The sequence below is a fragment of the Pseudarthrobacter sp. NPDC058329 genome (assembly GCF_042879835.1).
Classification (GTDB): Bacteria; Actinomycetota; Actinomycetes; order Actinomycetales; family Micrococcaceae; genus Arthrobacter.
Map to the genome: position 1 here is coordinate 110,128 of NZ_JBHVZR010000008.1, position 56,175 is coordinate 166,302.

General features: G+C 65.9%; 52 protein-coding genes and 1 tRNA gene (2 of these 53 cut by a window edge). 27 read left to right on the forward strand and 26 right to left on the reverse strand.

What is annotated here, in order from left to right; translation table 11 throughout:
- A protein-coding gene (gene aceE / locus ACFVYC_RS12530) for a pyruvate dehydrogenase (acetyl-transferring), homodimeric type (RefSeq protein WP_387550291.1) crosses the window boundary here: on the reverse strand, positions 1 to 401 show its 5' portion. 2,353 nt of this gene lie to the left of the window's left edge; 401 of the gene's 2,754 nt are visible here — the first part of the coding sequence; its start codon is at positions 399 to 401; its stop codon lies beyond the left edge, outside the window.
- 125 nt (positions 402 to 526) lie between these two features.
- Between aceE and ACFVYC_RS12535 the strand changes: the two genes are divergently transcribed.
- The gene (locus ACFVYC_RS12535; RefSeq protein WP_387550407.1) at positions 527 to 1,288 is read left to right on the forward strand and encodes an SDR family oxidoreductase; all 762 of its coding nucleotides are present in this window, start codon (positions 527 to 529) and stop codon (positions 1,286 to 1,288) included.
- 17 nt (positions 1,289 to 1,305) lie between these two features.
- Here the strand turns inward: ACFVYC_RS12535 and ACFVYC_RS12540 are convergent, their stop codons facing one another.
- Positions 1,306 to 1,686, reverse strand: coding sequence for a sterol carrier family protein (locus ACFVYC_RS12540; protein WP_387550293.1), 381 nt, complete (start codon positions 1,684 to 1,686; stop codon positions 1,306 to 1,308).
- Positions 1,687 to 1,820: 134 nt separating this feature from the next.
- Here ACFVYC_RS12540 and ACFVYC_RS12545 point away from each other — a divergent pair, with 134 nt between their 5' ends.
- Positions 1,821 to 2,192: a VOC family protein gene (locus tag ACFVYC_RS12545; RefSeq protein ID WP_387550295.1), complete on the forward strand. Its 372-nt coding sequence runs from the start codon at positions 1,821 to 1,823 to the stop codon at positions 2,190 to 2,192.
- A gap of 22 nt (positions 2,193 to 2,214) precedes the next feature.
- Here ACFVYC_RS12545 and ACFVYC_RS12550 read toward each other — a convergent pair whose 3' ends face one another.
- Positions 2,215 to 3,231: an asparaginase gene (locus tag ACFVYC_RS12550; RefSeq protein WP_387550297.1), complete on the reverse strand. Its 1,017-nt coding sequence runs from the start codon at positions 3,229 to 3,231 to the stop codon at positions 2,215 to 2,217.
- Positions 3,232 to 3,267: 36 nt separating this feature from the next.
- Positions 3,268 to 4,830, reverse strand: a complete 1,563-nt coding sequence (locus tag ACFVYC_RS12555) for a molybdopterin-dependent oxidoreductase (protein WP_387550299.1) — start codon at positions 4,828 to 4,830, stop codon at positions 3,268 to 3,270.
- Between the two features lie 95 nt (positions 4,831 to 4,925).
- Between ACFVYC_RS12555 and purD the strand changes: the two genes are divergently transcribed.
- Both purD and ACFVYC_RS12565 read left to right on the forward strand, forming a co-directional pair.
- The gene (purD, locus tag ACFVYC_RS12560) at positions 4,926 to 6,242 is read left to right on the forward strand and encodes a phosphoribosylamine--glycine ligase (RefSeq protein ID WP_387550409.1); all 1,317 of its coding nucleotides are present in this window, start codon (positions 4,926 to 4,928) and stop codon (positions 6,240 to 6,242) included.
- A 1-nt stretch (position 6,243) separates the two neighbouring features.
- Positions 6,244 to 7,182: a phosphoribosylaminoimidazolesuccinocarboxamide synthase gene (locus ACFVYC_RS12565; RefSeq protein WP_387550301.1), complete on the forward strand. Its 939-nt coding sequence runs from the start codon at positions 6,244 to 6,246 to the stop codon at positions 7,180 to 7,182.
- Between the two features lie 48 nt (positions 7,183 to 7,230).
- Here the strand turns inward: ACFVYC_RS12565 and ACFVYC_RS12570 are convergent, their stop codons facing one another.
- Positions 7,231 to 8,496: a helix-turn-helix domain-containing protein gene (locus ACFVYC_RS12570; protein WP_387550303.1), complete on the reverse strand. Its 1,266-nt coding sequence runs from the start codon at positions 8,494 to 8,496 to the stop codon at positions 7,231 to 7,233.
- A 131-nt stretch (positions 8,497 to 8,627) separates the two neighbouring features.
- Here ACFVYC_RS12570 and ACFVYC_RS12575 point away from each other — a divergent pair, with 131 nt between their 5' ends.
- Complete coding sequence (locus ACFVYC_RS12575) at positions 8,628 to 8,858, forward strand: hypothetical protein (protein ID WP_387550305.1); 231 nt, start codon at positions 8,628 to 8,630, stop codon at positions 8,856 to 8,858.
- A gap of 136 nt (positions 8,859 to 8,994) precedes the next feature.
- Here ACFVYC_RS12575 and ACFVYC_RS12580 read toward each other — a convergent pair.
- The 5 genes from ACFVYC_RS12580 to ACFVYC_RS12600 form a co-directional block, all read right to left on the reverse strand.
- Positions 8,995 to 9,071 (reverse strand) — tRNA-Pro (locus ACFVYC_RS12580).
- Positions 9,072 to 9,137: 66 nt separating this feature from the next.
- Entirely contained in the window at positions 9,138 to 10,964 is a 1,827-nt protein-coding gene (locus ACFVYC_RS12585) for an ABC transporter ATP-binding protein (protein ID WP_387550306.1), read from the reverse strand.
- Positions 10,961 to 12,769 carry an ABC transporter ATP-binding protein gene (locus ACFVYC_RS12590; RefSeq protein WP_387550308.1) on the reverse strand — a complete coding sequence of 603 codons (1,809 nt, stop codon included), beginning with the start codon at positions 12,767 to 12,769 and terminating at the stop codon, positions 10,961 to 10,963. The genes ACFVYC_RS12585 and ACFVYC_RS12590 overlap by 4 nt, the downstream gene beginning before the upstream one ends.
- A gap of 211 nt (positions 12,770 to 12,980) precedes the next feature.
- On the reverse strand, positions 12,981 to 13,943 hold the full coding sequence (locus tag ACFVYC_RS12595) for a metallophosphoesterase (protein ID WP_387550310.1): 963 nt from the start codon (positions 13,941 to 13,943) through the stop codon (positions 12,981 to 12,983).
- The gene (locus tag ACFVYC_RS12600; RefSeq protein ID WP_387550312.1) at positions 13,933 to 16,236 is read right to left on the reverse strand and encodes a transglycosylase domain-containing protein; all 2,304 of its coding nucleotides are present in this window, start codon (positions 16,234 to 16,236) and stop codon (positions 13,933 to 13,935) included. The genes ACFVYC_RS12595 and ACFVYC_RS12600 overlap by 11 nt, the downstream gene beginning before the upstream one ends.
- Positions 16,237 to 16,273: 37 nt before the next feature.
- Here ACFVYC_RS12600 and ACFVYC_RS12605 point away from each other — a divergent pair, with 37 nt between their 5' ends.
- Genes ACFVYC_RS12605 through ACFVYC_RS12615 form a run of 3 tightly spaced genes read left to right on the forward strand, consistent with a single transcriptional unit; the run spans position 16,274 to position 17,891 of the window.
- Positions 16,274 to 16,429 (forward strand): DUF4177 domain-containing protein, encoded by a 156-nt coding sequence (locus tag ACFVYC_RS12605; protein ID WP_003797879.1) that lies wholly within the window; start codon positions 16,274 to 16,276, stop codon positions 16,427 to 16,429.
- A gap of 1 nt (position 16,430) precedes the next feature.
- Positions 16,431 to 16,964 (forward strand): RidA family protein, encoded by a 534-nt coding sequence (locus tag ACFVYC_RS12610; RefSeq protein ID WP_387550314.1) that lies wholly within the window; start codon positions 16,431 to 16,433, stop codon positions 16,962 to 16,964.
- Positions 16,965 to 16,979: 15 nt separating this feature from the next.
- Positions 16,980 to 17,891: an NUDIX hydrolase gene (locus ACFVYC_RS12615; RefSeq protein WP_387550315.1), complete on the forward strand. Its 912-nt coding sequence runs from the start codon at positions 16,980 to 16,982 to the stop codon at positions 17,889 to 17,891.
- Here the strand turns inward: ACFVYC_RS12615 and ACFVYC_RS12620 are convergent.
- The gene (locus ACFVYC_RS12620) at positions 17,888 to 18,070 is read right to left on the reverse strand and encodes a hypothetical protein (RefSeq protein ID WP_387550317.1); all 183 of its coding nucleotides are present in this window, start codon (positions 18,068 to 18,070) and stop codon (positions 17,888 to 17,890) included. The two genes, ACFVYC_RS12615 and ACFVYC_RS12620, sit on opposite strands and share 4 nt — an antisense overlap.
- 164 nt (positions 18,071 to 18,234) lie before the next feature.
- The gene (locus ACFVYC_RS12625; protein WP_003797871.1) at positions 18,235 to 18,912 is read right to left on the reverse strand and encodes a Crp/Fnr family transcriptional regulator; all 678 of its coding nucleotides are present in this window, start codon (positions 18,910 to 18,912) and stop codon (positions 18,235 to 18,237) included.
- A gap of 184 nt (positions 18,913 to 19,096) precedes the next feature.
- On the opposite strand from ACFVYC_RS12625, the gene ACFVYC_RS12630 reads away from it, so the two are divergent.
- Complete coding sequence (locus tag ACFVYC_RS12630; protein ID WP_387550319.1) at positions 19,097 to 20,281, forward strand: MarP family serine protease; 1,185 nt, start codon at positions 19,097 to 19,099, stop codon at positions 20,279 to 20,281.
- Positions 20,282 to 20,284: 3 nt separating this feature from the next.
- On the opposite strand, the gene aroQ is transcribed toward ACFVYC_RS12630, so the two are convergent.
- From aroQ to ACFVYC_RS12655, 5 genes are all read right to left on the reverse strand, one after another.
- Positions 20,285 to 20,743 carry a type II 3-dehydroquinate dehydratase gene (aroQ, locus tag ACFVYC_RS12635; protein ID WP_387550321.1) on the reverse strand — a complete coding sequence of 153 codons (459 nt, stop codon included), beginning with the start codon at positions 20,741 to 20,743 and terminating at the stop codon, positions 20,285 to 20,287.
- 141 nt (positions 20,744 to 20,884) lie between these two features.
- Positions 20,885 to 23,065 (reverse strand): alpha-galactosidase, encoded by a 2,181-nt coding sequence (locus ACFVYC_RS12640; RefSeq protein WP_387550323.1) that lies wholly within the window; start codon positions 23,063 to 23,065, stop codon positions 20,885 to 20,887.
- A 151-nt stretch (positions 23,066 to 23,216) separates the two neighbouring features.
- Positions 23,217 to 24,554, reverse strand: a complete 1,338-nt coding sequence (locus ACFVYC_RS12645) for an ABC transporter substrate-binding protein (protein ID WP_387550325.1) — start codon at positions 24,552 to 24,554, stop codon at positions 23,217 to 23,219.
- 56 nt (positions 24,555 to 24,610) lie between these two features.
- Positions 24,611 to 25,537, reverse strand: coding sequence for a carbohydrate ABC transporter permease (locus tag ACFVYC_RS12650; protein ID WP_387550327.1), 927 nt, complete (start codon positions 25,535 to 25,537; stop codon positions 24,611 to 24,613).
- Between the two features lie 9 nt (positions 25,538 to 25,546).
- Entirely contained in the window at positions 25,547 to 26,488 is a 942-nt protein-coding gene (locus ACFVYC_RS12655; protein WP_387550328.1) for a carbohydrate ABC transporter permease, read from the reverse strand.
- 209 nt (positions 26,489 to 26,697) lie between these two features.
- On the opposite strand from ACFVYC_RS12655, the gene ACFVYC_RS12660 reads away from it, so the two are divergent.
- Together ACFVYC_RS12660 and ACFVYC_RS12665 are read left to right on the forward strand one after the other, a co-directional pair.
- Positions 26,698 to 27,903, forward strand: coding sequence for a Gfo/Idh/MocA family protein (locus ACFVYC_RS12660; RefSeq protein ID WP_387550330.1), 1,206 nt, complete (start codon positions 26,698 to 26,700; stop codon positions 27,901 to 27,903).
- A 10-nt stretch (positions 27,904 to 27,913) separates the two neighbouring features.
- Complete coding sequence (locus ACFVYC_RS12665; protein WP_387550332.1) at positions 27,914 to 28,936, forward strand: LacI family DNA-binding transcriptional regulator; 1,023 nt, start codon at positions 27,914 to 27,916, stop codon at positions 28,934 to 28,936.
- Positions 28,937 to 28,946: 10 nt separating this feature from the next.
- Here ACFVYC_RS12665 and ACFVYC_RS12670 read toward each other — a convergent pair whose 3' ends face one another.
- A complete protein-coding gene (locus tag ACFVYC_RS12670; RefSeq protein ID WP_387550333.1) occupies positions 28,947 to 29,735 on the reverse strand; it encodes a DeoR/GlpR family DNA-binding transcription regulator in 789 nt (262 codons plus the stop codon).
- 197 nt (positions 29,736 to 29,932) lie between these two features.
- Positions 29,933 to 31,942 (reverse strand): acetate--CoA ligase, encoded by a 2,010-nt coding sequence (gene acs / locus ACFVYC_RS12675; protein WP_387550334.1) that lies wholly within the window; start codon positions 31,940 to 31,942, stop codon positions 29,933 to 29,935.
- A gap of 407 nt (positions 31,943 to 32,349) precedes the next feature.
- Here acs and ACFVYC_RS12680 point away from each other — a divergent pair, with 407 nt between their 5' ends.
- From ACFVYC_RS12680 to ACFVYC_RS12690, 3 genes are read left to right on the forward strand one after another with little or no spacing between them, the layout of a single operon-like run.
- Positions 32,350 to 33,726 carry a hypothetical protein gene (locus ACFVYC_RS12680; RefSeq protein ID WP_387550336.1) on the forward strand — a complete coding sequence of 459 codons (1,377 nt, stop codon included), beginning with the start codon at positions 32,350 to 32,352 and terminating at the stop codon, positions 33,724 to 33,726.
- Positions 33,727 to 33,729: 3 nt separating this feature from the next.
- Entirely contained in the window at positions 33,730 to 34,587 is an 858-nt protein-coding gene (gene nth, locus ACFVYC_RS12685; RefSeq protein WP_387550338.1) for an endonuclease III, read from the forward strand.
- On the forward strand, positions 34,584 to 35,261 hold the full coding sequence (locus tag ACFVYC_RS12690) for an NUDIX hydrolase (protein WP_387550340.1): 678 nt from the start codon (positions 34,584 to 34,586) through the stop codon (positions 35,259 to 35,261). The genes nth and ACFVYC_RS12690 overlap by 4 nt, the downstream gene beginning before the upstream one ends.
- 58 nt (positions 35,262 to 35,319) lie before the next feature.
- On the opposite strand, the gene ACFVYC_RS12695 is transcribed toward ACFVYC_RS12690, so the two are convergent.
- Both ACFVYC_RS12695 and ACFVYC_RS12700 read right to left on the reverse strand, forming a co-directional pair.
- A complete protein-coding gene (locus tag ACFVYC_RS12695) occupies positions 35,320 to 35,511 on the reverse strand; it encodes a YegP family protein (RefSeq protein ID WP_387550341.1) in 192 nt (63 codons plus the stop codon).
- 172 nt (positions 35,512 to 35,683) lie between these two features.
- A complete protein-coding gene (locus ACFVYC_RS12700; RefSeq protein ID WP_387550343.1) occupies positions 35,684 to 37,402 on the reverse strand; it encodes a bifunctional 3'-5' exonuclease/DNA polymerase in 1,719 nt (572 codons plus the stop codon).
- Positions 37,403 to 37,554: 152 nt separating this feature from the next.
- Between ACFVYC_RS12700 and ssd the strand changes: the two genes are divergently transcribed.
- From ssd to ACFVYC_RS12735, 7 genes are all read left to right on the forward strand, one after another.
- A complete protein-coding gene (gene ssd, locus ACFVYC_RS12705) occupies positions 37,555 to 38,754 on the forward strand; it encodes a septum site-determining protein Ssd (protein ID WP_387550345.1) in 1,200 nt (399 codons plus the stop codon).
- Positions 38,751 to 40,016 (forward strand): TadA family conjugal transfer-associated ATPase, encoded by a 1,266-nt coding sequence (locus tag ACFVYC_RS12710; RefSeq protein WP_387550347.1) that lies wholly within the window; start codon positions 38,751 to 38,753, stop codon positions 40,014 to 40,016. Before ssd ends, ACFVYC_RS12710 begins: the two co-directional genes overlap by 4 nt.
- The gene (locus ACFVYC_RS12715; RefSeq protein WP_387550348.1) at positions 40,013 to 40,882 is read left to right on the forward strand and encodes a hypothetical protein; all 870 of its coding nucleotides are present in this window, start codon (positions 40,013 to 40,015) and stop codon (positions 40,880 to 40,882) included. Before ACFVYC_RS12710 ends, ACFVYC_RS12715 begins: the two co-directional genes overlap by 4 nt.
- Positions 40,879 to 41,499: a type II secretion system F family protein gene (locus ACFVYC_RS12720; protein ID WP_387550350.1), complete on the forward strand. Its 621-nt coding sequence runs from the start codon at positions 40,879 to 40,881 to the stop codon at positions 41,497 to 41,499. Before ACFVYC_RS12715 ends, ACFVYC_RS12720 begins: the two co-directional genes overlap by 4 nt.
- A gap of 157 nt (positions 41,500 to 41,656) precedes the next feature.
- Positions 41,657 to 42,004 (forward strand): DUF4244 domain-containing protein, encoded by a 348-nt coding sequence (locus ACFVYC_RS12725; protein WP_387550351.1) that lies wholly within the window; start codon positions 41,657 to 41,659, stop codon positions 42,002 to 42,004.
- Positions 42,001 to 42,486 (forward strand): TadE family type IV pilus minor pilin, encoded by a 486-nt coding sequence (locus tag ACFVYC_RS12730; protein ID WP_387550353.1) that lies wholly within the window; start codon positions 42,001 to 42,003, stop codon positions 42,484 to 42,486. Before ACFVYC_RS12725 ends, ACFVYC_RS12730 begins: the two co-directional genes overlap by 4 nt.
- An 8-nt stretch (positions 42,487 to 42,494) precedes the next feature.
- Positions 42,495 to 42,851, forward strand: a complete 357-nt coding sequence (locus ACFVYC_RS12735) for an Rv3654c family TadE-like protein (RefSeq protein ID WP_387550355.1) — start codon at positions 42,495 to 42,497, stop codon at positions 42,849 to 42,851.
- Positions 42,852 to 43,000: 149 nt separating this feature from the next.
- On the opposite strand, the gene ACFVYC_RS12740 is transcribed toward ACFVYC_RS12735, so the two are convergent.
- Positions 43,001 to 45,376: a DEAD/DEAH box helicase gene (locus tag ACFVYC_RS12740; protein WP_387550356.1), complete on the reverse strand. Its 2,376-nt coding sequence runs from the start codon at positions 45,374 to 45,376 to the stop codon at positions 43,001 to 43,003.
- A gap of 84 nt (positions 45,377 to 45,460) precedes the next feature.
- Entirely contained in the window at positions 45,461 to 46,153 is a 693-nt protein-coding gene (locus ACFVYC_RS12745) for a GNAT family N-acetyltransferase (protein ID WP_387550358.1), read from the reverse strand.
- Positions 46,154 to 46,312: 159 nt separating this feature from the next.
- Between ACFVYC_RS12745 and ACFVYC_RS12750 the strand changes: the two genes are divergently transcribed.
- The gene (locus ACFVYC_RS12750) at positions 46,313 to 47,206 is read left to right on the forward strand and encodes a rhodanese-related sulfurtransferase (protein ID WP_387550359.1); all 894 of its coding nucleotides are present in this window, start codon (positions 46,313 to 46,315) and stop codon (positions 47,204 to 47,206) included.
- Positions 47,207 to 47,231: 25 nt separating this feature from the next.
- Here ACFVYC_RS12750 and ACFVYC_RS12755 read toward each other — a convergent pair whose 3' ends face one another.
- Complete coding sequence (locus tag ACFVYC_RS12755; protein ID WP_387550360.1) at positions 47,232 to 47,804, reverse strand: hypothetical protein; 573 nt, start codon at positions 47,802 to 47,804, stop codon at positions 47,232 to 47,234.
- 38 nt (positions 47,805 to 47,842) lie between these two features.
- A complete protein-coding gene (locus tag ACFVYC_RS12760) occupies positions 47,843 to 48,319 on the reverse strand; it encodes a hypothetical protein (RefSeq protein WP_387550361.1) in 477 nt (158 codons plus the stop codon).
- Between the two features lie 69 nt (positions 48,320 to 48,388).
- Between ACFVYC_RS12760 and ACFVYC_RS12765 the strand changes: the two genes are divergently transcribed.
- The 5 genes from ACFVYC_RS12765 (at position 48,389) to proC (ending at position 55,633) form a co-directional block, all read left to right on the forward strand.
- Positions 48,389 to 50,038 carry a methyltransferase gene (locus ACFVYC_RS12765; protein ID WP_387550363.1) on the forward strand — a complete coding sequence of 550 codons (1,650 nt, stop codon included), beginning with the start codon at positions 48,389 to 48,391 and terminating at the stop codon, positions 50,036 to 50,038.
- A 124-nt stretch (positions 50,039 to 50,162) separates the two neighbouring features.
- A complete protein-coding gene (topA, locus tag ACFVYC_RS12770) occupies positions 50,163 to 52,889 on the forward strand; it encodes a type I DNA topoisomerase (protein WP_387550365.1) in 2,727 nt (908 codons plus the stop codon).
- Between the two features lie 61 nt (positions 52,890 to 52,950).
- A complete protein-coding gene (locus tag ACFVYC_RS12775) occupies positions 52,951 to 53,403 on the forward strand; it encodes an SseB family protein (protein ID WP_387550367.1) in 453 nt (150 codons plus the stop codon).
- 72 nt (positions 53,404 to 53,475) lie between these two features.
- Complete coding sequence (locus ACFVYC_RS12780; protein WP_387550369.1) at positions 53,476 to 54,462, forward strand: Ppx/GppA phosphatase family protein; 987 nt, start codon at positions 53,476 to 53,478, stop codon at positions 54,460 to 54,462.
- Between the two features lie 337 nt (positions 54,463 to 54,799).
- Entirely contained in the window at positions 54,800 to 55,633 is an 834-nt protein-coding gene (gene proC / locus ACFVYC_RS12785; protein ID WP_387550370.1) for a pyrroline-5-carboxylate reductase, read from the forward strand.
- A gap of 49 nt (positions 55,634 to 55,682) precedes the next feature.
- Here proC and ACFVYC_RS12790 read toward each other — a convergent pair whose 3' ends face one another.
- Positions 55,683 to 56,175 carry the 3' portion of a potassium channel family protein gene (locus ACFVYC_RS12790; RefSeq protein WP_387550411.1) on the reverse strand. It continues 146 nt past the right edge of the window, so only the last 493 of its 639 coding nucleotides appear in the window; its start codon lies beyond the right edge, outside the window; the stop codon is at positions 55,683 to 55,685.

The window sequence follows — 56,175 nt, forward strand, 5'->3', positions numbered from 1 at the left end:
TTGAAGCCCACCTCGTACAGGGTCGCGGCCCCGGCGTAGGTGGAGATGTGCCCACCCACGCCGATGTTCGCCTTCTGCGCCCGGTGCACCATCACCGCGGCGTTCCACCGCATGTACGCCCGGTACCGGCGCTCGTACTCCTCGTTGCCCGGGAACGGTGCTTCCTGGTCCACCGGGATCGTATTCACGTAATCAGTGGTGGTCACCATCGGCACCCCGACGCTCTGCGCACCGGCACGCTGCAGCAGGCTCCGCATGATGTATTGGGCACGCTCGGTGCCCTGTTCCCTGATCAACGAATCCAGGGACTCAACCCACTCGGCGGTCTCTTCCGGATCACGATCAGGCAGCTGGTTAGTCAACCCGCTGAGGATATGGGAGGTATCTTCTCCTGCAGCCACGTCCGCCTCTTTTCATCGTTGAATGCTGGCTCCATGTTTTCATATTGTGAGAAAACAATTCTGTAGCTCGAGATTATGGGCGCAGGCCCTAGGATTCAATTGTGACCACACCTCAGGAGAACCTCATGTCCAGTCCCGGCCAGACCCAGCGCGTGGCAGTGGTCACCGGAGCGGGTTCCGGCATCGGCCGGGCGGTGGCCCGCCTTCTCCTCGGCGACGGCTACGCCGTTGCCCTCGCCGGGCGGCGCGAACAGCCGCTGGTGGAGGCGGCGCAGGGCCATCCGCACGCACTTCCCGTCACCTGCGACGTGACCCGGCCCGACGACGTCGAGCATCTTTTCGAGGCTGTTCGCCAGCGGTGGGGGCGGGTGGACCTGCTGTTCAACAACGCCGGAGTGTTTGGTCCGGCGGCCAGTGTGGACGAGATTCCGCTGGCCGACTGGGACGCTACCGTTGCGGTGAACCTGACCGGCTCGATGCTGTGCGCCGCGGCTGCCGTCCGGGCCATGAAGGCTCAGGATCCGCAGGGCGGGCGCATCATCAACAACGGTTCCATTTCAGCGCATTCGCCCCGGCCGCGGACGGTGGCCTACGCCGTCACCAAACACGCCATCACGGGGCTGACCAAAAGCATCGAACTGGACGGGCGGGGCTTCGGAATCACGTGCGGGCAGATCGACATCGGCAACACGGCCACGGAGATCATGGACACCATCGGCGTTGGGGAGGGCGCGCTCCAGGCTGACGGCAGCCGCCGGATTGAACCCACGTTCCCGGTGGAGGATGCAGCCCGGGCCGTCCTGATGATGGCCAACATGCCGGCCTCCGCCAGCGTGGGATCCGTGGTGATCACCGCCGCCGGCATGCCGTTCATCGGCCGCGGCTGACGCTCCTCTCGAAGCTGTTAGAGCGGCAGCAGGGCCGAGAGGTCAGCGCGCAGGCCGGACGCGGCCACTTTGCCGGCCGCGACTGCCTCCGCCCAGCTCAACTGGCCGGTCACCATCGCAAGCCAGGTGGCGGCGTCGCACTCAATCACGTTCGGCGGGGTGCCGCGCGTGTGCCGCGGCCCCTCCACGCACTGAGTAACGCCGAACGGCGGGACGCGCACCTCCACCGAATTGCCGGGCGCCCGCGCGGTGACCTCTTCAAGCGTGTACCTCACCGCAGTAGCCAGAACAGCCCGCGGAACGGGCGGAAGGTCCGGCGACGGCCCGGCGGCATTCCGCCACCGGTCCACCGCCGCGGCGCCTTCTGCTACGTCGATACGGCGGCGGGCTACAGGCATGTTTCCGGCTTCCTTCAGGTGTAGATGCAGTGGCAAAGGCCATCAGGTTACCGCGGACCGTTGGGGAGACGGAATCAGGACGGGCCGCGGGTACCATCGGTAACAACATCGTCAGCCACAGAACGGAGTCACCCGTGCAGCTCGGCGCTTTTTCAGTCAGCCTCAACGTCAAGGACATCGAGGCTTCACATGCTTTCTACACAAAACTCGGTTTCAGTCCCTTGGCCGGCGACATCTCGCAAAACTGGCTGATCCTGAAAAACGGCCAGGCCGTCGTCGGACTCTTCCAAGGGGTGCTGGAACGGAACGCGCTGACTTTCAACCCCGGCTGGGACCAAAACGCGCAGCCCGTGGGCTCCTTCACCGACGTACGGGAGCTCCAGCAGGAACTGCAGGGGCACGGCATCCAGTTCCTGGCTGAGGCAGAGGAAGGAACAACGGGTCCGGCGAGCTTCATCGTGGTTGACCCGGACGGCAACCCGGTGATTGTGGACCAGCACGTCTGACGGGCGCCCACTTCAGGGACGGCTAGTCCAGGAGTGCGGAGACTGCCGGGCCCAGCCGGATCTGTCCCACGGGGCGGCCGCCGCCCAGCACCGGCTCCACCACTTTCTCCAGGACGCTGGCAACACCCGGTATCTCCACGGCGCCGGCAGCGGCGAGAAGGGTCAGTGCCACCAGCGAGGTGGCCCGGACATTTCCATCCAATATCTTGACGGCCACGGAGACTCCCTGCGGCGTGGCCATAGCGAGGACGCCTTCGGCTCCGACCTTGGCGATGACTTCCAGCTCGTCCATCACCAAGGTGTTGGCCTCGCCGCGGCCCTGCACTGCCCAGGGGTAGTCAAGCATTGACGTTGCGATGGTGGCCGCCCGGGCGCTGAAGCTCTGGTCGCCGGGGGCCTTCGCCAGTTGGGAGAAGCTCCGCGCCAGGCCCTTGAGGGAAACCGCCGCCACGGGCGCGCCGCAGCCGTCAATTCCCAGGTGCGCGATCTTTTCGCCCGTGTACTCCTCGATGACCGTGCGGACCCGCTGCTGCAGCGGGTGGTTCGGCTCCAGGTAGCTGTGCGTATCCCAGCCGTTTTCGGTGCACGCCCACAGGAAGGCCGCGTGCTTGCCGGAACAGTTGAACGCCAGCCTGGACTTGCCGCGCTCGGAGCGGATCAGCCAGTTGCGCGCTGTTTCGTCCTGCGGCCAGGCCTCCGGGCACTGCAGCTGGTCCTCCCGGACGCCGGCGGCTTTGAGCATGCCGGACACCACGTCCATATGGTCCAGCGAGCCCACGTGGCTCGCACATGCCAGGGCCACCTGCGCACCGCGGAGCGGCACCCCGGACTGCATCGAGGCCAGTGCCTGGAATGGCTTCAGGGCTGACCTGGCAAAGATGGGGGTGTTGATGTCGCCAAGCTCGGTGACCACAGTCCCGTCCGCTGCCAGCAGCACGGCCGAGCCGATATGCCGGGATTCCACGAAACCGCTGCGCTCGATCACGGCCAGTTCGACGGCGGAGTCCACGGTAAAGGTGGCGTGCGGATTATGCGGCATGGTGCCAGTCTAGGGGCCTGCCTGCCGGATGCCCGGCTACTCCACGGTGACCATGATCGACTGCCACCCGGAGGCGCCGTCGGGAACGGGATCCGCCCGCTGGTCCGTCTGCACCTCGCCGGACCCGTCGGTGGCACGCACCTTGATGTAATGCTGCCCGGGCGCGGCGTCCCATTCATAGGACCACTGGCGCCACGTCACCAGGGACGCCTCGGTGGACAGGTCCGCCTCCGCCCAGTCGGCGTTGTCGATCTGGACCTCCACCTTGGTGATGCCACGGGTTTGGGCCCAGGCGGTGCCGCCCACGGCGACCTTCCCGGCCGGAACTTTCGCGAAGGACTTGGGGACGTCCACGCGCGCCATGGTCTTGATGGGTCCACGCTCGGACCAGCCACGCTCGGTCCAGTAGGCCTTGCTGTCCGCGAACCTGGTGACTTCGAGGTCCACCACCCATTTCGTTGCGGACACGAACCCGTACAGTCCCGGAACCACCATCCGCACCGGGTAGCCGTGCTCGATGGGGAGTGGCTCGTCATTCATGCCGATGGCCAGGATGGCATCCCGGTCATCCTGGAGGACCTCCAGCGGGGTGGACGCGCTGAAGCCGTCGATGGACGTTGAGAGCACCATGTCCGCACCGTCCATCGGCTTCGCGCGCTTCAACACCTCGCGGATTGGCAGGCCCAGCCATTTCGCGTTGCCGGCGAGATTGCCGCCAACTGGATTTGAGACACAGGTGAGCGTCACGTGCGCTTCGATGAGATCGGCGTCGAGCAGGTCCTGGAACGTGAGCCGCACCTCCTCTTCAACCAGCCCATGCACCCGGAGCTCCCACTCCTCCACGTCGATTTCGGGGACACTGAGGGCCGTGTCAATCCGGTAGAACTCCCCGTTGGGTGTCACCCACGGGGGGACGCCCGGCGCCGGCGACTGAACGCCGGCCGGAACGGCAGGCGCGGCCTTCACCGGCGCGGGAAGCTGCAAGGCATCCCGCGCCTGGGCGATGTTGCTGCGCGCCGCGCTCAGGAGGCGTCCCCCCGTGGCGGCAACCCCGGCGGCAAGTGCGGTGACCCCGGCTGCGGCGAAGAAGCGACGGCGGCTGGACCCCGAAGTGCCGGCAGCGGCGGGGGCTTTGGGCCTTGCCTTCGCCTCCCGCAGCGGGGTAATCAGGAACCGCAGGGCAGCCAGCCCCGCGAGCGTCCCCATCAGCGATGGTAGGGCGTCCGCCGGTTCCACGCCTGCCCGGGTGATCACGCTGGCCACAATCACAGCACCCATGAACAGGACGCCCAGGACACCCAGAGCCCAGCGCCGGTACGCCACCACGCCCAGCACGCAGGCCAGTACGGCGATGGTCAGGCCCATGCCCACAAAGAGCGCGGCCTTGTCATTGGTGCCGAACGTGGCGATCGCAAAATCCTTCAGCCAGGACGGCGTGAAGTCGATAAACGTGGATCCCAACGCGATGACAGGTGTGGCGCGGGCCGTGAAAAATGCCCCCACCAGCTCGGCCACGGCAAGGACGGTGGCGGCGGCCACCATGCCCGCCAATGCGGCCATGGCGGCGGGGCCTGCGAACCAGTTCCGGAGCTTTTCCATGACACAGGTTCGGAGCGGAGCGGCCAGGGGATTGTTTTTGGCGGGGCTGACACAGCTTAGGAAGGGGCCGGGTGCACAAAGTACCCTTGGAGACTGTGAAGGTACTCGTCATCGGCCCCGGAGGCCGCGAACACGCCATTGTCCGCTCCCTGCTCGCCGACCCCAACGTGTCCGAGGTCCACGCAGCTCCCGGCAATGCCGGCATCAGCAAACTGGTCCCCACCCACAAGATCAACGGCAATGATCCCGACGCCGTCGCCGCCTTGGCCACCAAGCTCGCCGTGGATCTCGTGGTAGTTGGCCCCGAGGCGCCGCTGGCGGCAGGTGTTTCCGACGCCGTCCGGGATGCCGGGATCCCGGTGTTCGGCCCCAGCAAGGCCGCCGCGCAGCTGGAAGCCTCCAAGGCATTCGCCAAGGAAATCATGGCGGAGGCCGGTGTACCCACGGCCATGGCGATGGTCGCCACCGACGCTGACGAAGCCGCTGCAGCCCTGGACACCTTTGGCGCACCGTACGTGGTGAAGGACGACGGACTTGCTGCCGGCAAGGGCGTGGTGGTCACCAGGAACCGCGACGAAGCCCTGGCGCATGCACAGTCCTGCTTCGACGCCGGCGGGTCCGTGGTGATCGAGGAGTTCCTCGACGGCCCGGAGGTGTCCCTCTTTGTCCTCTGTGACGGTCACAACACCGTGGCGTTGTCGCCTGCCCAGGACTTCAAGCGCATCTTCGACAACGACGAAGGACCCAACACCGGCGGAATGGGTGCCTACACCCCGTTGGAGTGGGCCCCCGAGGGGCTGGTCCAGGAGGTCATTGACCGGGTGGCCCAGCCCACGGTCAACGAGATGGCCAGCCGCGGCACCCCGTTCGTGGGTGTGCTGTTTGTGGGGCTCGCACTGACCTCCCGCGGAACCCGCGTGATCGAATTCAACGTCCGTTTCGGCGACCCGGAAACCCAGGCCGTGCTGGCCCGGCTCAAGACGCCCCTCGGTGCCCTGCTTCTCTCAGCCGCCAAGGGCGAACTGGACAAGGCAGAAGAGCTGCGCTGGGCCAAGGACACTGCCGTCGCCGTCGTCGTCGCGTCCGAAAACTACCCTGACAGCCCGCGCACCGGTGACCGGATCCGCGGGCTGAAGAAGGTGGAGGAGCTGGAGGGCGTGCACGTGATACACGCCGGCACCACCCTCGACGAGGACGGCAAAGTGGTTTCGGCCGGCGGGCGCGTGCTTGCGGTCGTCGCGCTGGGCAGCGACCTGGTGGAGGCCCGTGAAAGGGCGTACGACGGCGTGGAGCTGGTTCAGCTTGAAGGCTCGCAGTTCCGCACGGACATCGGCCGCAAGGCCGCCCGCGGCGAAATCCGGGTATCGTCAGCCGCTACCGGATCACTGCCTGTAACGAAGGGAAAGGTTTAGCATGACCGAGAGTTCCGCAGCACGTGGTTTTGATGCCGCCGCCCTGGACCTGCCGGGCTGGACACACGTCTACTCCGGCAAAGTCCGTGACCTTTACGAACCGGCTGACGACTCGGTCCGGCAGCGGGTGGGCCGGGACTGCGTGCTGGTGGTGGCCAGCGACCGCATCAGTGCCTTCGACCATGTCCTCACCAGCGAGATCCCGGATAAGGGCCGCATCCTCACGCAGCTGAGTTTGTGGTGGTTTGACCAGCTGGAAGTGGAGCACCACGTCCTGGCCTCCACGGTGGAGGACGGCGTGCCGGCGGCCGTCGCAGGGCGTGCGATGATCTGCAAAAAGCTGGACATGTTCCCGGTGGAATGCATCGCCCGCGGCTACCTCACGGGTTCCGGCCTGCTGGAGTACAAGGCGTCGGGGACCGTATGCAGCATCCCCCTGCCGGAGGGCCTGGTGGACGGTTCGCGGCTGGAACACGCCATCTTCACGCCGTCGGCGAAGGCGGCAGTGGGCGAGCACGACGAGAACATCACGTATGACGCCGTCGTGGCAATGGTCGGAGATGACATCGCCGGACGGCTGAGCCAGCTCACCCTGGAGATCTACACCAAGGCGGAGGAAATCGCCCGCAAACGCGGGATCATCCTCGCCGACACGAAGGTGGAGTTCGGCTACGACGCCGTCTCTGGCTCCATCACCCTGGGCGATGAGGTCCTGACACCGGATTCCTCGCGGTTCTGGGACGCCGCCACCTACCAGCCAGGGCAGGCGCAGCCGTCCTATGACAAGCAGTATGTCCGGGACTGGCTGACCTCGGCCGAATCCGGCTGGGACAGGGCGTCAGACACGCCTCCGCCGGCGCTGCCTGCAGAAGTGGTGGACCGGACGCGCGGCCGCTATGTCGAAGCCTACGAGAAACTGACGGGCAAAACCTTCAGCTGATACCCTCGCCCGGCGGAGCCCCAGCGGCTCCGGCGAGTGGTGTGCCGCCTAGCTGACTTTGGTGGCAGCCGCAGCCCGCTGTTGGGCCAGTTTTATTTCCAGGACCGCGTCCAGTGCTTGCTGGACGCGGTCTGCTGCTCCTGCCGCGCTGAAGGCCTTCTGGGCTTCCTCGAGGTGTACCAGGGCTTCATCGGCCTCGCCCGCTGCCTTGAGCGACTTGCCCAGGAGGAGGGAGACCTCTCCTGCGGTGTGTTTGGCGAGGTCTTCGCGCTCCGCGTGGATTTCCCGGAGCTTCTCGACGGCGGCAACAATGTCGCCGGTCAGGTACAGCCAGCGGGCGCGGATGAAGGCGACCTCCAGTTCGTCACTCTTGGTGCCGCCCACAATGGAGAAGGCGAGCTCGGCCCGTTCGATGGACGAAAGGGTTTCCGGTTCGACAATTCCTGATGACAGGCGCACGGCCGCTGAAGCCTTGTTGAACCGCGCCCAAAGCTCGATGTCGTTAGCGGGGGACAGCAGTTTCGCTGCCCGCTCGTGGTGCTTGACCCCTTCGGCGTAGTCGTGCCGCATAAAGGCGACATTGCCGATCACCCAGGCTACTTCGCCGGCCAACTGGGACATGGCGTGCTCGTCCACTTGTTCGTACAGCGCCAAACAAAACTTCCACGCTTCATCCAACCGACCGCTTTCAGCCAATGCGCCGATCAGGATTCGGTGTGCGCCGATCAGTACTGTGGAATTCCTTGGCAGCTGCACAGAAAGCTTTACAGCTTCGAGTGCATGGTCCACCGCAACGGACAGTTGCCCCTGTCCATGGCACACCGCAGCCAGCATCTGCCGGGCACGCACACCGAGGCCCACTGATTCCGTAGCCATGGGGTGCTCCAGCAGGCGCTCAACGATCTGCTGACATTCCCGCAGCTTGCCTTCCTTCATGAGGCACTCCGCCTGCATGTAGGTCATATTCCACCAGGCGCTGGTGTTTCTGCCCTCAAGAGCGATCTGCGCTGCTGTGGCAGCGTGGTTCGCCGCCAGCGGGTAATCCCGCAGATCCCACGCCTGGCGTGCGTAGAGGCCGGCCAGAACGTATTCAGCATCGCTGACAGTTATTGGCTGGCTCCAGGCTTCGAGGGCCTTCGGCGCCAAGTCGAGTCGCCTGGCCAGTTCCTCGATTACCTCGGCGGTGGGCTCCCTTCGGCCCGTTTCTAGCAGTGAAATATAGCTGGGAGAGTACAGGTCTTTGCCCAGTTCGGCCTGTGTCAGTCCACGCTCTAGGCGCTCAGCCCGGAGCTTCTCTCCGAATCCGTTGCCCACAGCATTTCCTCCTCATCTGGACATTGGGACACATCAGTGCTTGACAGCCCCTGTGGAAAATATTTTACAATGTGTGTCAACAAGGACAGTGCTGGCTTTGTAACGAATCCGACTCGTATTGAGGAATGTATATGTTGAAGAAGATCGCAACCGCGGCCGCGCTGGCTGGAGCCCTGGCGTTTTCTGCGGCGGCTCCAGCCGTACTGTCTGCGGGTTCAGTAGCTGAGAACTCCGGGACTTCCGTAGCTATTGGGAACTGGCCCGATCCGGCTTCCCAGAAGGTCAAAAAGGACAAGAAGGGTCAGACCACCGAGACCCCGTACACCACGTACAGGATCGGCAACTGGCCCGATCCAGCGTAAGTAGCTTCCTCAACAAAGGAGGCGAGGGAAGGCCCCGAAGCATCTGCTTCGGGGCCTTTCCCTTACCGTGGAAGACTCCTGGCCGGGCGGCCGGGCATGAAAAAAGAGGGCCTCCGTGTGGAGACCCTCTTTTGTTTGGTCGGGATGACAGGATTTGAACCTGCGACCTCTTCGTCCCGAACGAAGCGCGCTACCAAGCTGCGCTACATCCCGATCCGCTGCAAAAGCAACTTTACAAGGATAGCCGATGCGGGTCCCCGATGCGAAATCCGCGGCAGATCACACCAGCGAGTCCTTCCATGCGCCGTGCAGTTCCGCGAAGCGTCCGCCGCCACCGATCAGTTCTGCCGGCGGGCCGTCCTCCACGATCCGTCCGTCGTGGACAACCAGCACGCGGTCCGCCGTCTCCACCGTGGACAGCCTGTGCGCAATGATCAGGGCAGTCCTGCGGGCAGCGTCCGTGCCTGCCAGCAACCGGGCCAGGCCGGCCTGCACCAGCCTCTCCGAGGGGATATCCAGTGAGGATGTGGCCTCGTCCAGGATCAGCACGGCAGGACTGGCCAGGAACGCCCTGGCGAAGCTGATGAGCTGGCGCTGGCCGGATGACACCCGGCCGCCGCGTTTATTGACATCAGTGTCATAGCCCTCAGGAAGTTCAAGGATGAACTCATGCGCGCCTACGGCCTTGGCCGCCTCTTCGATTTCGGACCGGGACGCTTCCGGCCGGCCCAGGGCGATGTTGTCCGCAACGGAACCGCTGAACAGGAAGGCTTCCTGGGTGACCATCACGATGTTCCGCCTCAGGTCCGTGGTGCCCAGGTTCCGGAGGTCCACGCCATCGAGGGTGAGGGAGCCGGAGGAGACATCATAGAAGCGGGCGATCAACTTGGCGAGGGTGGACTTTCCCGCTCCGGTCTGGCCCACCAGGGCGACGGTCTGGCCCGCGGGTATGTGCAGGTTCAGCGTGGGGACGATCACCGGGCCGTCGCCGTAGCGGAATTCCACGTTCTCGAAGTCGATGGAACCCCTGGCGTCCTTCAGGGCGACAGGGTTCTTGGGCGGCCGGACCGTCGGTACTTCTTCCAAAAGGCCCGACACCTTCTCCAGGGCTGCCTGCGCGCTTTGGAAGGAGTTGTAGAACATCGCCATCTGGTCCACCGGCTGGAAGAACCTTTTGGTGGAGAGGATGAGCGCCAGCAGCACACCTACCGCAAGATCATCGGTGAGGACGCGGAAGCCGCCGAAGAGCAGGACCACGGCCACGCAGACGTTCCCGATCAGCACCAGTCCCGGCTGGAAGATGCCGTTGAGGTTGATGGAGCGGACGGTGACCAGCCGGTAGTCCTCGGCGAGTTTTCCGTAGCGTTCGGCGTTCTCGCGTTCCTTGCGGAAGGCCTTCACCGCGCGGATGCCGGTCATGGTCTCCACGAAGTGCACGATCAGGCGGGCGGACACCACCCGTGATTCGCGGAAGGCGATCTGCGAGTGCTTTTGGTACCAGCGTGCCAGGAAGTACATGGGCACACCCGCTGCCAGCACCAGCAGGCCGCTGCGCCAGTCCAGGGCGAACACGGTGATTGCGGTGAAGATCATAAACAGCAATCCGGACGCCAGGGAGCTGACCCCGGAGTCCAGGAGTTCGCGGAGGGCTTCCAGATCTGAGGTCTGGCGGGCAATGATCCGGCCGGAGGTGTACTTCTCATGGAACTCAAGGCTCAGCCGCTGGGTGTGCCGGAAGACGCGGAGGCGGAGGTCCAGCAGCATTGCCTGGCTCAGCTTCGCCGTGGAGGTGACGTACAGGGCGGTGAGTCCCGCCGTCGCGACCGCCGCCAGCAGATAGGCGACGCCGGTGAGCACCAGGGGCAGGTTGTCCCCGGCCTGCAGGGCGGGCAGGGCATGGTCGATGCCGAAGGCGATGAGCGCCGGACCTGCCACCCGTGCAGCCTGGGAAAGGACCACCGTGGCTATCGTCAACCAGAACCGCAGCCGCACTGGCCTGATGAGGGAGCGCAGCAGTGCCAGCGACCGGCGTCGTACCGCCCTGCTCTCGCTCTTGCTCAGGTGGGCGTTGTCTTCGTTGGCGGTGCCAAAGGTTGCCGTGCTCATCGGGTCACTTCCTCTGCCTGGTCCTCGAGAGCCGACAGCTCGGAGTCCAGGTCCCGTGGTTCCTGGTCGAGGCTGGCGATGACGTAGCGGTAGTGGTCGTTGACCGCCAGCAGTTCCGTGTGGGTTCCGACGGCCGTGATGCGCCCGTCCTCCAGCAGCGCCACCCGGTCCGCCAGCGACACCGTGGACGGACGGTGGGCGACGATCAGCGTGGTGGTGTCCTTCAGAACGGTCCGGAGCCGCGTTTCCACGAGTTCCTCCGTGTGGACATCCAGGGCGGACAACGGATCATCGAGCACCAGCACCCGGGGGCGCGCGGCGATGGCGCGGGCCAGGGCGATGCGCTGCCGCTGCCCGCCGGACAGGCTGAGGCCTTCCTCGCCGATCAGGGTGTCCAGGCCCTCGGGCAGGGAGTAGGCGAAGTGCGCCTGGGCCACGTCCAGCGCCTCCTCGAGGGCCGCCTCGCTGCGGGCGGGTGCGCCAAGGAGGACGTTGTCGCGGACGGAATTGGAGAACAAGGTGGTGTCCTCGAAAGCGACACCCACGATGCGGCGGAGTTCCTCCACGTCGAAGTCCCGCAGGTCCACGCCGTCGATGCTGATGGAGCCGTCGGTGACGTCGTACAGCCGCGGCACAAGCTGGATCATTGCGCTCTTGCCGCTTCCGGTGATGCCCACCAGGGCCATCGTTTCGCCGGGCCGGAGGTGGAGGTTGATCTCCTTCAGGATGGGCTTGTCCGGAGCGTCCTCGAAGGCAAACGTGGCGTTGTTGAAGCGGAGCGCGCCGGCAAGCTGGCCGGGGCGCCGGGGCTCAGTGGGACTGGTGATGGCGTTGGCCGTGTCCATCACCTCGAAGTGACGGTCGACGGCGGTCTTGGCGGTGAGTGCCATGGCGAGCAGCATGCCGGAGAACTCAACGGGGGAGGCCATGACGGCGGCAGTCGCGAAGAAGGCCACCAGCGCACCAATGCTCAGTTGGCCACTGGCACACAGCATCACACCCACCACAAGTCCCGCGCCGAGGGCAAGTTCGGGCAACAGGGTAACCACCATGGTGAAGGCTGCCTGCTGGCGTGCCTTATCAATCTCCGTCTGGCGCAGTTCTTCGGCTTGTTCCTCGAAGTTTTCGAGGGCTTCCCGGCTGCGGCCAAACGCCTTGAGCACGCGGATGCCGTGGACGGACTCCTCAACGGTGGTGGCAAGATCGCCGGCCTGGTCCTGGCTGCGGCGCGCCACCCTGCTGAAGCGTGTGCGGAACCGGAAGCTGTAGGCCATGATCGGCACGGCAGCAGCCAGGAAGATGAGGGCCAGCTGCCAGCTCATGGCGAACATAACGCCGATACCGATGATGACGGTGAGGGTGGTGACCACCAGCATGATGGCGCCGAAGGCCATCCAGCGGCGCAGGAAGTTCAGGTCGGTCATGGCGCGGGAGAGCAGCTGGCCGGACCCCCAGCGGTCGTGGAAGGAGACCGTCAGGTCCTGCAGGTGGTCATACAGCGACACCCGCATCCGGGTCTCCACGGAGGTGGCGGGGTTGATCACGAACTGCCGGCGAAGCGCCACGAGCCCGGCCTCCGCTACACCCAGTACCAGGATCACGCCCGCCGATATCCAGACGGCTTCGGTGGAACCGCCGGCCTGGAGCGACTCGTTGATCAGCACGCGCAGGACCTGGGGGATGGCCAGGGCAACAACGCTGGCCAGCAGTGCGCACAGAAGTCCCAGGAGAAGCCGGGGGATGATCGGCCTGACATGGGGATAGAGACGGCTGATGGATCGAAAAAATGAAGTTTGCTTGGCCATGCCCGCTTCTCAAGCTCTAAAACGAATGTAGTTTCCCGTAGCAACTACCCTATGCCATGGGGTGAGCCGATTCACAGTGATTAAACCCTGTCAGCGGACTTGCCGAATTATTGCATTGCGTAATGGCTTCTGCGCAGGTCCGCCCCGTTGACCTGTCAGTTCTGGTTGCCAACAGCACTGTTTGGGAACCGAAACTGATAGGTCAACAGGGTTAGTTGGGCGAGGTGAGGGTGAGCAGGACAGCTTCCGGTTTGCACGCGATGCGGACCGGGGCGAAACGGGAGGTGCCGATGCCGCCTGAGACGTTTACCGGCGTCGTACTTCCATTGCTCTGCCAGTCGTTGAGCCCTTTAGCCCGCCACGTGGGGAGGTCGCAGTTGGACACCAGGGCGCCGTATCCGGGGATGCACAGCTGGCCGCCGTGCGTGTGGCCGGCGAGGAGGAGGTGCGCGCCGTCCTCGGTGAAGTGGTCCAGCACGCGCTGGTAGGGCGCGTGGATAACGGCGACCTTGAGGTGGGGGGTGGCGTTCTGGTTGACAGTGCCGCGGGGCCAGCCCGCGTAGCGTTCCCGGTTCAGGTGCGGATCGTCAACGCCGGAGAAGTCGAAGCGAATACCCTTCAGGACCACGGACTGGTGCCGGTTGGTCAGATCAACCCAGCCACCCATGCCGAAGCCGGAGCGAAGCCGCGGCCAGTCCAGCGCGGTGGGTTTTGGTTTGGCCTTGGACGGCCCCAACAGGTAGGAGGCCGGGTTCTTCAGGCTGGGGGCGAAGTAGTCGTTGGAGCCGGGGACAAACACGCCGGGAAACTCCAGAAGGGGGCGGAGGGCCTGCAGCAGCGGGTCCACCGCCTTGGCGTGGCTGAGGTTGTCTCCGGTGTTGACCACCAGATCGGGCTCAAGGCCAGCCAGGGATTCCAGCCAGGCGGCCTTCTTCTGTTGCCCGGGGACGAAGTGGATGTCGCTCAGGTGGAGGATCCGGAACGGGGCCTGCCCCGGTGGGAGGATATCGAGCGTTTCCTCGCGGAGGACAAACTGGTTCTTTTCCCACAGGCCATAGCCGAAGGCGGCCGCGCCTGCCACGGTGCCGGCTCCTGCGGTGACGGCAAAGCCGCGCCCGATGGTCCGGGCGCGGCTGGCCAATGCACTGGTGGAGATCATCGGGCTAATCGTCATTGTTTCCGTTTCCATTGCCGTTCCCGTTCCCGTTGTTGCTCGGGGCGGGGGCGGGCTGCGGGGCTGCCGGCGCCTGCGTGGACTGCGGGGCAGTGGTTGCGGGAGTCCGCGTCGAGGTCCCGCCGCCACCGTTCAGCAGGTTGCTGGGCGGTGCGGGGAACGGGGCGGTGCCGTAAGCCGGCGCGATCTGGGACATGAACCTGGAGAACATGGGCCCGGCGATCATGTAGCCATCAATGCCCTGGTAGAACTTTCCGTTGACGGTGATGTTCTGGCCGGAACGGTCCTGGGCGCCCAGGGCGTCACCGAACCAGGCAGCGGTGGCAAGGCCCGTGGTGTGGCCGACAACCCAGGTGGAGCCGTTGTTGTTGGACGTACCGGTCTTGGCACCAATCGGGAAGCTGGTGCGGGTGGAGATCCGAGGCTGGATCAACGAACCGGATCCACGGTTGAGGACTTCCTGCAGGGCGTAGTTCACACCGCGGGCAACCTCGGGCTTCACCGCATCCCGGCAGCTGGTGGACTGTGCGGGCAGCTGCGCACCGGTTTGGTCAGTGACCGACGTGATGGCCATCGGCTCGCAGTACTTTCCGTCGTTCGCGAAGGTGGCGAAGGCGCTGGCCATGGTCAGCGGGGCGGTCTGAGTGGAACCCAGCAGGTTGCCCAGCGTGGACATGTTGATCTTCGGGTTCGGGTCCCCGTCAGCAGGAAGCCCGCCGTGGAGTCCCGTTGCGTCCACGATCTTCTGGATTCCACAGAAGTCCAGCTGTGAGGCGGAAGCGAAGGTGACGGTGTTGATGGAGTTGTAGAGCCCCTCGAGGACGGACAGGGGCCGGTACCACTGGGGTTCGGCATTCTGCAGGTCGTCGGCAGCGCCGAGGGCCTTCTGGGCCGTGTTGTAGGCGCCGGTGACCTGTCCGCAGGTGTTGCGCCACGGGAAGTTCAGCGGGTAGCGGCGCTGGGCGGCATTGACCACGGTGTTCATGGACTTGCCCTCGTTCAGCCACTCCGCGAACGTGAACGGCTTCATGGTGGATCCGGGCTGGGCACCGCCCAGGCCGTTGAGGTCGTTTCCGTCCTTGTCCAGCTTGTCCACGTTGAAGTTCACCTGCGAGTCGAAGGACCCTTCGGCCGGCAGGAAGGTGGTGTTCTGCGCCATCGAGACGATCTTGCCGGAGTTGGGCTGAACGGAAACCATGGCCGCGCCCCACTTGTCCGGGTTGGCGCCGGCGGAAGCGTTGACCTGTTCCTGGGCAGCAGCCTGAGCCTTCGGGTCAAGTGTTGTGGTGATGGTCAGGCCGCCGCCGTAGATGAGGCGCTTCCGCTCATCAAGTTCCGCGCCGTAGGCCGGGTTGTTCTCCAGCAGGTGGAGGATGTAATCACAGAAATACGGGGCGGTGGAAGCATAGGCACAACCCTGCTTGGGCTGCGTCACTGTGGTTTCCACGGGAGTGGCTACGGCGGCGTCGTGGTCAGCCTGGGTGATCTTGCCCTGGCTCAGCATCAGGCCCAGCACCAGGTCCCGGCGCTGCTTGGCGTTCTCCGGGTTGTTGATGGGATCAAACGCCGAGGGGCTGTTGACCAGTCCGGCCAGCAGAGCACCCTGGGGGAGGGTCAGGTCCTTGGCGGTGGTGCTGAAGAAGAAACGGGACGCGGCTTCGATGCCGTACGCGTCGCGGTTGAAGAAGACGATGTTCAGGTAGCCCTCAAGGATCTGCTCCTTGCTGAACTCCTTCTCCAGGGCGATGGCCAGCTTCATTTCACGAAGTTTGTCGCCCACACCCTTGTTGACGCCATTGAGCTTGATGTCCTCGTCCCGGCCCTCGGCGGCGAGGTTGGAGTTAAGGACGTTGTTCACGTACTGCTGCGTGATGGTGGAGGCGCCTTGCCTGTTTCCGCGTGCGGTGCTGACCACTGCACGGAGGATACCAGTGGTGTCCACACCGCCGTGGTCATAAAAACGGCTGTCCTCGACGGCGATGACAGCTTCCTTAACGAAGGGCGAAATCTGGTCCAGGGCAACCTTGGTCCGGTTCTCGGTGTAGACGCTGGCGATCTCGCTGCCGTCCGCGGCCAGGATCCGGGTGGTTTGGTTGGGCGGATCAACCTTCAGCTCCGCCGGAAGGGTATCGAAAAAGTCGATAGAACCGCTGGCTGCGCTGCCGGAAACGGCCGCCGCGGGCACCAGCAGGCCCGCTACCAGGACACCGCAAATAGCACTCACGCCAAGGAAAACCAGAATCTTTCCTAGGGTGGTGGCAGTGTCGAATAATGGGTTCTTACGAGGAGCCATGTTTTCCACTTTACCGGCAAGGACTAGTCTTTCTCTCATGACCAAATGGGAGTACGCCACGATTCCGCTCATTATTCACGCCACAAAGCAGATACTGGACCAGTGGGGAGACGACGGCTGGGAGCTAGTCCAGGTAGTCCCCGGACCGGACGGAAACGGTCTGGTTGCCTACCTGAAGAGGGAGAAGCAGTAGCATGAGCGCCTCTGCAGAAGCCCAGTCCGGCACGTCTGCTGCCCCCGTCTCGGCGGTTGAGCAGCGGCTCACGGAGTTGGGAATCACACTTCCCGAGGTTTCCGCGCCGGTAGCCTCTTACGTGCCGGCAGTGATCTCCGGCAGCCACGTGTATACCTCCGGCCAGCTGCCCTTCGTCAACGGCAAGCTCGAAGCCACAGGCAAGGTTTCCGCCGGTACCGGAGGTTTCGCGGACGAGGCCACGGTTTCCCCGGAAGACGCACAACGGTTTGCCGCAATCTGCGCCGTCAACGCCCTGGCAGCAGTTAAGAGCGTCATCGGGGACCTGGACCGCATCACCCGCATCGTCAAAGTTGTGGGGTTCGTCTCCTCCGACCCCTCCTTCACCGGACAGCCCGGCGTCATCAACGGTGCGTCGGAACTGCTGGGCCGCGTCCTCGGCGACGCAGGCCAGCACGCACGTTCCGCCGTCGGCGTTTCCGTACTGCCGCTCGACTCTCCGGTAGAAGTCGAACTGATCGCCGAATTCAGCTAGGACCGGTCGCTTCCTTTGCCTCAGCTCGCCCGCCGCTTGTTTGCACTCCCTCAGGACCTTGAAGGGGCAGCGCAGAGCTGGCTCGAACACGGCGAACGGACTCCGCGGGCCGCGCGGCTCGCTTCATCCGTAGTCCTGCTGCGTGATTCCCCCACCGGCCTGGAAACCTGGCTGGGTTACCGTCCCGGCTCCTCGCCGCTGGGGGTCCTCGCGTTCCCCGGCGGCTCCCTGGACGCAGCCGACGACGACCCCGTCGGCTGGCTGGGCCCCTCACCACAGCATTGGGCCGAGCAAATGGGAACTGACGACGTCGGGCTCGCGCGCCGCCACGTGCTGGGCGCCATTCGCGAGCTCTTCGAGGAAACCGGCGTGCTGCTTGCCGGTGCTGACATGGCGAGCACCGTCGAGGCCACCTCCACACCGGAGTACATGCGGGCCCGCCTTGCCGTTGCCGAGCAGGAAAAGACCTTTCCGGAGGTCCTGGCCAAGCGCGGGTTGTCCGTCCGTACCGACCTGTTGAAGTCCCTCGTCAACTGGCGCAGCCCGGACTTCGCACACCGCAGGTTCGACACCCGCTACTTCGCCGCCACCGTGCCCCTGAACCAGCAGCCCACACTGCTGGACGGCAAGGGTGTGTGGGGCAGGTGGGTGAACGCGGCCAGCATCATCGCCGGACGTGACACCACTGACCTCGGTGACGAGGTGGGCCAGGAAAACACCGTGGGCCGCACCCTCGGCGGGCTCCTGGTGCCCGGGTCCGAGATCATGCTTGAAAAGATGGCGGCGGCTAACGGGTGCATTGCCTACCTCAGCTACAAACGCAAGGCCCACGTGTACCAGCCGCGGCTCGTGGAAGAAGACGGCAAGCTGCTGCTCGAAGTCGAAGCAGCAAAGACCACCGCGGGGGATCCCCAGCGCGAACGCTAAATACGGCGGAGCGTTGAGTACGGGCGGCTCGGAAGGCTTCCTGCGGTCCACGGCCTGACCGGCGGTTCCAGTGGAATCTGCCCCCGGCCGTCCTTGATCACCAGGACCACCGTGCCGACTATCGCGGCAAGGGAAGCCAGCCCCAACAGGATCAGCACAACAGCCAAAGCCACGGTCATCGCCATACACCTCTGGGCTTAATTTTACCGCCGGCCCGATGGTTGAGCCCGTCCTAACACCCCCTCTCACTTTCTGCCGGTTCCCGGCTTTAAGTGATGGACGGTGTGAGCCCAGCAGGACACGCAAAAGGCCGCCCCTTGGGGCGGCCTTTGTGCTGTGGGGACTAGCGGGAGCGCTGGCGGAGGCGCTGCATGTCCAGGATGACGACGGCGCGGGCTTCCAGACGCAGCCAGCCGCGCTGGACGAATTCCGCGAGCGCCTTGTTGACGGTCTCGCGCGAAGCGCCGACAAGCTGGGCCAGTTCTTCCTGGGTGAGCTCGTGCGCCACCAGGACGCCGTCCGTAGCAGGCCGGCCGAAGCGGTCTGCCAGGTCCAGGAGCGCCTTGGCAACGCGGCCGGGAACATCAGAGAACACCAGGTCCGACAGGGAATCGTTGGTGCGGCGCAGCCGGCGGGCCAGGGCCTGCAGAAGCTGTGCGGAGACCTCCGGGCGCGTGCGCAGCAGGCTGTTCAGGCTTTCGTTCTTCAGCCCGGCCAGGCGGGTTTCGGACACCGCGGTGGCGGTGGCGGTGCGGGGGCTGGGATCAAACAGGGCCATCTCACCAAAGAGTTCACCCGGGCCGAGGATGGCAAGGAGGGATTCCCGGCCGTCGGGGGAGGTGCGTCCAAGCTTCACCTTGCCCGAGACGATGAAGTAGAGCTGGTCGCCCTGGTCGCCCTCCCGGAAAACCGAAGCACCGCGGGAAAGGTCCACCTCGGTGAGCTCGTCCGTCAGCAGACGGAATGCGTCGTCGTCGAGCGTGGCGAAAAGTGGTGCTCGGCGCAGTACCTCGATGTCCATAAAATCTCCTGAATAAAAGTGTCGGCTGTGGCGCTTGTGCCATTGTTTCAGAATTTTCAAGGTTCTGTGACGAACTTGGCAGCCAAAACGCCCGGGCGGCGGGCTCCGGAGGCGAAGTGAACCCACAGAAGATTGTCAGGCTACGCCACTAGAATGAGGTTACAACTGCTTATAAGGAGCCTTAGTGGTCGGCTTGACTGTCCTGGACCTGGTCCTGATCCTGGCGCTGCTGTCCTACTTGGTCTACGGCCTGCGCAACGGCTTCCTTGTGACTGCCGGCGGTATTGCAGGATTTGCCGCCGGAGCCGTGGCAGCCTTCTTTGCGGTCCCCCTCGTGAGCGGCTTTGTCGAAGACTCCGGGTGGAGGCTGACCGCCATCATTGCCGCCGCCGTCGCGCTGGTGGTGCTGGGGCATGGCCTGGGCACAATGATTGGCCGGACCGTCCGCGGCGCGGTGCGGATCCGGCCCCTCCGGGCCGTGGACCGGCTGGTGGGCGGCGCCGTCAACGTTGTGGTCTCCGCGCTGGTCATGTCCATGCTGGCCTTCAGCGTCAGCTCCCTTGGCGTCCCTTTTGTGTCCAAGCAACTGGCCGAATCCCGGGTCATCCGGTTCATCGACGGCCTGACCCCGGACCCGGTAAAAGCCACCATGGCGCAGTTGCGCTCAACCGTCATCGGCAACGGGATACCCACCCTTATTGAGGGACTGGACCAGGGCCCGGCGGTGCCCGTCCCGAACGCGAGCACCGATACCCCGGCCCTGAACAGGGCCGCCGAGTCCGTCCTGAGAATCGCCGGCACCGCTTACCAGTGCGGCCAGAACCAGACCGGCACCGGCTTCGTTGTTTCCGAGGACCGGGTGGTAACCAATGCGCACGTGGTGGCGGGCGTGTCGCAACCCGTCGTGGAAATGCCCGACGGCGGTGCGATGCCCGGGCGCGTCGTCTACTTCGACACCCGGCATGACCTCGCGGTGCTGGCGGTTGACGACCTGCCGGCCCAACCGCTGCCCCTGAGCGCAGACCTGCCCAACGGCAGCCCGGCCGCGTTCGCAGGCTATCCGCACGGCGGCCCCTTCCAGTCCCGGCCGGCCACCGTCCAGGACATCACCACGGTGCTGGTGCCGGACATCTACGGCGCCAACCCCTCGCCTGAAGAGATCTACCGGCTGGCAGGAGACGTCCAGCCCGGGAACTCCGGCGGCCCACTGCTGACCACCGAGGGGCAGGTGGCGGGAGTGGTTTTTGCCAAGGCGACGTCGGACGCCGACATGGGATTCGCCATCACCATGGACGATCTCAACCCGGTGGCAGCACAGGCGCCAGCACTGAGCGCACCTGTGTCCTCGGGGCAGTGCATCCAGAAATAGCTCTTAGAGGACTTCAGCCAGGTAGTCGATAGCCAGCTTGTAGCCAAAAACCCCTGCGCCGACGATCACCGCAGAGCAGACCGGCGACAGGAATGAGTGGTGCCGGAATTCCTCGCGCTGGTGCACGTTGGTGATGTGCACTTCCACCGCCGGCAGCTGCACAGCGGCCAGGGCATCGCGCAGGGCAACAGAAGTGTGGGTAAAGGCGCCGGCGTTCAGGACAATGCCGACGGCGGAGCCGCGGGCCGCGTGGATGGTGTCCAGGAGGACGCCCTCGTGGTTCGACTGGACACACTCTGCCGCGAAGCCGTGCGCCTCTGCTGTCCGGGCGGCCAGTTCCTCCACATCAGCCAGGGTGGACGTGCCGTACTTTTCCGGTTCGCGGGTGCCCAGCAGGTTCAGGTTGGGTCCATTGATCACCAGGATGGTTCCGCGGCTGATGGATGAAGAGGGTTCGGTCATGCGTGCAAATCTAATGCCTTCCAAGGGCCGGCGCGCATTCTTACGGCCCTTGCCACCCATAATGAACGCAGCAACGCGGGGTCACATAATGCCCGTTCGGGGGTTCCGAACAGGCGTTATGTGACCCCGCGTTGGTTACGACTACAGTGCCGTAAAGCGCAGCAGCAGCGCGTGCTCCGGGTTGAGGATGGGCATCGGCAGGCCCACCTCGGCCAGGAAGCGGCCGTTGGCCACTGCACCGTCCGCGAGCCAGGCCGGCGGCTGGACCTGCGTGAAGGTGTGGGCGTAGTCGGTGTCGCCCGGGGCGGGGGAGAGGGCCTCCACCCGGTAGGTCCGGTCCGGTTCCAGGCCAGGGATGCTGACCCTGCCCGGCTGCTCGGCGGACGTGGTGCGCGTGCTGACCAGGGCGAACAGCGCCGCCGTCGTACCTGCCTCTGGGGACCCGGCAGACACCGCCCCGTGCAGCATCAGCGACTCATCCGGAACGTCGGCACGGACCATCCGACCGCTGTGAATGAGATCCCGGTGTTCCTTGTAGAGCCCGATGAAGCGTTTGAGCTGCTCCCGTTCGGCGCCCTGGACCTCGCGGACGTCCCACTCCATGCCGAAGTGCCCGAAGAGGGCGGTAATGGCCCGGAAGGACAGATCATGCGTGCGGGCGGTGGTGTGTGAGGTGGTGGGGCCGATGTGCCCGCCCACCAGCTCCGGCGGGACCACCAGCCCGGTCCAGCGCTGGATGGTCTGCCGCTCCAGCGCGTCGTTGCAGTCAGAGGCCCAGATCCGGTCCGTCCGTTCCAGGATTCCGAGGTCCACGCGGGCGCCCCCGGAGGAGCAGCTTTCAATCTCGACGCCGGGGTGGGCCTTCCTGAGCTCGTCAAACAGCCGGTAGGCGGCCAGGGTCTGCTCGTGCACCGAAAATCGGCCGCCGTGGCCGTGCTCCAACAGGTCCCGGTTCTGGTCCCACTTGAGGTAGCTGATGTTGTTTTCGCTCAGCAGGGCGTCAATGCGGCCGAAGATGTACTGCCACGCTTCGGGGTTGACGAGGTCGATGATGTGCTGGTTCCGCCACTCCAGCGGCAGGCGGCCGCCGTCCTTGTGGGACACGGCGGCCGGACCCACAATCCAGTCGGGGTGTGCCCGGGCAATGTCCGAGTCGAGGTTGACCATTTCCGGCTCCACCCACAGTCCGAATTCCATGCCGCGCGAGGTGACGGCGGAGATCAGCGGAGTAAGCCCGCTCGGCCAGAGGGACTCGTCCACGTACCAGTCGCCGAGGCCGGCATGGTCGTCACGGCGTCCGCGGAACCAGCCGTCGTCGAGGACAAAGCGTTCCACGCCGAGCTCTGCGGCCGAGTCGGCCAGCTCGATCAGCGTGTCAAGGTTGTGGTCGAAATAGACCGCTTCCCAGGTGTTGAGCACCACGGGGCGCGGCTTGCCGCCGCCGGCGGCGGGGAGCACGTGGTGCGGGCGCGACCGGAACCAGTTGTAGAAGGCTTCGCTGATGCCGTCCAGGCCGCGGTCCGAATAGGCGGCAAACAGGGCAGGGGTGGTGTACGTCCCCTGCGGCTCGAGGATGACTTCGGCCGGCCCCAGGAGTTCGGACCCGCCGATCATGGTGCGGCCGTCGCCGAGGGTGTCCGTGAACTGCTCGTGGTTGCCGCTCCAGGCCAGGTGCGTGGCCCAGACCTTGCCGCGCCGGTTGCCGAAGCCGGGGGTGCCGGCGGCGAGAACGATGGATGAATCGTGCCCGGTGCGACCGTGCCGGCCGGTCCGTACCCAGGTGCCCTGCTGGATGGCGCGGCGCTGCGGGTGGTTTTCCCGGCACCAGCGGCCGGTCAGGTCGAGGAGTTCGACGGCGTCCGGCGCCACCGGGAGGACCGTCGCCAGTTCGTCCAGCTGGTAGGGGGTGGTGCCGCTGTTGGTGACGGTGTGCCGCAGCTCCAGCAGGCCGCCATCGTGAAGCGTCAGTGTTGAGTCGACAGCGATTCCGGCGTCGGGGTCAGCCTGTTCGATGACCGCAGTGTTGCCCTCCCTGCGTGCTGCCACCGTCCGGAGGCGGGGGGAGAAGTCGAGGCCGGAGACGCCGTCGGCGATGCGGTGGCCGCGGAGGCCGGGACGGCCGCGCCAGCTGGAAGACGCCTGCGGCAGGAGGCCGGCGGGAACGGTGGCGTCGATGGCGGAGTGCGGGATCGGCTCACCGAGGATGGCGAGGTCCGGCAGGGTGCTGCCGAGGTCCGCGCCCCAATGAATGATCTCGGCCTCTCCGCTGCTGAAGCTGATCACCAGGCTGGTGCCGGCGGAACGGAGGTGGAGGGGGTCCATAAAATCTCTTTCGATATTCACTGTGTGCGTCCGGTGACGCGGTACGGGTGGCTCAGAGGGGAAGGGGTGGTGGATGCCGCCGCCGCGAGGAGGAGGCGGCATCCACCACCGGTGGCTGCGACCACAAACGCAGCCACGCTTTGGGCAAGGCCTACTTGAAGAGGGCGTTGACCTGTTCGTTGGCTGCCGTGAGGGAGCTGGCCGGTGCCTTGCCGGAGACCACAGCGTCCATGGCGGGCTCCATGATGCCCTTGACCTTGGCGGTGTTGTCCGTGATGGGGTACAGGAACGTGGTCTTGTTCTTGACGTGCTCGGTGAAGGCGGTGACATCCACGCCCTTGGCCTTGAAGGCTTCGGCGGCTTTGTCCGAGGACGCCTTGAGCGCGGGGAAGACCACGGCCTTGGAAGCCACAACGTCCTGGCAGCCAGCGGAGGCGAGGTATTCGACCCACTTGATGGAGGCGTCCTTCTTCTCGGTTCCCGCCCAGATGGAATCGGCCAAACCGTTGAACATTGAGGCGCGCTCGCCTTCCGGACCCGCGGGAGTGGGAGCGATGCCCACCTCGATGCCCTTGTAGCCGGTGTACTGGCCGATCATCCACGAACCGTGGGCGTTGATCGCCGACTTTCCTGCTGCAAACGTGTCTGCCATGGCTGCTCCGACGGTGGTTTCAAGCTTGGGCATGTAGCCCTTCTCGGCCAGTCCGGCAAACCAGTCCATGCTCGCCTGGAACTTGGGGTCGTTGTAGTTGTACTGGGTGCCCCACGGGTTCTTGTCCGTGTGGGACCAGCCGGTGGTGTTGGTGAGGTAGCTCCATTCGGTCTGGCCGGAGGAGTCGCCGCCGCCGTTGAGGCCCAGGCCGTAGACATCCACGTTGTTCTTGTCGAAGCCGGGCTCGTCGCCGCGCTTTCCGCTCTTGTCCACGGTGAGGTGCGCGATGACCTGCTCGTAGCTGCCGCCGTCCTCGGGGTTCCAGGTGAGGTTCTTCATCTGGTCCTCAGTGATGCCAGCACTGGCGAGCATGGCCTTGTTGTAAAACAGGCCGATCGTGTCCCAGTCCTTGGGCAGTCCGTAGCGCTTGCCGTCCTGGCCCACCCAGAGGTCGGCGAGGCCTTCGTTGTAGGCGGACAGGTCCACGCTGTCTTTCTCGACGGCCTCGTCGATGGCCAGCAGCTGCTTGTTCTCGGCCAGTTCGCCGTAGCGTCCCAGGTGGTTCGTGAAGACGTCCGGGGCCGTGCCGCCGACGAAGCCGTTGGTGAGGGTGCTCCAGTAGTCGTCCCAGCCGCGCTGGGTGATCTTGACCGTGATGTCCGGGTTGGCTTTGCTGAAGTCGTCAGCGCACTGCTGGTAGGCGGGCAGCTGGTTGGCGTCCCAGAGCCAGTAGCTGATCTCGCCCTTGGCGGCTTCTTCAGAGGAGGACCCGCTGCAGGCGGAGAGGGAGAGTGCCACAGCTGCGGCAACGGCAACGGCGCCGAGGGATTTCTTCATGGTTCTACTTTCCGTTCGGGAATGAAAGGGGGAGTGCAAAGGGGTGGAGGGGATGCTTATTTGATGCCGGAGAAGCCGATGGAGTTGACGATCTTCTTGCCGAAGGCGGCGAAGAGGATCAGCACAGGCAGGGCCGAGATGAGGGTCGCTGCCATCAGGCCGGACCAGTCAGGGGCGCCCTGCGGGGACTGGGACTTGAAGACGCCGAGCCCCACCTGGAGGACGCGGACGTCGTCCTGAGAGCCCACCAGCAGGGGCCAGAAGTATTCATTCCACTGGCCGATGAAGGTGAGGAGCGCAAGGGTGGCGATAGGGGCGGCGGCGTTGGGCAGGACAATCTGGAAAAAGATCCTCAGGTGCTTGGCGCCGTCGAGCATCGCAGCCTCCTCCACTTCGCGGGACATGTTCAGGAAGAACTGGCGCAGGAAGAAGATGGCGAACGGGGTCATAAAGATGTACGGGAGGACCATGCCGAGCATCGTGTTGAGCAGGTCCAGGTTCTTGATCAGCAGAAAGTTGGGCAGGGCCGTGAAGATTGGCGGGACCAGCATGGTGCCCAGGAACAGGCTGAAGACCGCGTTGCGGCCCTTCCAGCGCAGCCGGGCGAAGGCGTAGGCGGCCATCGCGCTGAAGAACACGGCACCCGCGGTGGTGATGGAGGAAAAGATGATCGAGTTGCGCAGGTACAGCCAGAAATTGATGTCGGCCCCGGATCCGCCCTCTGCCAGGGCTTCGGCCGGTGACTGCAGCCCAAACACCCGTTTGAAGGCGCCGAAGCTGAACTCCGCCGGCAGGAGGCTGGCTGCGTTAGTGGCGAGCGCATTATTGGTGGACAACGCCGTGCGCAGGACCCAGAGGAAGGGGAGCACGGAGACCGCAATGGCGAGGACCAGGAGGGCCCACGCGCCGGCGCGGCGGGCATTGAAGGAACGACGGCGGCGGGCTGGGGCCGGCAGCGGTGCGCGGCTGGTGGTGGTGGTCATGCGGGACTCCTAGTCCAGGTCCGATTCGTTGCCCTTGAGGAACTTCATCTGGATGAAGGCCACCAGGGCGAGGATGAGGAAGAGAATGACGGCGATGGCCGATCCGTAGCCGAAGTCCGACTCGGTGAAGGCCCGCTGGTAGATGTAGTACTGGATCACGCGGGTGGCGTTGACCGGGCCGCCCGCGGTGGTCACGGCAACGGTGTCGAAGACCTGGAAGGAACCGATCACCGTCACCACGAGGACCAGGACGAGGACCGGCCTCAGCAGCGGGATGGTGATCTTCCGAAAGGTTTGGAACGCGGAGGCTCCGTCCAGTTTGGCCACTTCGTAGACGTGGCCCGGAATTGCCTGCAGACCGGCGAAGAGCAGCAGTGCGGTGTAGCCCATGTGCCGCCAGGTGTTAATCAGGGCCTGGGTGGGGATGGCCCACGCCTCGCTGCCGAAGAACGCCACCCGGGAGAGCCCGCTCCACTCGATGAACTGGTTCACCACACCAATCTGATAGTCCAGCATCCAGAACCACAGCAATGCGGCAATGACGTTGGACATCAGGTAGGGGAGGAGCAATGCACCCCGAATGATCGTGGACTTGGCTATGTTGTGCATCAGCAGGGCCAGGCCCAGGGCCAGTGCCGTCTGGAGGACGATGTTGAGGAAAACGTACTGCCCGGTGACTGCCAGGGAGTTCCAGAAGAGCGGATCCTTGGCGATCGCCGTGTAGTTATCCAGGCCGATCCATTCCGGGTCGCCCAGGATGTTGTACTCCGTGAAGCTCAGGTACACGCCGCGGATGGTTGGAACAACGTAGAAAACGATGAACCCGATCATGGCCGGGGCGATGAAGAGCAGCGCGATCTTGAGGTCGCCCAGCCGGCGGATGCCACCGCGCGGCTTCGCGGAGTCCGGTGTTGGCGAAACAGATCTTGAGTGTTTGGCAAGGGTGGTCATCTTCGACCCTTTCCTGACTGTGATGGGGGTAACAACTGCGAGTCAATCTACACGAGTAGATTGGGGGTGGCAAGATTATTTCCTGCGTCTGTCCCGCCGCCTTCATCTCCTCACCTGAACTGTTGACTCGAGTAGATCAGCCTGCCACACTGGCCTTTTGAGGGACAGCGCTTGCCCGGCGCCCCGTCGCTGACCAGGGAAGGCAGACAATGACGTTTTCAATAGGCGTAGTAGGAGCAGGCCAGTTCGGCAGCCAGTTCGCCCACCTCTTTAATCTCCACCCCGGCGTCAGTGCTGTGCACGTGGTGGATGAACTGCCGGAGCGTGCAGCGGAAACTGTGGACCGCTATCACCTTGCCGGCTCGAAGGCGGGTTTTGAAGACCTCCTTGCCTCCGACGTCGATGCCGTGGCCATCTTCACCCAGCGGTGGACCCACGGTCCGCTCGTGGTGCAGGCCCTCCGGGCCGGAAAGCACGTCTACTCAGCTGTTCCCATGGCAATCTCAGAGGAGGAGATTGCCCGCATCATCGAGGCGGTCCGGGAGACCGGCCTGGTGTACATGATGGGGGAGACCAGCTACTACAACCCCGCCACGGTGTATGCCCGCCGGCAGCACGCCGACGGGAAATTCGGGCGGATCTTCTACGCCGAGGGCGACTACGTCCATGACATGGACCTGGGGTTCTACGAGGCTTACCAGTACAGCGGAGGTGACCGCTGGAAGGAAACTGCAAGCTACCCGCCCATGCTGTATCCTACCCACGCCGTGGGCGGAGTGCTGGGTGCGGTTCCCGCCCATGCGGTGAGCGTCAGTTGCGTCGGCGTCAAGGATGACCGCAATGACGGCGTCTTCGACAAGGACGTCAGCATGTTCGGCAATGACTTCTCCAATGCCACCGCGCTCTTTGAACTGAACGACGGCGGCGTCATGCGTACCAACGAGATGCGCCGCGTGGGGTACCCCTCTCACATCCGGGAGTCCCGGTTCCGGTTCTTTGGCACCGAAGCCAGCTTCGAACAACTGGCGAAAGTCACAGTCTGGCAGGACAAGATGAACGTCCATGACATCTCGGAGCAGCTGGAGACACGGCCCAGCATCCCCCTGGACGACCCGTCACTGGCCAACGTGGCACCTGAACTGAGGGACGCCTTTGTGTCCGGCCTGGCACCGGTCCATGACCCCGCGCGGCTACCCGACGAGTTCCGCGGCGCACCCAACGGGCATGAAGGAAGCCACCACTTCCTGGTGGACGACTTCGTGACGGCGGTCAACCAGGGCACCCTTCCGCCCGTGAACGCCTGGGTGGCCGCCCGCTTTACCCTCCCGGGAATCGTGGCCCACCAGTCCGCCCTGCAAAACGGCGCGCGGCTTCCCATCCGTGACTTCGGCGATGCGCCGGGTACGAGTACTTAATATGGACAGCATGACTACTCCGGCAGTACAGGTCGCGCGAGGCGGACCCGTGACCCGCAAGGACGTTGCGCGGTATGCCGGCGTCAGCACCGCCGTCGTCAGCTACGTGGTCAACGGGGGGCCCAAGAAGGTGGCTCCTGCCACGGAAGCCAAGGTCCAGGATGCTATCCGCGTCCTGGGCTACCGCCCCAACGCGGCCGCCCGTGCGCTCAAGCTGGGCTCCAGTGAGACGCTGGGGCTTGTGGTCCCGGATATTTCCAACCCTTTCTTCTCCCTGTTCTCCCACGCGGTGGAGGACGCCGCCGCCGCCCTCGGCTACGCCCTGGTTTTGAGCAACTCGGACGGAAACCTCGCCAAGGAACGGCGGAATATCCGCAACCTTGCCGCCAGGCAGGTGGACGGCGTGCTGCTGGCCAGTGTTCTCTTTGAACCAGACCTGGAGGTTCTGGAAACGGCAGACATCCCCTCGGTCCTGTTGAACCAGGAACGGGATGCGCCCGGGTTCAACAGCATCGGCGTGGATCTCGCAGCCGGCGCCCGGATCGCGGTGGAACACCTGATTGGCCACGGACACAAAAACATCGGCCTGGCCATGGGCACGAGCGTCTCCGGCACCACTGACGGCCGTGAGGTGGGCTGGCGGGAGGCCTTGCAGGAAGCGGGCCTGTCCGAAGGCCCGATTGTGTACGGCACATTCACCCGGGCCGGCGGTTACCTGGCCGGGCAAAGGTTGCTGGCATCGGTCAACCGGCCCACGGCCATTTTCGCTACCTCCGACATGCAGGCGATCGGGCTGCTCCGTGCTGTCCACGAGGCAGGGCTGGCCGTCCCCGGCGAGATTGCGGTGGCATCCTTTGACGGTTCCGCCGAGTCCGAATACTCCTGGCCTCCGCTGACCACTGTTGAACAGCCAGTTGCAAGCATGGCGGAAGCCGCGGTGGCAGCGCTGGTGGGAGCCAGCCGCGGCGAGAAGCCCCGGCACCGGATTTTCGATACCACCCTGCACATCAGGCAATCCTGCGGCTGCCCCTGAAATCTTCGGGCTAAAGCTCCGCGAGCCGCAGCCGGCCCACCCGCTCCTGGAGGATGCGCTGCGCCTCGGCGCCGAGGCCGGGATCGCTGATGACCTCGTCCACTTCCTCCAATGAGGCGATGGAACTGATGCCCAGCAGCCCCCATTTCGTGTGGTCGGCCAGCACCACGGTTTTGCGCGCGGCGGCCACGAAGGCCCGGTCCGTCTCGGCCTCGAGCAGGTTGGGCGTGGTGAATCCCGCGGCGGCATCCATGCCGTGCACCCCCAGGAACAGCACGTCCAGGTGCAGCTGCTTCAGGGCACCAGTGGCGATGGGACCCACCAGGGCGTCCGACGGCGTGCGCTCGCCGCCAATCAGGATCACCGTGGAAGCGAAGCGGGCGGAACCGGCGGAAGCGCCGTGATGGAACAGGTCAGCGATGCGCACCGAGTTGGTGACCACCGTGATCCGGGGTCCGTTGGTGAGTTCCTGGGCCAGCGCCCACGTGGTGGTTCCGGCGCTGAGGCCTACCGCCATGCCTTCATGGACCAGGCTTGCCGCCTCCACCGCGATGGCACGCTTCTCGGCGGTCAACTGCGTGGACTTCAGGTCGAAGCCGGGCTCGTGGGTGCTGGTGTCGCCCGGAATTTTTGCCCCGCCGTGGATGCGTTCCAGGCGGCCGCCCTCCTCCAGCACTTCGATGTCACGGCGGACCGTCATGAGGGAGACACCCAGTTGCTGCGCGAGGTCCGAGACCCGGACCACCCGTTCCCGCTGGAGAGCGTCCAAAATAGCCTGGTGGCGTGCGACGGCGAGCATCGGGGCGATCCTTCGGGGCAGGGGGCAGGGCTGCTCCAAGTCTAGGTGCCTGCCACGCTGACGCGCGGGCGTCATCCTCCGCGTGCTGCTCGTTCCTCGCTTTGACGCACGCTTCCGGATAACCCCCACGCATCAGCTTGTGCGTTGGTCCCGTCCAGGAGCGGCACGCGTTCTGCCGACGGTCACCCGATGTTCCCTTATTTCCTGAGTGACTGCGCGATCTGCTGCATGATGGTCGGGTCGGAGAGGGTGGTGGCGTCGCCGGGGTCGCGGCCTTCTGCGACGTCCTTGAGGAGGCGGCGCATGATCTTGCCGGAGCGCGTCTTGGGCAGTTCGGGGACCACCAGGATGTTTTTCGGCTTCGCGATGGGGCCAATTTCCTTGCCCACGTGGTTGCGGAGTTCCTGGATGGTGTCGTCGCCGTTGTCGGCGGCGTCCCCGCGCAGGATCACGAACGCGACGACGGCCTGCCCTGTGGTTTCATCGGTGGCACCCACGACGGCGGCCTCCGCCACGGCGGGGTGGGACACCAGGGCGGACTCGATTTCCGTGGTGGATAGCCGGTGCCCGGAGATGTTCATAACGTCGTCCACCCGGCCGAGGAGCCAGATGTCGCCGTCCTCGTCCTTCTTGGCGCCGTCCCCGGCGAAGTACATGTTCTCGAAGCGGGACCAGTAGGTGTCCTTGAACCGTTCCGGGTCACCCCAGATGCCCCGGAGCATGGCCGGCCAGGGTTCGCGGATCACCAGGAACCCGCCGTGGCCGTTGGGGACTGATTGGCCCATCTCGTCCACCACGTCCACGGCGATGCCCGGCAGCGGGACCTGCGCCGAACCGGGCTTCGCGGCGGTGACGCCCGGCAGTGGGGCGATCATCTGGGCGCCGGTCTCGGTCTGCCACCAGGTGTCCACGATGGGGGTCCGGTCCCCGCCGATGACCTTCCGGTACCACATCCAGGCCTCGGGGTTGATGGGTTCGCCCACGGAACCGAGCACGCGCAGGGAGGAGAGATCGTACTTGTCCGGGACTTCCCGGCCCCACTTCATAAACGTCCGGATCGCGGTGGGGGCGGTGTAGAGGATGGAGACCTTGTACTTCTCCACGATTTCCCACCAGCGGCCCTGGTGCGGGGAATCCGGGGTGCCTTCGTACATCACCTGGGTGGCGCCGTTGATGAGCGGGGCGTAGGCGACGTAGGAGTGGCCGGTGACCCAGCCGACGTCGGCCGTGCACCAGTACACGTCGGTTTCCGGGTGCAGGTCGAACACCGCCTTGTGCGTGTACGCGGTCTGGGTGAGGTAGCCGCCGGTGGTGTGCAGGATGCCTTTGGGTTTCCCGGTGGTGCCGGAGGTGTAGAGGATGAACAGCGGGTGTTCCGAGTCGTGGCCCACGGCTGCATGCTCGGTGGAGGCTGCGTCCACGGTGTCGGCCCACCAGTGGTCCCGGCCCTCGTGCCAGTCCACGTCCTGGCCGTTGCGCTTGACCACCACCACGTTCTGGACGCTGTGGCCGTCATGGGCAAGGGCGTCGTCGACGGCGGACTTCAGGGCACTGGGCTTGCCGCGGCGGTATGTGCCGTCCGCAGTGACCACGAGCTTGGCCTCGGCGTCTTCAATCCTGGAGCGCAAAGCGTCCGCGGAGAAGCCGCCGAACACCACCGAATGCACGGCGCCGATCCGGGCGCACGCGAGCAACGTGATGACGGCTTCCGGGATCATCGGCAGGTACACCGCCACCCGGTCGCCCTTGGCCACGCCGAGGGACTCGAAGGCGTTGGCGGCCTTCTTCACCTCTTCGGTCAGCTGCGCATACGTGTAGGTGCGGGTATCCCCGGGTTCGCCCTCGAAGTAGATGGCCACCCGGTCACCGCGGCCGGCCTCCACATGCCGGTCCAGCGCGTTGTACGCGGCGTTGACTTCCCCGCCGACGAACCACTTGGCGAATGGCGGGTTGGACCAGTCAAGCGCCGCATCGAAGTCCTTGCTCCAGGTCAACAGCTCCCGGGCCTGCCTGCCCCAGAAGGCGGGACGGTCTGTGGCAGCGTCTTCATACTCGCCGGCGGTGACTACGGCGTCAGCGGCGAACTCAGGAGATGGCGGAAATGCCCGGGTCTCGTGAAGCAGGTTTTCAAAGGCATCGCCCTGCTGGCCGCCCTGTCCGGAACCTGCGGAAGCGGTGGTCGTGGAGCTTGAAGTGTCCTGGGACATGTGAACCTCATCATTCATCGATCTTTGCTGGGCGGAGATCTGCCACCGGTCACGGCTCCGCCGCCTGCACGACGCCGGGCACCTGCTGGTCACGGACTTCCGCAAAGAGCTGTTCCGGGATCAAGACTAATGCTTGCCCGGCAGCGGATGTGTGCGCTGTCACAGGCCCGGCCAGCGAACGGCATTTATTAAGCGATGAATGGTCCCGGGTCCGGCCTTTGGCGGCCGTCCTGCACCGTGCCCAGCTAGTGATCAGTCAGGCTGTTGACTAGGCTGAGATGGAATTGTGACTTCACTGCGGACTGTCCTTCCCGGCTCGAGCAAGAGCCTGGGACGGGTTGAAACCGCTGTACGACGGCACGGTTGCGGAGTTACCAGCCCGGTGCCGCCACGCTAAGGAGAACAGAATGAACCAGCAGAGCTTCGGCCAGAAAACCGGTCCCGACACAGAGGCAGGCTCCAGCGCCACGGGTGCCGGCGCCGGCCAGGCCTCGGGCGCCGGCCAGCAGGCCACCACCGGAGCCAAGGGCGGCGCGAAGGCCCACCAGGCGGTGCTTGGTCCATTCACCATCCGGGACCTGGCCGTGTTTGCTGCAACCGTCATCCTGTTCGTCGCTTCCCTGCTCCCCATGTTCGGCGGGCGGTACAACCTCTGGAACCTGAACAACCTCTTCTTCCTGGGGCTGGGCATCGCCCTGCCCTTGGCCGTGAGCGCACTCTTCGCTGCGCGGAGACTGGCGCCGGGCACCAGGATCCGGATCGGTTCGCTGTCCATTGACCAGTTCGCCTCGGTGGTGGCGTCCTTCGCCGTCGCCTTCTTCTTCCTGTCTGTGGCAGGAGCCTACGTCCCCAGCCTCCTGGTGGGACTGATCGGCGCCGTGGTGCTTTTCGCCGTGACGGTCCTGGGCCGGTTCCTTCCGTACATCTCGCCGGATTTCCAGGGCCGCGCCGAAACCCCGGCTCACGTGGTGGCCCGGGAAGCTGCCGTTCCTGTCCAGAAGCCGCGGGCACCCAAACCGCCGAAGGCTGAGTCCGGCAAGGCAGACGCCGGCAAGGCTGTGCCCGCTGCCGCTTCCACGGGTTCCCCGGGCGGAGCGCTGTTCAGCGGTGCCGGCGCCGGTTCTTCCGCAGTCCCGGCCGCCACCTCCCACCACGCGCCCGCAACAGCCGCGGTTCCCACTGCCGGCACACGGGCCACGGGCGCTGCCCCGGTTTCCACCGCACCCGAGGCCCTGGACTTCACCTCCGCAGGTGACTCCGGGCCCGCAACCCAGGCGGCCGACGTCGTTCGTCCCGCTGCAGCCTCAGCTGCTGAAGAGACGCAAGTCGGAGACATCCCGGCTGCCAGTGCAACGGCCGCCGGCTCGGCGGCCGGCTCAGCGGGTGCCCCGGTTGCCGCGGGTGCTGCCGCGCAGTCTGCCGGCCATCACGACGGCCATCACGACGGCGGCGCCCCGGCTGCGTCTGCCGCCCAAGGCAGGTGGGAGCCGCCCGCCGCTACGGCCGTGCACCAGCAGGTCCGCGCCGAGGAGCCCATCGGGGCAACGGTTGACCCGTCGAGCCGGCCGGTGGAATCAGAGGAACAACCCATCCACGAGGCTTTCTGGTTTGCTGTGGCGCAGCACCGCACCGCTTTTGACCCCCGTACGGGTGCCCCGGCCTTCGTCATCGAGCCGGGCGGCTGGGTGCTTGCCCTCGAAGACCGCGGGCACGAGTTCCTGGTCCAGCACACTGACGGACGGCTGGGCGTCCTGCGGGATCTCAGCAATATCGAGCGCGGCTAACACATGGGCTCGACCCGGGCTTCCAGGGCCGCCGGAGCAGCAGCACCCGCCGGCCCTGTGGCAGGCACGCCCGTGGTTTCCGCGGAGTCCTTGCTTGGCCTGAAGCGGCGGGCGCGGCGCATCAACAGGGCATTGGCGGAAAAGTACCCCTATGCCCACGCGGAGCTTGATTTCCGCAACCCGTTCGAACTGCTGGTAGCCACCGTCCTGTCGGCGCAGACCACCGACGTCACGGTCAACCAGATCACTCCGCTGCTGTTCGCACGTTTCCCGGACCCGGCATCCATGGCGGAAGCCGATCCGGCCGTGGTCGAGGAAATCATCAAGCCAACCGGGTTCTTCCGGGCCAAGACGCGCAACCTTCTCGCGTTGTGTACCCGTGTGGTGGACGAGTACAACGGCGTGGTCCCCGGGCGGTTGGAGGACCTCGTGACCTTGCCGGGTGTGGGGCGGAAGACCGCCAACGTGGTGCTCGGCAACGCCTTCGGCATCCCCGGCATCACGGTGGACACCCACTTCGGCCGCCTCGCCCGCCGGTTCGGCTGGACACAGTCCGAGGACCCCGTCCAGATCGAGTACGACGTCGCGGAGCTTTTCGAGAAGCGGGACTGGACCATGTTGTCCCACCGGGTGGTGTTCCACGGGCGGCGGGTATGCCACTCCCGGAAGCCTGCCTGCGGTGCGTGCCCCGTGGCGAACTGGTGTCCCAGCTACGGCCTGGGCGAGACAGACCCCACCAAAGCAGCCAAGCTTCTCAAGTACGAGCTCGCCCCGGGCAGTGAACCCCTGCTGGCGCAACTGTTGGCCGAAACGGACAGGGCCGCCGAAATCCGGATGGAATCCCAGAAGAGGACACCTTGAGCGCCCGTGATGACCTGATCGATTTGGCCCGCCGGGCGCAGGCCGGATCCGCTGCGTCCCCCGACCCCCTCTGGGCCGCCCTCACCGTTGACGCCAAACGGGCCCGCAGGGCTGCGGTCCTGATGCTCTTCGGTGTGCTGGACGACGTGCCGGCGGTGTCCGGGAAACCGCTGGCACCGGCAGACCTTGATGTCCTGCTGCTGGAGCGGGCCCACACGCTGGGATCCCATCCCGGGCAGGTCGCATTCCCGGGCGGCGGCATTGACGCGCAGGAAACACCGGTGCAGGCGGCGTTACGGGAAGCGGAAGAGGAAACGGGCCTCGACTCGGGCGGTGTTGAGGTGCTCGGCACCCTGCAGGAGCTGGGACTGGCCCACAGCAATTTCCTCGTCAGCCCGGTACTGGGGTGGTGGCGTTCGCCGTCGCCCGTCCATGTGGTGGACTTCGCCGAATCCGCCCAGGTGTTCCGCGTTCCCGTGCGGGACCTGCTGGACCCGGACAACAGGGTCATGGCCACTGTCCACCGGGCCGGGCGCACTTTTGACAGCCCCGCTTTCACCGTCAACGGAGTGGTGGTTTGGGGGTTTACCGGGATTGTCCTGAACGGCCTCTTCGAACAGCTCGGCTGGGCTGTCCCCTGGGACCGGAGCCGGGTTTATCCGATGGGTGTCTGACGTTCCCCGCCGTGGCTTCCCGTCCGGGTGCCCTTTGGGCTCCCCGCGCCGTCTGGCGCTAGGCCTGCTGCTGGCGGAGGTCCACCACTATGCCCGTGGCCGCGTTCTCCCGCATTGCGTTAATGCCCTCCAACAGAGTGTTGAGGGACTTGAAGTTTGGTGAAACGGCAACGATGTTGCCCTCGCCGTCCGTGAGCCGGAGCCGGTACGACTCGTCTCCTACCCGATGAATTTCAAACCTGCCCGCCATATGCCGGACCTCCCCTGGTGTGCCTCGCTGCATCAACCTTGGACCGATCTGTTTCAGTCACCACAAGACTGTAACCCGGGTCACGACGCCCCCGCGAGCTACTGCCGGGTAGGTTACTTTTCTCGACAAATGTCGCTGTGCGGGGCTTCCGGTGCCCGTCCCGGAGGAGGTCCTACTTTGCGTGGTCGTATGAATCAACCACTGCCACACTCACTGGAAACTCCACGGGAACAGGTCCGAACAACAGGTCCTTGGCCGCGCCGGCGGCACCCTCGATGGCCGTGATGCAGGCACCTACCAGGTGCTCGGGCGCGTGGACCATCACTTCGTCGTGGAGGAAGAAAACGAGTTCCGCCCGGACCGGGCCTTCCGCGCCAAGGGTGCGCAGCCGCCGTCGTAATTCCGCAAGCCAGCAGGCAGCCCAGTCCGCCGCGGAGCCCTGGACCACGAAATTGCGTGTGAACCGCCCCCGGGAACGGGCAATCGACTCGGCCCGGCGCTGTTCCTCCGCCGACGACGAGCGCTGGCTTTGGAACCAACGTTCCGACGGCGGCGGGCTGCTGCGGCCCAGCCTGGTGGTGACCGTTCCGCCGGACTCGCCGGCACGGGCGGCCCGCTCCACGAAGTCCACGGCCCGCGGATAGGTTTTGGCGAGCTGCGGCATGAGCCGCCCGGCTTCACCGGAAGTGGCTCCGTACATGGCACCCAGCAGCGCTACCTTTGCCTTGGCGCGATCGCCGCCGAACCCCTTGGCGGCGATGCCCGCGTACAGGTCCTGGTCCCTGGCGGCCTCAGCCATGATCGAGTCCTGCGCGAGCGCCACCAGGACGCGGGGCTCGAGCTGCGAGGCGTCCGCGACGATCAGTTTGCAGCCGGGGTCGGCGTGGACAGCGCCGCGGATCTGGCGCGGAATCTGCAGGGCGCCACCGCCCCTGGACGCCCAGCGGCCCGAGACGACGCCGCCCACAACGTACTCGGGGCGGAACCGGCCGCCGGCCACCCAGGCGTCAAGCCAGGCCCAGCCGTTGGCCGTGTGCAGCCGTGAGAGCTTTTTGTAGGCCAGGAGCGGGGCAATGGCGGGGTGCTTGGATTCCTTCAGCTCCCACTGCCGGGTACTTTTCACCTCGATCCCGTTCCTGTGCAGGGCGCGCATCAGGTCCTGCGGGGAATCCGGGTTAAGGGTTGGCGCGTTCAGCAGGCCCCGCAGTTCGAGATTCAGGGCCTCGAGTTTCGCCGGACGGTGGCCCATGGGCGGGCGGGGCCCGAGATAGTCAGCCAGGATTTCCTCGTGAAGGTCCTCCCGCCAGGGCACCCCCGCCTGCTGCATTTCAGCGGCGATCATGGCGCTGGCTGATTCCGCGGCCAGGAGAAGCTGAAGCCGGCTGCGCCGGTTCTCCTCGGGGCTGACGGCGGCCAGGGCTGCCTGCTGGGCGGCATATTCTTCCCGGAGGTCCGCGAGTGTGTGCCGTGGTCCGACGCCGGTGTCCGGGTTGTCGAAGAGGGCGCCCTGTTCGGGTGGCGGCGGAGGCGGCTGGAGGACCCGGGGCGGCTGTTGCGGGTCATCGAGTGTTACCTGGTCCGCGTTCAGGGCATATTCGGTGTGGGCGGTGAACTGGGAGTGGGCCAGGATATTTCCGCACAGGCTCAGGTCGTGGCACCGGTCCAGTTCCACCCCGGATGCCAGCAGGGACGGGTACCAGTCCTGGGTCCGGTGCCAGATCCAGCGGGGAGGCTGCCCGCCCTGCGGCCGGCGTTCCAGTTCACGTACGACGGCGGGCAGTTCAGTTGCGGAAACAGGCCTGGGCTCCGGACTGGAGGGGTGCGGGTGGCCGGCCTGCGTGAGTTCCTGCACCACCGCGCCCTGGGGGTGGGCGGCCAGCAGGAGGTACATGTTCCAATTCTGCCTTGTCCTGGAAGCCCCTTATGTCTTCGGCGGCCCCATGTGCGGACCACTCTTCCTGCACAGGGCTGTTGGAACCGCCGTTGTCCACATACGGGCCCGGTCTTCTTATCCATGGTGGGCTGCGGGTGGACAGTGGCTCCATGAGCAGGCACCAGCTGACCCCGTCCCACCCCGGTCCCGGCAGGTCCGGGCCTCCGTCCCGGCGGGTTCCTGATCAGCCCCCGCCGGACGGGGCGGCTTACGCCGGGCCGTCAAACGGGATCGGGGAGGCCTGGCTGCCGGAGGGCGCGGAAGAAGTGCTGCTGGTTACCTCCTCCGCCTTTCTGCGAGCCGAAGTGGAGCGTATTGTCGCAGCGGCCGGAGCCCACCTTCGTGTTGTGGCGGATGCCCTTGAGGGCGGCAGGTACTGGGACGGGGCTGCCGCAGTCCTGGTGGGGAGCGACATCCGGGAGCTGCCGCCCCGGCGTCGGGCACCTGCCGTCCTGGTTGGACTGGATGGTGAAGGGGACAGCCTGTGGCACCTCGCTGCGGCGCTCGGAGCGGAGCGGGTGGCCGTACTGCCGGACGCCGCAGCGTGGCTCGCTGACCACCTGAGCCGCTCCCGGTCGCCCGGCCCTGGCGGACTTATCCTCGGGGTGACCGGCGGGTGCGGCGGAGCCGGAGCCACCACAGCCGCTGTTTGGATTGCCCAGGCGGCCGCCGGGATGGGAGCCCGCGTCCTGCTGGTTGACGGGGACCCTTGGGGCGGCGGGCTGGAACTGGCCATTGCCGCGGAAGAGAGCCCGGGGCTGCGCTGGCCTGATCTTTCCGAAGCCCGCGGCAGTATCGATCCCGGCCAGCTTTCTGATTCACTTCCCGTCTCAGGAGGGTTTTCGTTCCTGTCCTGGCCGGCCAGCCGGGAACAGCCTCTCCCGGTGGCAGCTGCCACCACCGCCGGGGTCCTCGATGCTGCGCGTCGTGGCTATGAGCTGGTGGTCGTCGACATTGGCCGGGGAACCGGGCCGCTGCAGGCCTACGCCTGGGATTGTGACCGCATCATGATGCTGGTGCCAGCGCAGCTGAAGGCTGCCGTCGCCGCCGTACGGCTGCTGCAGGAGTTTCCGCCGATTGAGGCTGCACTCCTGCTGCGGGGCAAACCGGGGGCGGCGCTGGACGGCTCGCTTATTTCCGAGGCCATCGGGCTTCCCGTGCAGGGACGCGTGCCAGAGCTCCGTGGTGTGAGTGCGGCCATGGAGTCCGGCCGCCTCCTGGATCTGGGGAAGCGGCGCAGTGTCCGGCATTTTGCTGCCGCGGTGCTCGATTCCCTTGGCGACGACCTGCCGACAGGGGAACTTGGATGAAACAGCAGCCTTCCCAGCGGGGAGCGGCGCCGGCAGAGGGACTGCGGCGGCGCGCCCGGAACCTTGAGGGCCAGCGACGTGATCCGCGGCGGGATGCACGCAGTCCGGTGGACTCCGGACTGCTGGAATCGGTCCGTGAGTCCATGATGGCGGACGCAGGGGTGGTGACTCCCTCCAGGGTGGCAGCCGCGGTGCAGGCCACCGGCAAGTTGCTGGGCACGGCCGGTTCGCTTGCGGCGGTGGAGCGCATCAGCGCGGAATTGAACGGATTGGGACCCCTGCAGGTGCTCACGCGGGACCCCGCGGTGACGGACATTTTCGTCAATGCGCCTGAGTCCGTTTGGGTGGACCGCGGGCGGGGCATCGAACGGGTTCCGGTGGTTTTCGGTGATGAGGCCCAGTTGCGTGCGCTTGCCTGCCGGCTGGTTGCTGCGGGCGGGCGGCGCCTGGATGATGGCTCGCCCTGCGTGGACGTGCGGTTGCCCGGCGGGTACCGCGTCCATGCCGTCCTGCCACCGGTGTCCACCGCCGGAACCCTGCTCAGTGTCAGGATCCGCCGGGAGCAGGTCTTCAGCATGGAGGAACTTCAGTCGGCTGGCCTGTTCGGTCCATTTATGAGGGACCTTTTGGAAAGAGTGCTTGAGCGCCGTCTGAGCTTCCTGATCAGCGGCGCCACCGGTTCCGGCAAGACCACGCTGCTGTCCACCTTGTTGGGGCTCTGTGCCCCCGGGGAGCGGCTGGTCCTGATTGAGGATGCTTCCGAACTGAACCCGGTCCACCCGCATGTGGTCTGCCTCGAATCCCGGCACGGGAATCTGGAAGGCGGCGGGGAAGTGGGCCTGGGCGAGCTGGTCCGGCAGGCCCTGCGGATGAGGCCCGACCGGCTGGTAGTCGGAGAGTGCCGCGGTGCTGAAGTACGGGAACTGCTCACGGCAATGAACACCGGCCACAGCGGCGGGGGCGGAACCATCCACGCGAACACTGCCACGGCTGTTCCGGCTCGGCTCACGGCACTTGGAGCGCTGGCGGGGTTGAGCCCGGACGGGGTGCGGCTTCAGGCGTCCAGCGCACTGGATGTGGTGATTCATGTTGAAAGGACCGTCCGCGGCAGGGTAGTGAACTGCATTGGCGTCATCGACGACGGTCCCGACGGCCTGCGCGTCCTGCCTGCCCTGGAAGCTCCTGCGGGGGTTCCGGTTCCCGGGCCGGGTTGGCCGGCCCTCGCCGGCCGGCTCGGACTCGACCCTGGGGACCCGTTGTGACGGCTCTTCTTGCAGGTGCCCTCGTGCTGGCTGCGGTGTTGATTTTTCGCCCGCCTCGCGGCGCGGCAACGAGGTTCCGCCGCGCGCTCGCCGGTGCTGTGCCTTCGAGGGCTGGTGGAGCCTGGTGGCGGCTGCTCCGACGGGGCATGCCGGGAAGCAGGACATCGGCGGCAGCCGGCGCCGCGGTATCCATGACGCTCGTGGTGCAGCAGCTGGCCGCACTGCTCAAGGGTGGCCGGACCCTCGCCCGGCTATGGGACGAGCTGTGGTTTGTCTACGGCGCTGCCAGACAGCCCGGGTCAACCGGCCCAGCGGTGTCCCGGTATGGTCCCGGGCCACCCTCAGGATCAACGTCCGACGCGGCACCTGCAGACGCGGGAGGGTTGCCGGGCGGTGGCCTGTCCGGAGGGTCGGTGATTATGCTGGCGGCTGCCCGTGCCGCTGCCGGCACCGGGACACCGGTATCGGAGGCCATCCGACGGTCCTTGCCCGCAGGTTTCCCGCGGCCCAATAGGGAAAGCCGGATTTGGTCGGAACTGGCTGCGTGCTTCGACATCGCGGAAGCAAGCGGCTGCCCCCTGGCCGACGTGCTCAGCAGGTTCGCGGCGCAGCTCGAAGTGGAGGACGACGCCGATGCCGCCCGGCAAACTGCCCTCGCCGGTCCCAAGGCTACGGTGAGTCTTTTGACGTGGCTTCCGCTGATGGGGCTGGGCTTGGGAATCGCCCTTGGCGTGGACCCGCTGGCGATCCTGTTGGGTACTCCGCTGGGGCTCGCCGCGCTGGCAGCCGGGATCGCGCTGACCGTGGCCGGCAGGGTGTGGTCGGCAAAGCTGGTGTCAGCGGCGGCCGGTGCGGACGTGCCATGACCGACCCCCTTGTGATGGCACTGGCCCTCTTCCTCGCCACGGCCGCTGCAGCCTCGCTCCGGTGTCCGGGTCAAGGCAGCGCACGGAGGCGGCTGCTCAACCTGGCGTTGGGGGAGACCCGGGCTCGGGACACCCTCCTGCCGGACGCGGACGGACGGTTCCGGAACCGGGCCGGTCCCGATGGCCTGAAGGACACCGCCATGATGCTCGAACTCGTGGCCGCCATGCTGGACGCCGGGGCGGGTATTGGACGCTCCCTGGAACTCGTCGCGGCCACTTCTTCCACGCACTACAGGGAGTCCCTCCGTCCGGTTGTTTCGGCGCTCGCGATCGGAGCTGACTGGGAAACTGCGTGGCGCAGCTCCGCTGTGCGGCTTCCCGAGATCCTGGAGCTGCGGGACGCTTTGGGGTTTGCGGCGCTGACCGGTGCCCCGTCGTCGGCAATTCTCTATGCCCAGGCGGCCAGGCTCCGCCGCGAGAGGTTTCGTGCCGCGGAAAAGCGGGCGGCGTCGCTGGGCGTGAAGCTGGTGGTGCCGCTGGGACTGTGTTCGCTGCCGGCCTTCATCTGCCTGGGCGTCGTACCCGTTCTGCTGGCCCTTGTTCCGTCCGGATCGTAGCGGAACCGCTTGCTGAGACGGCCCGGCTCTTTCCCTCCACAGCAACAACAAACCTGACTTTTCCACTTACGCAGGCGGGGACCTTACCGCCCACAGCGGGGCCCGGAAGAGTCGAAGCAGCCGGCAACCCTGCCGGCCCACAGAAAGGAAACACCCCATGTCCATCAACCAGGACCGCCACTACGCCGCTGGAACTGCGGCGCTCGCAGCAGCCCGATCGAACACGAAACGACGCTCCGCCGGCCAGGCCGCTTACGCGCAGCAGACCGGCACCCCTTTGCAGCAGGCCAACGTTGTGGAGCTCTACCCCGGAGCAAGTGCTTCCCGCAGTCGTGCGGGCGTGCGCCGGCTCCTGGGGTCCGAAGCAGGGATGGCCACCGCCGAGTACGCTATCGCGACTCTCGCGGCCGTCGGCTTTGCCGGGCTGCTCGTATTCATCCTTCGCAGCGAGGAAGTACGGGGGTTCCTGCTGAACCTGATCCGCACGGCACTGGCCCTGCCGTGACGGGTGCACCGGACGCGCTGCACCTTTGGCTGCCCCTGGGGCGTCGCAACCGGAGGAGCCCATGGCTGACTGTTGGAGCGGTCGGTTATCGCGGGCCGGGAGATCACTGCCGGAGCACCGGCAGGGGGCAGCCGGCAGAATCCCGCGGTGCCGTCACAGCGGAATTCGCCGTAACCCTGCCTGCCGTCCTGCTGTTGCTCGCAATGCTCCTCGCAGGTGCCGCGGCCGGTGTCACCCAGTTGCGTTTGGAAGAGGGAGCACGGGCCGGCGCACGGGCGCTGGCACGTGGTGACGATCCCGCCACGGTGCAAAGGGTGGTCAGGACCCTCTCGGGCGCGTCAGCTTCGGTAGTTGTGGCAGCTGAGGGGGAGTGGCTCAGCGTTACCGTCGCCGACCGCGTAGGCGGCCCACTGGGGGCGTCCATTCCCTGGATGCTGACTGCCCGTGCTGCCGCCCGCGGTGAAACGGCAGCGGCCAGTTGACCACGCCGATGAGGCAAGGCGCCGACAGCCGGGAACGCGGGTCCGGGACAGTCCTGGCCGCCGGACTGGCCCTGGTGGTGATGATGGCCATGGCGCTGTTGCTGCTTCTGGCACAGTCAGCCGTGATGGCCAGCAGGGCAGCAGCTGCCGCGGATCTTGCGGCGCTCGCCGGGGCGGACGCCCTGCGCGGCGTCACCGATGGCGATCCCTGCACGGTGGCCGCGGAGGTCGCTGCCCGGCATGCTTCCGCCCTGCTCAGCTGCTCGGAGGGGGAAGGCCACACGCTGGAGGTTCATACGGAACTGACGGAGAGGACCATCGTGGGTACAGCCACCGGCCGCGCCCGGGCCGGACCTCCTCCGTAGCGCGCGCAGGTCCTCCGCAAAACATGCAACGGCCTTGCCCAGTAACACGCACGGCCTTGCCCTGAAGCTGAGCGGCGGGTTGACCTGCCAGCGCTGGGCTTCCCGTCCCCGGGCGGCGCGGGAGCCCAGGGCTGACCGGCGGGCGGCCGTCAGCGTTGGGCTTCCACGCTCACCGCGCTGGCTTCGGTGGCGTCCTTGAGCAGGACATCGAGCAGGGTGACCGCTGCTGCCTTGTCCAGTGGATTGTTCTTGTTCCCGCATTTGGGTGACTGGACGCAGGACGGACATCCGGCCTCGCACTCGCAGGCCATAATGGCGTCCCTTGTTGCGGCCAGCCAAACCTTGGCTTTGTCGAAACCACGTTCGGCAAAGCCGGCCCCGCCAGGGTGCCCGTCATACACAAATATGGTGGGCACCCCGGTGTCGGCGTGCAGGGCCGTTGATACGCCGCCGATGTCCCACCGGTCACTGGAGGCCACCAGGGGGAGGAGTCCGATGGCTGCGTGCTCCGCGGCGTGCAGGGCACCCGGAAATTGGGCTTCGATCAGCCCGGCCGCTGTGAGGGACTGGTTGTCCACCACGAACCACACAGCCTTCGTGAACAGATCCCTGGCGCCGAGATCGAGCGGTTCCTCGCCGAGGATTTCATTGGAAATCAGGGCCTTGCGCTGAAAGGAGACCACCTGGGTGGTGACCTTAACATCGCCGAAGTGAAGCGACACATCACCCCACGTGGCCGTGCGCTGGGTCTCCAGCACCTCGATCTGGGTCACATCCCGCGCCGTGGTGTAGTAGTCCGGGTTGGCGCGGCGCACCACCACGCAATGGTCGTCTTCGTTGAGGTCCTCCACCACATAACTGTCGCCCTGGTGAATGTAAACGGCCCCGGTGTGCGCCTGGTAGTGAGTCTGGGGGGAATCCATCGTTCCGAGAAGGGAGCCAGTATCGGCATCAACAATGCTCACCGGCCCGCCGCCGTCGGCCCGCAGGTTCACCATGGCTGCGGCGCTCTGCGGATGGGTCCAGAACCAGCCCGCCGGCCGGCGTCGAAGATACCCCTGGGCTACGAGGCGGTCCAGGAGCCCCTCGGCGGTGCTTCCAAACAGGTCAAGCTCGCCGACACCAAGCGGGAGTTCGGCTGCGGCCGCGCACAGGTGGGGGCCGAGCACGTACGGATTCGACGGGTCGAAGACTGTCGCTTCCACCGAAACATCGAAAATGGCCTCCGGATGGTTCACCAGGAATGTGTCCAGCGCATCGTCACTCGCCACAAACGCCGCGATCGCGTCCTGCCCCGCCCGGCCGGCCCGCCCGATCTGCTGAAAAAGCGAAGCCCGCGTGCCTGGCCAGCCGGCCACCAGGACAGCGTCCAGCCCGGAAATGTCGATCCCCAGCTCCAGCGCGGAGGTGCTTGAAACGCCGAGTAGCCTGCCTGAGCGCAGCGCCTTCTCTACCTGCCGGCGTTCCTCCGGGAGGTACCCGGAACGGTAGGCGGCCACACGTTGGGGCAGGCTGGGGTCCACCTCGTCCAGAAGGCGTTTGGTGATGGACGAAATCGTCTCCGCCCCACGCCGGGATTTGATGAAGGCGATGGTGCGGATCTGCGCTGACACCAGGTTCGCCAGCAGGTCCGCGGTCTCGGCGACGGCGGTGCGCCGCTCCTTGGCACCGTTTTCGCCCTTCAGTTCCGTTAAGGCAGGTTCCCAGAACGCCACAGTGGTGGCGCCGTGGGGTGACCCATCGTCCGACACCGCCTTGACCGGGGCCCCAATGAGCCGGGCAAAGGAGAGATCGGGCTCGGAAGCGGTGGCCGAAGCGGCGATGAAAACAGGCTCGGGGAAGGCCGAGCCCGCTCCGTAGTACGCGCAGATCCGCCGCAGCCGGCGCATCAGGTTGGCCACGTGCGAGCCAAAGACGCCCCGGTAACTGTGCGCTTCGTCCACGATCACGTAGCGAAGTCGGCGGAAGAACCCCGCCCACCAGGCATGGTTGGGAAGGATGCCAAAGTGCAGCATGTCGGGGTTGGCCAGGATGAAATTGGCGTGGTCCCGGATCCACCGCCGGGAAGCCGGCTCGGTGTCGCCGTCGTAGGTTTCCGCCCGGACGGTGGGAAGCTTCAACGCCCTGATGGCGTTCAACTGGTCGGCAGCGAGCGCCTTGGTGGGGGACAGGTAGAGGGTGACGGCGCCGTCGTCGTGAAACTTCCCGGGGTCGGCAAGAACCTGCAGTTCGGAGCGGTGGATGGCATCCAGCGCCGGCAGCTGGTACGCGAGGGACTTTCCGGAGGCGGTCCCGGTGGCCACCACAACATGCTCCCCGCCATGGGCGATGTTCGCCGCTTCAACCTGGTGGCGGTACGGCTCCCGGACGCCAAGCGAACCGTACGCAGCCACCAGATCCGGGTGAATCCAGCCCGGCCAGCGCTCATGCACAGCTTCGCGGGCAGGGATGGTGCGGACATGACGCAGCTGTTCCGGGTGCGGGCCGCGGCCCAGCAAGGGAATCAGCGATTCATGGGGGTTCACCCCAATATTCTTTCACCCCGCAACAGGCCGTTGGGCCCGGTTCGCCCTAGGGATAACCGGGCAAGCCCAAACCCGGACGGCGGGTCAGCTCAAAGACAGGTCGGCCCCGTCGCGGGATGCCGAAAGCATCAACACACGCGAGACGGTGGTCCAGCCCAGGTGGGAATACAGCTTCTGGCCGTCCAGGGACGCCAGCAGCAGGCCAGATGAGACGTCATGTTCAAAAGCCTGCGCCGCCAGCGCCCGCATGATAAAACTGCCGAGGCCACGCCGCTGGAAGTCCGGTTCGGTGATGATTTTGTCGAAGACTGCAGTATCTCCCACCACAAAAACACGCCCGCTGGCCGCGAGAGTATCCCCGGAGCGGACAACGGCGTAGTGCACACCGTCCTGCACCGACGTTGTCAGGGCCAGGTCATCATCCGAAAGCCAGGGATCCTCAGCATCCTGGGTCTCCATGTCCACAATCATCATGGCCTGCGAGTCGGAGGTGACGTTCAATCCCTGCTGCAGGGCAAGGACGGAATACCGCGCGTGGTCGTTAGTCAGGATGGTCAGGCCCCTCGCGGGCACCTCCGCCGTCTTCGCAGCCAAAGCCGCAAATTCGCTGTCGGTGGGCTCGGAAGCGAAATACTCCCATTCCCCGGTGGTGTCGGCGCGAAGCGCGGCGGGGAAGCGGCCTTCGGAGGCTGTCCGGTACCCGCGACAGCCTGCCCAGCCGGCCACCCACACTTCGAGAAGGCCAGTGATGTCATTAACCATGGTTTCCGGGCTCATGGGATGAGACTATTCCAGCGCGGTCACAAGCAACAGGGGTATGCAGGGCACGGGCCCGGTACTTATGCAATTGTGATGAGCCGGCATGGCAGCCTGCCTGCCGGAGCCGACGAACCCGGCAGGCAGGCTGCCGGAATCCCAGCCGGTACCCTTAAATACGTGGCTTTGAACCGAATTGTGCTCTTTTACGGCTTTACCCCCATCCCGGATCCGGATGCGGTGAGACTCTGGCAGCGTGCGCTCTGCGAGAAGCTGGGACTGACGGGCCGCATCCTCATTTCCAGGGACGGTATCAACGCAACAGTGGGCGGGGAGATCGGCGCCGTCAAGCAGTACGTCAAGACCACCCGTGAATACAAGGGGTTCCACGGCATCGACGTTAAATGGTCCGACGGCGGCGCGGAGGACTTCCCGCGGCTTAGCGTCAAGGTTCGCGACGAAATTGTCTCCTTCGGCGCACCCGGCGAACTTCAGGTTGACGCCAACGGCGTCGTGGGCGGCGGCACCCACCTCAAACCCGAAGAACTGCACGAACTCGTCGATGCCAAAAAACAGGGCGGCGAAGAGGTGGTCTTCTTCGACGGCCGGAACGCCTTCGAGGCCCAGATCGGCCGGTTCAAGGATGCAGTGGTTCCGGACGTCGCCACCACCCACGACTTCATCAAAGAGCTCGACTCCGGCAAGTACGACTCCCTCAAGGACAAGCCCGTGGTCACCTACTGCACCGGCGGCATCCGCTGCGAGGTGCTCTCCAGCCTGATGGTCAACCGGGGCTTCAAGGAGGTGTACCAACTGGACGGCGGCATTGTCCGGTACGGCGAAACCTTCAAGGACCAGGGCCTGTGGGAAGGCTCGCTGTATGTCTTCGACAAGCGCATGCACCTCGAGTTCAGTGAGGACGCCAAAACCATCGGAGAATGCACGCGCTGCGCTGCCCCCACCAGCAAGTTCGAAAACTGCTCCAACCCCAGCTGCCGCACCCTCACCCTGTACTGCGCCGAATGCGCGTCCAGCCCGGAGACCCTGAGGTGCCCGGAAGGCTGCACTGCCTAAGCGCCCGCGGGTGCCGGGAAGCACGTCACAGGCGCCGGAGGCGGTAGGCGTAGTTGGCACTCCTCCTGGCCTCCACCGTGATACTCAAGGCAGTTTCCGTGGAGAGATAGATGACGTTTTCGCGGTTGACCCCGCACCTCAACCCCAGGTCCACCAGGGTGAGTGAGTCGCTCTTTACGGTGAACGTGACCCGCCGGTGGCTTCGGCAGGTCAAGGCAAGGGCATAGGTGCCGGGTTCCACCACGGCTGTTGATTCAGTCCGGGCCTCGCCCGATGCCAGCAGCCCGGCACCGGCATGGACCACCGGATGCCCGGTGTCCGGCAGCGTCCGCTTCACCCATCCTTCAAGCTCGGCCTCACTGACGGGCTCGCGCCGCATCGGGTCCCGGGTGATCGCGGGCGCCGGGGCAACCGTCTCCCCAGTCTCGGCAACGTCGCTCCGGTTCCGGCCGTCGTCGTACGTGTATTCACAGCCGCCCAGCGTCAGCCCTGCCGTCAGCACAACACTGAGGACGACGGCGGCCGCTGGGTTCCGCCGTAGCGGCGCCCGGGCTGTCCGCCCCGGGGAAGGCGCGGAGGACGTCCGCACACTGCGCATAGTCCGACTTTAAGCCCCCGCGCCCCTGCGGACCATACCTATTGTGCCGGCGTCAGTTGGTAAGCGTAGATCAGGGGCGAGTCAACGCTCGAGGTGCTGACTTCCAGCGTCCCGGACCGCGGCAACGTGATCCTGGTGACTTCCGTGCTGCCGTTGCAGGCCGCTCCGGCGTCTACCACGGCCTCACCGTCCAGTGACACGGCGAAGAAGGCTTTGCCCCCGCCCTCGCAGGTCGCCGTCAGGGTGTACCGGCCCGCAGGAACGTCGGCCGCCGCCCCGATGATGCGGTCCCGGTTGAGGATTTTGCCGGCATCTCCGATCACAGCATCAGGTGCCGTTGGCAGTGCAGTGGCGCGCCACTGGGGAACGTCCGCGTTCTCGATCGAGACCACGGGCGAACACCCTGTGAGAGCCACTGCCGCCAGCCCAGCAAGCGCCCAGGTAGTCAGCCGGATGCGCCGTGGGGTGGCCGCCTGCGTCCGGGCGCGCGGAACGATGGAAAGCGGTGTTGGCATAGCTCCACGCTACCCCGTCCACCGTCCCTGCCCGGTTTCCGGCTCCCGGCGCCGGACTAAACTTGGGCAGTGCCTAACACCCCATACGAGTTCACCGCCGGCCACACCACCGACGCTCCCCGCAGCGACCTCCCGGAGCTGCTCACGGCGCTGGCCGCGGACCTGCGCCTGGTGGACTACACGCTCGACGGCGTCGCCGGGCTCCTGGGCGCATCGGCCTACACCGCCCTGAACCGGGACCAGGTCATCCCGGCCCTGCTGGCTGCCGAGCAAGCCGTGCGGCGGGACGAGGGCAACACGGCGCTTGCCGCCGTGGTCCGCCTCTGGCTGCTTGCCGAGCCGCAGCGTCGGGAAACGCTCGACGCCGCCCTGCCGGGCATCCGCGCGGAGGGCCTCGAAACGCTGGGGCTGGTGGAGCCCGTTCCCGGCGGCCAGCTTCTGGCGGCCAAGGCTGACCTGCGGCCCTACGGCTGGGACGCCAACGAGGACGGAAGTGGCGGCGCCGAACTGTGGGTGGCCAGCGATCTGGCCGCGCACCAGCAGGAAGGCGTACTCCGGCACGACCACGTCCTGGGCATCGGCCAGGCCTCCACCACCTTGGTGCAGACTACGTTCCGGCAGCACACCGGGCGGGCCCTGGATCTGGGGACGGGCTGCGGCATCCAGGCCTTCCACCTGCTGCACCACTGCGAGCACGTGACGGCCACGGACATCTCCGAACGGGCCCTGGCCTTTACGCGGTTCAACATCCTGCTTAACGCCGGGGCGTTGTCGGTGGATCCGGCACGGCTGAAAGACCGCGTGAGCCTGCGCCTGGGTTCGCTCCTGGATCCGGTGGCAGGGGAGGAATTTGGGCTGGTGGTCTCCAACCCGCCCTTCGTCATCACCCCGCGGAGCGCCGGGGAGGAGGCGTCCGGACAGTTCACCTACCGCGACGGCGGCCTTCCCGGCGATGACATTGTGGCAGCCCTCGTGGCCGGGCTGCCGGCCGTACTCGCTCCCGGCGGCACGGCACAGATGCTCGGGAACTGGGAGGTGCCCGCCGGCGCGGCCTGGCAGGAGCGCCCCCAGGGCTGGGTTCCCCCCGGCATGGACGCCTGGTTCATTCAACGCGAGACGGTGAGCCCGGAGGAATACGCCGAAACGTGGCTGCGCGACGCGTCCGAGAGCAGGGACCGGCAGCATTACAAGGACGCGTACGCCGCCTACCTTGCAGACTTCAAGTCCCGGAATGTGGAGGGGATCGGCTTCGGCATGGTGCTGCTCCGCCGGCCCCTTTCTGCCGGGCAGGCTGTTTTCAACCGGTTCGAGGAAATCACCTACCCGATCGAGCAGCCCATCGGCCCCCACCTGGGCGCGGCACTGGAGCGCCAGGACTGGCTCGCCGCGAACAGCATCAGCGACGCACACCTGCTGGTGGCGGACGACGTCACCGAGGAACGCCACCAGCGGCCCGGCGCCGAGCACCCCGGGGTGATCCTGCTCCGCCAGGGCGCCGGCCTGCGCCGGACCAACCTCCTCAGCACCGAACTTGCCGGGTTTATTTCTGCCTGCGACGGCGACCTCTCCGCCGGCCAGATTGCCGGCGCCCTTGAGGCGCTGCTGGGCGGCGGCGGAGCGGGGGATGAAGGGTTCGACGCCGGCTCGTTCCGAAGCGGTTTGCTCACCGAAGTGGCCAACCTGGTCCGGGACGGCTTCCTGGTCCCGGCCGCTGAGTAAGACGCGGAAGGCCTGCCGGATAACCCCCATCTTTTCCACATGGATGCGCACAAATCTCCAAAATATGGTGAACTAGGCCAGTATGGGCGCATCTGCCCGAGCAACCTTTTTCTGTAGGAGCACCGTGCCAAGCAAGGCCAAAACCGGCAAGAAACTCGTGATTGTGGAGTCTCCGGCCAAGAGCAAGACCATCGCCAAGTACCTGGGCGAGGGCTTCATCGTTGAGGCCTCCATTGGTCACATCCGCGACCTGCCGCAGCCGTCTGAACTTCCCGCCGAACTGAAGAAAACCTCGGTAGGCAAGTTCGCCGTCGACATTGAACACGACTTCAAGCCCTACTACGTGGTGTCCGCCGACAAAAAGAAAAAGGTGACCGAGCTCAAAGCTGCGCTCAAGGACGCCGACGAACTTTATCTCGCAACCGATGGGGACCGCGAGGGCGAGGCCATCGCGTGGCACCTGCTGGAAGTGCTCAAGCCCAAGGTCCCGGTGTACCGGATGACGTTCGGCGAAATCACCAAGGAAGCCATCCAGCGCGCCATGGGCAACCTGCGCGACGTTGATTCGGCGCTGGTGGACGCCCAGGAAACCCGCCGCGTCCTGGACCGCCTGTACGGCTACGAAATCTCCCCGGTGCTGTGGCGCAAGGTGGCCCGCGGCCTGTCCGCCGGCCGTGTGCAGTCCGTGGTCACCCGCATGGTGGTGGACCGCGAACGTGAGCGGATGGCCTTCAAGGCCGCCTCCTACTGGGACCTGACAGGCCAGTTCGGCGCGGACGCCGGCTCCTTCAAAGCGAAGCTCGCCAACGTTGACGGCGCCAAGGTGGCCAGCGGCCGCGACTTCAATGACGACGGCGTCCTCACCTCCAAGAACGTTGCCCACCTCAACGAGGAACTGGCAACCTCCCTGGCCGCCGGGCTGCAGAACGCCGAGTTCCGCGTCCGCTCCGTTGACACCAAGCCGTACACCCGGCGTCCGGCCGCGCCCTTCACCACCTCAACGCTGCAGCAGGAGGCCGGCCGTAAGCTGCGCTTCTCCTCCAAGAGCACCATGCAGGTGGCCCAGCGGCTGTACGAAAACGGCTACATCACCTATATGCGTACAGACTCCTCGGCGCTGAGTGACGAAGCCGTGACCGCTGCCCGCCGCCAGGCCTCAGAGCTCTACGGCCCCGAGTACATCCCGCAGTCGCCGCGCGTGTACACCTCCAAGGCAGCGAATGCGCAGGAAGCGCACGAGGCCATCCGTCCCGCCGGTGACTCGTTCCGCACCCCGGCGCAGGTGGCGAAGCAGCTCTCCGGCGACGAATTCCGGCTGTACGAACTGATCTGGAAGCGGACCGTCGCCTCCCAGATGGGTGACGCCAAGGGTTCGACGGCGACCATCCGCCTCGGTGCGGTTGCCTCCGACGGGCGGGACGCCGAGTTCTCCGCATCCGGCACCGTGATCACCTTCCCCGGCTTCCTTGCGGCGTACGAGGAAGGCAAGGACGAGACCCGCGGCGACGACGACTCCGACGAAGCCCGCCGCCTCCCCAACGTGGCCAAGGGCGATGCGCTCAACGCTTCCGAGATCATTGCGGTGGGCCACGAGACCTCACCGCCGCCGCGGTACACCGAAGCGTCCCTGACGGCGGAGCTGGAAAAGAAGGGCATCGGACGCCCGTCCACGTACGCGTCCACCATCTCCACCATCCAGGACCGCGGCTACGTCCGGAAGCAGGGTTCCGCTTTGGTCCCGAGCTGGATCGCCTTCTCGGTCATCCGGCTGCTGGAGCAGCACTTCTCCGACTACGTGGACTACGAGTTCACCGCGGACATGGAAGGCGACCTGGACAAGATCGCCAACGGACAGGCCGTGGGTGCCGCCTGGCTGAAGCACTTCTACTACGGCGAAGACGCCGATCCAGGGCTGCTGAGCATCGTGAACAACCTCGGCGAAATCGACGCGCGGGAAATTAACTCCGTGCCCATCGCCGACGGCATCACCCTGCGCGTTGGCAAGTTCGGCCCGTACCTGGAAAGCTCCGTGCCGACCGTGGACGCCAAGACCGGCGAAGTCGTGGAGTCCGCCCGCGCCAACGTACCCGATGACCTCGCCCCGGACGAACTGACCGCAGCCAAGGCCATTGAGCTGATGGAAACGGCCGCTCCCGAGGAACGCGTCCTCGGCGCCGATCCGCACACCGGGCACACCGTCGTCGCCAAGAACGGCCGCTACGGCGCCTACGTCACCGAAGTCATCCCCGAGATGACCGAGGAACAGATCGCCAACCAGCCGGTGGAGTATTACAAGAACGGCAAGCCCAAGCCGCCCAAGAAGCCGGTCAAGGCCAAGCCGCGGACGGGTTCGCTGTTTGCGTCCATGACCGTGGAGTCCGTAACCCTCGATGAGGCGCTGCAGCTGATGAGCTTGCCGCGCGCCCTGGGGGAGGACGCCGAAGGCAACCTGATCACCGTGCAGAACGGCCGGTTTGGTCCCTACCTGAAGAAGGGAACAGACTCCCGGTCCATCGGGTCGGAGGAGGAAATCTTCACCATCACGCTGGAACAGGCGCTGGAGATCTACTCCCAGCCCAAGCAGCGCGGCGCGCGGGCAGCCGTGCCGCCGCTGGCGGAGTTCGGGCCGGACCCGGTATCGGAGAAGAACATCGTGGTGAAGGAAGGCCGGTTCGGTCCCTACATCACCGACGGCATCACCAACATCACGGTTCCGCGCGCCACCTCCCTGGAGGAACTCACGCGCGAACAGGCCGTGGAGCTCCTCGCGGAGAAGCGCGCCAAGGGCCCGGTCAAGCGCACCGCCACCCGCAAGGCACCGGCCAAGAAGAAAGCTCCCGCCAAGAAGTAGCTCGGTGCCGGCAGTCATCGGCTGGATTGCGGTGCAGGGCCCAACGTGGTCGGGTAGAGGTATGACTGAACAGCCTGCGCACATTGATCCCAGCCCGCTCAACGACCTTGAGGAAAAACTCGCCCAGGGCGGACAGCCTGATGCCAGTCCAGTGGACGTCATCCTGTCCTTCCTGAACAGTGAGGTCTACATCATCAGCTCGGACGGGATCGAGGGCGAGGATTCCCAGGTGGAACCGCTGGTTCTGGCCAATGCTGACGGCGATCCCGTCCTGGCTGTTTTCTCGCACCCCAGCCGGGTGGACCAGCAGTACCTGGAGGCAGCGCCCAACGTCCTCGGCACCCAGGGTGCTGCCATCATCGCCAACATCGGCGAAGAGCTGGGAATGGTCATCAACCCGGGGGCAGCCTACGGCTTTGAGATCAATCCCGAGGGCGTTGCCAACATCAAGCGCGACTTCAAGCGCGCTGACGAGCTTCCCGGCAGCGCCCCTGCCGGCCCGACCGAGAACTGACTCCTCCCGGGGCGCGGCTTGACATGACGCGGCAGTTGGGCCAGAACGGCCCGGCCGGGGAATAATGGCAGCATGCGGCTAGGCGTCCTTGATATCGGGTCCAACACTGTCCACCTCCTGCTGGTGGACGCCCACCCCGGTGCGCGGCCTGTGCCGTTCGCCTCCCACAAGCGTCCGCTCTCCCTGGTCCAGTACCTGGAGGCGGACGGCAGCATCAGCGACGCCGGACAGCACGAACTCACCGAATTTGTGCTGGAAGCCTGGGAATTTGCGGCCCGGCACAAGGCCGAGGACCTTCTGGCCTTCTGTACTTCCGCCATCCGCGAGGCAACCAACGGCCCCGAAGTCCTGGCCCGCGTAAAGCACGAAACCACTGTCACGCTGCAGGAACTCACTGGCAGCGAAGAGGCGTCCATGACCTTCTTCGCCGTCCGCCGCTGGCACGGCTGGGGTGCCGGACCCATCCTCAACCTGGACATCGGCGGCGGCTCCTTCGAGATGGCCTTCGGCCAGGACGAACTTCCGGAGGTAGCCACCTCGGTGCCGCTGGGAGCGAGCCGGCTGACGCGGGATTGGCTTGCTGAGGACCCGCCCTCGGCCAAGAGCGTCAAAGAACTCCGTCGTTACATCCAGGCCACCCTCAAACCCGCTGTCCGTGAATTCGACGGGCTTGGGAGGGCGAATGTGGTGGCCGGGACCTCCAAGACTTTCCGGTCCCTGGCCCGGGTCGCCGGGGCTGCCCCCAGCGCGGCGGGCCCCTACGTCAAGCGTGAGCTGCACGCCTCGGATCTTGGGGTCTGGGCCCAGCGCATCTCGGCCATGAAGGCTGAAGACCGGCTTCACCTGCCGGGGGTGTCCGAAGCCCGCGCCCACCAGCTACTGGCGGGTGCCCTGGTGGCGGAGGCGGCACTGGAGCTTTTCAAATTCAAGAAAATCAAGATCTGTCCGTGGGCCCTTCGTGAGGGCCTGATCCTCCGCCGCCTCGACCAGCTCGTGTTCTCCGGGCCGCTGGAGCCCGCGCCGCACGTTGTGCCGGCGGCAGTACAGGCGGCGGTCTGAGAGCGTTCTTGGCAGCCGAAGGCCGCTTCAGCCGCAGGCTGGCTGAAGCGGGAGCCCGCCGCCTCATAGCCGTTTAAAAGCGGAAGCACCGGCGGCCGCGACAGGAAAATGGGGGAAAACCTGTGACGTACGCCGGTGCCCTGGCAAGCATCCCCATGCCTGCCGCATCACTCGCACCCTCAATGAGGTAATAACTACATTAGAGACGCCACTTGTGAGGAACCTGCATCCAACATGTGAGCTACCTGTGAACCTGTTTCTGCCAGTTCCCGACTTCCGGATTTTTCCTGCTTAACTGATTTCTGCGCGGGCTGGGCCGAACTGCAATGATGGAGCCATGAGCAACCGAATTGCATTCCTTGGCTGTGGATCCATGAACGAAGCCATCCTTGGCGGCCTGCTGGAGGCCGGGACAGACCCTGCCGACATCGTGGCCACCGTCCGTCGCGCCGAGCGTGCCGCGGAACTGGCCGAGCGCCACCACGGCATCACCGCGATCGCCGGTGAGGAGGAACCGGACAACAACAAGCACGCAACCAAGGGATCCGCCGTCGTGATTCTGGGTGTAAAACCGGTTGGCATCACCGACCTGGCACGTGAGATCAGCGGCTCGTTGGCCCGCGACACCGTAGTGGTGAGTGTGGCTGCCGCCGTTTCGATCGCCCAGCTTGAAGCTGCCCTGCCGGCCGGGCAGCCGGTGATCCGCACCATGCCCAACACTCCTGCCAAGCTGGGCCGCGGCGTTGTGTCCGTTTCGCCTGGCACCCACTGCACCCCCGAACAGCTGCAGAAGGTCAAGGACATCCTGCAGGGCGCGGGAACCATTGTTGAGGTACCGGAAGAACAGGTGGACGCGCTTTCGGCCATCAGCGGCTCGGGCCCGGCTTACGCGTTCTATTTGGCCGAGGCCATGGCGGCCGCGGGGGAGGAGCTGGGACTGGATGCGGAGCTGTCCCTGCTCCTGGCCCGCGAAACGGTGGCGGGTGCCGGGTTTATGCTTGCCGAGCCGGGCGCTGATCCCTCCGCGCTGCGCAAAGCAGTGACCAGCCCCAACGGCACCACGGAGCGGGCCATTGCAACTTTTGATGAGCGGGGCATCCCCTCCATCATCGCCGCCGGCGCACGTGCGGCTGCGGACCGGGCCGCGGAGATCACGAAACAGCTCGGCTGACATGGGCCGACGACCGCAGGGTTCCCTGGCCGAGCTTGCGAGGCGAGGGTCAGGGCCGGGCGGCGAAGCGCTCCAGCAGGTCCACGTGCCCGGACACGATCAGCATGTCGCGGGAGGACACCTTCGTTTCCGGCCGGGCGTAGGTAAAGTCCTCGCCGGGGGACTTGACCCCCACAATCGTCACACCGTACTTGGACCGGACCTTGGACTCGTCGAGGGTGAACCCCACCGTCTCGCGCGGCGGGTACATCTTCACGATGGCGAAGTCGTCGTCGAACTCAATGAAGTCCAGCATGCGTCCGGACACCAGGTGGGCTGCCCGCACGCCGGCGTCAGCCTCCGGATAAATCACGTGGTTGGCGCCGATACGGGTGAGGATTTTGCCGTGCGAGGGCGTGATGGCCTTCACCCAGAGATGTTCGATGCCGAGGTCCACCAGGTTCACCGTGATCAGCACCGAGGACTCAATGGACGTGCCCACGCCCACGACGGCGGAGCTGAACTCCTGCGCGCCCAGCTGGCGGAGGGCATCGATGTTGGTG

Coding starts and splice junctions, on each gene's coding strand:
- ACFVYC_RS12650 (WP_387550327.1), bottom strand. CDS start 25,537: ATGACCACCACCACCAGCCGCGCACCGCTGCCGGCCCCAGCCCGCCGC.
- ssd (WP_387550345.1), top strand. CDS start 37,555: ATGAGCAGGCACCAGCTGACCCCGTCCCACCCCGGTCCCGGCAGGTCC.
- acs (WP_387550334.1), bottom strand. CDS start 31,942: ATGTCCCAGGACACTTCAAGCTCCACGACCACCGCTTCCGCAGGTTCC.
- ACFVYC_RS12640 (WP_387550323.1), bottom strand. CDS start 23,065: ATGGACCCCCTCCACCTCCGTTCCGCCGGCACCAGCCTGGTGATCAGC.
- ACFVYC_RS12660 (WP_387550330.1), top strand. CDS start 26,698: ATGACGTTTTCAATAGGCGTAGTAGGAGCAGGCCAGTTCGGCAGCCAG.
- ACFVYC_RS12680 (WP_387550336.1), top strand. CDS start 32,350: ATGAACCAGCAGAGCTTCGGCCAGAAAACCGGTCCCGACACAGAGGCA.
- ACFVYC_RS12585 (WP_387550306.1), bottom strand. CDS start 10,964: ATGAGCACGGCAACCTTTGGCACCGCCAACGAAGACAACGCCCACCTG.
- ACFVYC_RS12535 (WP_387550407.1), top strand. CDS start 527: ATGTCCAGTCCCGGCCAGACCCAGCGCGTGGCAGTGGTCACCGGAGCG.
- ACFVYC_RS12600 (WP_387550312.1), bottom strand. CDS start 16,236: ATGGCTCCTCGTAAGAACCCATTATTCGACACTGCCACCACCCTAGGA.
- ACFVYC_RS12720 (WP_387550350.1), top strand. CDS start 40,879: ATGACCGACCCCCTTGTGATGGCACTGGCCCTCTTCCTCGCCACGGCC.
- proC (WP_387550370.1), top strand. CDS start 54,800: ATGAGCAACCGAATTGCATTCCTTGGCTGTGGATCCATGAACGAAGCC.
- ACFVYC_RS12760 (WP_387550361.1), bottom strand. CDS start 48,319: ATGCCAACACCGCTTTCCATCGTTCCGCGCGCCCGGACGCAGGCGGCC.
- ACFVYC_RS12590 (WP_387550308.1), bottom strand. CDS start 12,769: ATGGCCAAGCAAACTTCATTTTTTCGATCCATCAGCCGTCTCTATCCC.
- ACFVYC_RS12745 (WP_387550358.1), bottom strand. CDS start 46,153: ATGAGCCCGGAAACCATGGTTAATGACATCACTGGCCTTCTCGAAGTG.
- ACFVYC_RS12540 (WP_387550293.1), bottom strand. CDS start 1,686: ATGCCTGTAGCCCGCCGCCGTATCGACGTAGCAGAAGGCGCCGCGGCG.
- ACFVYC_RS12595 (WP_387550310.1), bottom strand. CDS start 13,943: ATGACGATTAGCCCGATGATCTCCACCAGTGCATTGGCCAGCCGCGCC.
- ACFVYC_RS12625 (WP_003797871.1), bottom strand. CDS start 18,912: ATGGACATCGAGGTACTGCGCCGAGCACCACTTTTCGCCACGCTCGAC.
- aroQ (WP_387550321.1), bottom strand. CDS start 20,743: ATGACCGAACCCTCTTCATCCATCAGCCGCGGAACCATCCTGGTGATC.
- ACFVYC_RS12725 (WP_387550351.1), top strand. CDS start 41,657: ATGTCCATCAACCAGGACCGCCACTACGCCGCTGGAACTGCGGCGCTC.
- ACFVYC_RS12775 (WP_387550367.1), top strand. CDS start 52,951: ATGACTGAACAGCCTGCGCACATTGATCCCAGCCCGCTCAACGACCTT.
- ACFVYC_RS12695 (WP_387550341.1), bottom strand. CDS start 35,511: ATGGCGGGCAGGTTTGAAATTCATCGGGTAGGAGACGAGTCGTACCGG.
- ACFVYC_RS12605 (WP_003797879.1), top strand. CDS start 16,274: ATGACCAAATGGGAGTACGCCACGATTCCGCTCATTATTCACGCCACA.
- ACFVYC_RS12700 (WP_387550343.1), bottom strand. CDS start 37,402: ATGTACCTCCTGCTGGCCGCCCACCCCCAGGGCGCGGTGGTGCAGGAA.
- ACFVYC_RS12735 (WP_387550355.1), top strand. CDS start 42,495: ATGAGGCAAGGCGCCGACAGCCGGGAACGCGGGTCCGGGACAGTCCTG.
- ACFVYC_RS12620 (WP_387550317.1), bottom strand. CDS start 18,070: ATGACCGTGGCTTTGGCTGTTGTGCTGATCCTGTTGGGGCTGGCTTCC.
- ACFVYC_RS12670 (WP_387550333.1), bottom strand. CDS start 29,735: ATGCTCGCCGTCGCACGCCACCAGGCTATTTTGGACGCTCTCCAGCGG.
- ACFVYC_RS12655 (WP_387550328.1), bottom strand. CDS start 26,488: ATGACCACCCTTGCCAAACACTCAAGATCTGTTTCGCCAACACCGGAC.
- ACFVYC_RS12565 (WP_387550301.1), top strand. CDS start 6,244: ATGACCGAGAGTTCCGCAGCACGTGGTTTTGATGCCGCCGCCCTGGAC.
- ACFVYC_RS12555 (WP_387550299.1), bottom strand. CDS start 4,830: ATGGAAAAGCTCCGGAACTGGTTCGCAGGCCCCGCCGCCATGGCCGCA.
- ACFVYC_RS12610 (WP_387550314.1), top strand. CDS start 16,431: ATGAGCGCCTCTGCAGAAGCCCAGTCCGGCACGTCTGCTGCCCCCGTC.
- ACFVYC_RS12575 (WP_387550305.1), top strand. CDS start 8,628: ATGTTGAAGAAGATCGCAACCGCGGCCGCGCTGGCTGGAGCCCTGGCG.
- ACFVYC_RS12645 (WP_387550325.1), bottom strand. CDS start 24,554: ATGAAGAAATCCCTCGGCGCCGTTGCCGTTGCCGCAGCTGTGGCACTC.
- ACFVYC_RS12710 (WP_387550347.1), top strand. CDS start 38,751: ATGAAACAGCAGCCTTCCCAGCGGGGAGCGGCGCCGGCAGAGGGACTG.
- ACFVYC_RS12755 (WP_387550360.1), bottom strand. CDS start 47,804: ATGCGCAGTGTGCGGACGTCCTCCGCGCCTTCCCCGGGGCGGACAGCC.
- ACFVYC_RS12550 (WP_387550297.1), bottom strand. CDS start 3,231: ATGCCGCATAATCCGCACGCCACCTTTACCGTGGACTCCGCCGTCGAA.
- ACFVYC_RS12665 (WP_387550332.1), top strand. CDS start 27,914: ATGACTACTCCGGCAGTACAGGTCGCGCGAGGCGGACCCGTGACCCGC.
- ACFVYC_RS12780 (WP_387550369.1), top strand. CDS start 53,476: ATGCGGCTAGGCGTCCTTGATATCGGGTCCAACACTGTCCACCTCCTG.
- nth (WP_387550338.1), top strand. CDS start 33,730: ATGGGCTCGACCCGGGCTTCCAGGGCCGCCGGAGCAGCAGCACCCGCC.